The organism is Paraburkholderia xenovorans (assembly GCF_046030735.1).
In the GTDB taxonomy this organism is placed as follows: domain Bacteria; phylum Pseudomonadota; class Gammaproteobacteria; order Burkholderiales; family Burkholderiaceae; genus Paraburkholderia; species Paraburkholderia xenovorans_A.
The window spans coordinates 57,672-98,674 of sequence record NZ_JAQQBV010000028.1 but is presented as its reverse complement, the minus strand read 5'-3'; the positions used below and the strand labels follow the sequence as shown (position 1 = coordinate 98,674).

The window sequence follows — 41,003 nt, the reverse complement described above, 5'->3', positions numbered from 1 at the left end:
TTCGCATATCCGGTCAGTTCCAGATAAGCCCGCCCAACATTCATTCCATCGCGACTCACTCGTACCGCACCTTCCCAATACACGGCGCCAGTCGATTGTGTCGAGTCGAGTTCCTGATCGTCCATCAATGGATCGAGTCGCCACGTCAGCGAACCGGTTTTGACCGTCATCGAAACAGGGTAAGACGCGTTCGTGCGAGACGAGCGCCAGCTGCGTACCGGCGTGAAGCTCACCTGATCGGGACCGAATGTCGTCACCGTACCCGCGGGATTGCGTAGCGCGGCATGCGCCCACATTGCGCGTCCATCGCGAGCGCGTACTTTGAAGGCCATCAGCGCCGAGCCATCGTCGAGGTTCGCGCCGAGCCAGTCCCAACCGACTGCATCGCTATCGAGCAACGTGCTCGACCATTCGTGATCGAGCCAGGCCACGCCGCTGATCGCGGTTTCACCCTTCGAGCCCGCGGACGCCGGCCGTACTACGCTACCCGTCACGCGCAGATGCGGCTCGCTGTAGTAATAGCTCGCCTGTTCAGGATGCGGACCTTTGCGCGAATATCCATGCTCGCCCTGAACCAGCGGCGCTTGCGTCGGTGTCAGTGCGAGATGTAGTGCGAAATTGCCGGCATCGGCTGTGACGTCGTAGTGGCCGTCGGCGGCACGGACGATTTTCCACGCATCGAGTTTGACGTCGGTATTGTCCGGCCTGGCGTATGCGAGACCGAAGCCCTCGCGTGCAATGCGTTGATCGTGCGTCAGGTGCCCCACAGCGGGGTCGCTCAGCGCTGCGTGCGCAATGATCAATTGCGAAGGCGCGAACGCGCTCGGATCGGCGGGGTCGTGCCCGGTGGCCGAGCGGAAGAAGGTAATCTGAAACCCGAGCGGTTGATTGTCCGGTGTAGTGAGCCAGCCGGTTGCGTACCACCACTCGGTACGAAAAGCGGGATGCGCGCCGCTGTCGCGCGGAAGAACGATCGGATGGTCTGGCGTGACGGCGGCGAAATCCGGTGGCGCGGCGAACACTGGCGCGGCTATCAGCGCAACAAATCCACCTGCGCAAACCAATGCACTCGCCGCGCGATGAAGCCGCTGCAAACGCGAGTACGCACCACGCGTCGAAGCCATGCGCGACAATTCGCCCACGGGCTCGCTCGATAACAAGTGCAAACCCATCACCAATCCTCCTTCACGGCGCGCACCGCATCGACGGAAACGGCGCCGCGACCCGCAATTACCGCGGTCGAACACGACGACGCCAGCATGACTAGCGCGATGGTGCCGAGCAACGTCCACGGAACGTGTAGCGACATGCTCCAGTGAAACGACTGCGGATTGACGACGAACACCAGGATCAGGCTGATCGCGAATCCGAGCACGAAACCCAGCGCGATGCCGCACGCGGTGAGCATGCCGCCTTCGAGCGCGAGGATCGCGAGAACCTGCGAGCGGGTTACGCCCACGTGCCTCAACATGCCGAACTCACGGGCGCGCGCGAGTGTCTGCGCGGAGAACGTCGCGGCGACCCCGAACAGGCCGATCACGATCGCGACCGCCTCCAGAAGATAGGTCACGGCGAAGCTTCGATCGAAGACGACCAACGTGCGCGCGCGAATCTCGCCCGGTTGCGACATATCGAGCGACGCGCCGAACGGCAGCGCCCGCAGTCCTGCAATCACGTTCTCGATCTTCACGCCTGGTCGCGCGGTGACGGCCACATCGGTCGCGCTGGTATCGGCGCTCAGGCGTCGGTAATCGGCAAGCCGTATCTGGATCGCACCGGTTTGCCGGACATAGTCGCGCCACACGCCCGCGACGACAAACTCGTGCTCGCCGCCGCCGAGCGGCAAGCGCACGCGTTGACCGAGCCTGTAGCCATACAAATCGACCATTGCTTCGGATACCCAAATAGGTGTTTCATCGGCATGTAGATCGGCGAGACTCAGAACAGGACCGGTCATCTGAAGGTTGGCGCCGGGATCGGCTGCATCGATTTCGCGTGCAAGCACCGCGATATCAGGCCGCGCGGGATCGAGCGTGATATGCGAGGTGCGCGCGAACGCGGCGGTTTCGATGCCGGGCACGTGCGCGAGCAGCGTTTGCTCGTCGGGCCGCAAGCCGCCGGTGTCGCCGTTCGGCGCAACGCGAACGTAAAGATCGGCGGAAAGCAGATGGCCGAGCCAGTCTTCTACAGACACGCGGAAGCTCGCCACCATGATCGCCATCGCGACGATCAGCGCGAAGCTCGACAATACGCCACCCATTGCAATCGAAGCGTGCCCCGGCGCGTTCGCGAGCCGCGCCAACGCGAGCGTACTCGCGGCGCCGGCGCGGCGTCGTGCTCCCAGCACGCGGCTCGCCGCACCGAAGATCGCAGCGGTTACGCGCGGCATGAGCGCGATTCCGCCGATCAGCAACAGCGCAACCGCGAGATAGCCGCCAATGGGGGCATCGAACAGCGGCGGCAATTGCGTGAGCGCCGCGGCGATCAGCAGGCACGCCAGCGCGGGCCACGGCGTGGCGAGCCGCGCCAGCGCGCCTTCTTCGGCGCCGGCCTTGAGCGCCGCCGCAGGCCGCGCGCGAGCGGCTTCCAGTGCGGGCGCGAGGCTGCCGAGTATCGCAACGGTCGTCCCCAGCAGCAGAAAGATCACGGTGGCGAGCGGTTCGAAGCCGACTTGCGGCTGCACGCCGGGAAAGTAGCCACCGCCCAGGTCGCTGCCGAAAAAGCGCAGCGCGCCGCCCGCCAATCCATAACCGAGCGTAAGTCCGGCGAGCGAGCCGAGCAGCCCGAGCAACGCGCCTTCCATCAGGATCTGACGCAGCAATTGAGCGCGCGTCAGCCCCAATACGCGCAGCATCGCGAATTGCGCGCGGCGTCGCACGACCCCGAGTGCCTGCGTCGAAAAAACGAGGAACGCACCGGTGAACAGCGCCACCAGCGCAAGCACGTTCATATTGATTCGATAAGCGCGGGACAGACGATCGGTGCGGCTCTCTGCATCGCTCGTTTCGGCGATCACCCACGCGCTGCCGAGGCGGGCCTGCAATTGGCGCTTGAAGCGTTCCCGGTCGACGCCGCGTTCGAGTTGCACATCGAGACGGGAAAGCTTGCCGACGCGGCCGAATTTCCACTGTGCGGCGGCGATATCCATCACCGCGAGACGCTGGCCGGGACGCGCCCTCACGAGGCCGCCGGCCACGCGCAATTGCACGATTGCGGTGCCGCTGCGCAACGCCACGTGGTCGCCGATTGTCACGTTCAGCCACGCTTGTGCCGCAGGAGACAGAAACACCGTGTCGCTCGCGAGCGTATCGAACGGTCGCTCCGGCGCGGGCACGCCGATCAGATCGGGCGCGATGCGGCTTGCCTTGAAGACGTCGATGCCGAGCACCGGCAGCGGCGCGCTGCGATCCGGCACGGTGACGTCGAGGGAGAGCACCGGGCTTGCGAGCGCGACGCCGGGCTCGGTCGACAGACGAGGGTAAAGTGCTTCGTCGAACAGCGGTTGCGCGCCGCGCACCTGCAGATCGGCCTGGCCGGAGAGGCTGCGGGCCGCCGCGGAGAATTCGTTGAACGCCGCGCTGTTGATCAACTGCACGGCGTAACCGAGCGCCACGCCGAGCGCGATCGTTGCAATTGCAACCAGTGCGCGTCCGCGATGACTGCGCCATTCGGCGCCCAACAGCCAGCGAGTGAGTACGCGATGGCCGCGTGTGCGCCATCGCGGGCTGGGATCAGCTCGCGTCATGAGCCGAACGCGTGGTCGATCGATCGTGGGCGCGTGCGCCGGCCGCCGCGGCATTCGCCGCCTGCGCCGCGGACGATGCGTGCAAACCGCCGTCGTTCAGGATCAGGATACGGTCGGCGACGGCCGCGGCAGCCTCCGAGTGCGTGACCATGATCGTGGCCGCGCCGGTCGCCTTGCTCTGCGTGCGAAACAGGCCGAGCACGTCGTGCGCGGTATCGGGATCGAGATTGCCGGTCGGTTCGTCGGCGAGAATCAGTTTCGGCCGATGCACCAACGCGCGCGCAATCGCGACGCGTTGCAATTCGCCGCCGGACAGTTGCCGCGGAAAATCGTCGCCGCGCCCACCGAGACCGACGGCCGCCAGCATGTCGAGCGCGCCGCTGGCCGGCAGATCGTTCAACAGCAGCGGCAGCGCGACGTTCTGCGCGAGCGTCAAATGGGGCAGCACGTGAAACGCCTGAAACACGAAGCCCAGTTTTTGCCGGCGCAGACGGGTTGCCGCATTGTCGTCCAGTTGAGAAACCGGGTTGCCGTCGATGATCACGTCGCCGCTGTCCGCGCTGTCGAGTCCGGCAATCAGATTCAGCAGCGTGGATTTGCCGACGCCCGAGTCGCCCATGATCGCGACGAATTCGCCTGGCCTCAGCGTGAAATCGAGTTGCGCGAGCACGATGCGGCCGCTGCCATACGTCTTGCTGAGCGCGCGGCACTCGAGCGCGGGCGTAGCGCTGTCATCACGAAACACCATGCGGGATCCGATAAGTGTGGCGAGGAGCGAGTCGGGGCGCCGTTGCGCGATCGACCCGATGCGGCCGGCGCCGGCCTCTGAATCGCCGAAGTATATTCGCGATCTGTAAGGCTCGCAGGCGACTTGTGCGCGTTTCATTACAACATCGGGCGACATGTTGCGATCGGTGAAGGAATGCCGTTCGCTGCCTGCGCACTGCTTTCTTCCGGGAGCAGATCAAAAATATTTTTTTGTGCTCGACGGCGCAAATTTCTGCCGAAAGCAGGAAATCGGGACGTTCGAACCATGCGCTGCGAGCATGATCCGTTCCCAGGTGCCAAAGCACGCAACACGGCATTCGTGAAAATCTGCTAACGGTGCGCGATTGTCGCTCTTTTGCAGCCAAAAAACCCTTCAAATTGCCTACATCAACGACTTTGTGCAAACGCACATTTTTATCCATTTCGCAAGCGCGAATGTGGCAATAATGCATTGTTAAGGGCGTTGCAGCGTTGTTGCGCTGCAAAAGTATTCTTATCTTGGTAATCTCCCACCCTTGATAATTCGACTGCGGGTAAACGCGAGGCGGCAACCGCCGTTTTTCCGTCGATTTCATCGAAATAAAAAACTTACGTATCCATTTCGATGCCTTCAATTCGAAGGCATTGATGCGGCGTTTTGTACTTCAGGTTTCTACAGAGCACATGTCACTGCCTCCGCTTCTTAGCCTCCTCATCTGGATTCCTATTGTCGCTGGCCTGGTGGTTTTGCGAGCCGGATCCGACGCGGCACGTAGTCGCACCCGATGGCTCGCGTTGATCGGTGCCGTCGCCGGTTTTCTGCCCGTCATTCCGCTCGTATCGAATTTCCGCAACGACGTGACGTCGATGCAATTCGTCGAGAACGCGCGCTGGTCGCCGACGTTTGACATCGCGTGGCATGTGGGCGTGGACGGGATTTCGCTGTGGCTCGTCGCACTGACCGCGCTCACCACGATCATCATCGTGGTCGCGTCGTGGGAGTCGATCACGCAACGCACCGCGCAGTACTACGGCGCGTTCCTGATGCTGTCCGGTTTCATGCAGGGCGTATTCACGTCGATGGACGGCATGCTGTTCTTCATCGCGTTTGAAGCGACGCTGATTCCGCTGTACCTGCTGATCGGCACGTGGGGCAATGCGAATCGTCGCTATGCGGCGGTGAAGTTCTTCTTCGTGTCCCTCCTCGGTTCGCTGATGATGCTGATGTCGATGCTGTACCTGTACAGCCAGACGCACAGCTTCGATCTCTCGCTGTGGCGTGAAACGCATCTGGGCACCTGGGCGCAAATGCTGGTTTTCCTCGGCTTCCTCGCGGCGTTCGGCGTGAAAGTGCCGATGTGGCCGCTGCACACGTGGCTGCCGGACGTCCACCTCGACGGCCCGACCGGCGCCGCTGTGATGATCGGCATGCTGAAGCTGGGCGGCTACGGTCTGCTGCGTTTCGCGTTGCCGATCGCACCGCAGGCGAGCCACTTCTTCGCGCCGATGATGATCACGCTGTCGCTCGTCGCGGTGATCTATTCGAGCCTGCTCGCGCTCGTGCAAACCGACATGCGCCGATTGCTCGCGTACTCGACGGTCGCGCACATGGGCCTTGTCACGCTCGGTCTGTTCGTCTTCAACCGCATCGGCCAGGCCGGCGCGATCGTGCAGATGCTGTCGTACGGCGTGGTGTCCGGCGCGATGCTGTTGTGCACGGGCATGCTCTACGACCGCACGAAAACCGCTTCGATCTCCGAATACGGCGGCGTCGCCAATACGATGCCGCGCTTTGCCGCGTTCGTGATGCTGTTCTCGATGGCGAACATCGGCTTGCCGGGCACGTCGGGTTTCGTCGGCGAATTCATGGTGCTGATGGGCGCGATTCGCTTCAACTTCTGGATCGGCGCGATGGCCGCGACGACGCTGGTTCTGAGCGCCTCGTACACGTTGTGGATGTACAAACGCGTGATTTTCGGCGCGATCGCCAACGCGCGTGTTGCGAATCTGAAGGACGTGAGCAAGCGCGAATTCGCACTGCTCGGCGCAATGGCTTTGCTGGTGCTCGCGATCGGTCTCAATCCGAAGCCGTTCACGGATGCGATCGACCCGTCGGTCGGCGTGCTGTTGGCTCAATCGGAACGCACGGGTCATCCGGGCGATTCCGTGCCGGCCGATGGCGGCGAGCACATGCAGGCGGCAGCGCCCGCCGCGGTGGTCGCGACGCGCTCGCCGGGCTGATGCCGGAGAGGCGAGAGGCGCGCCGCGCAGGTGCAGCATTCCTTACGGAATGTTGCGCATGCCGGGGCGTGCTGCCGATTCGGACCATGTCCTTGACGTTCGCGTGTTGCGGCGCCGCCATTCTGGTCGCGCCGCACATTTACGCCTGCTTCAAGGGAATGTATGATGCGCGCGCTCGCCGAAGGAACATGACGGCACCCAGGCTGCACATGGGTGTGCGGCAACGTGTCGCACGTGCTGCGGCGCAATAGATCTTTGCTGAAACGAGGGTTTATTGCGCCATGACGTGCCCCTACCATGCGAGCGCTTACTAATGGAGAGCGGTGTAATGACGTTCGTTGAAGTCGTAAATAAAAGGCAATGGATATGAAAGGAAAGACTCTACGTGGGTCGATAAGTTTCCTGTCTATCGCCCTCGCGTTGTTGCTTTCGGGTTGCAGCAACCTCGATATTCTGAATCCGAAGGGAAGTGTGGGTCTGGCCGAACGCGATCTGATCGCCACCTCGACCTGGGCCATGCTGATCGTGGTCATTCCGGTCATCGCACTGACGTTGCTGTTCGCCTGGCGCTATCGCGCGTCGAACAAGAACGCCGATTACCGTCCGGGCTGGGTGCATTCGACCGGTATCGAAATCGCCATCTGGACGATTCCGACGCTGATCATTCTGTTCCTCGCCGTACTGACGTGGAAGACCACGCATGAACTCGATCCGTACAAGCCGCTCGAGTCGCAGGTCAAGCCGATCAACGTCGAAGTCGTCGCGCTCGACTGGAAGTGGCTGTTCATCTATCCGGACCTCGGCATCGCTTCGGTGAACCAGCTCGCGTTCCCGGTCGGCACGCCGGTGAACTTCACGATCACGTCCGACACGGTGATGAACTCGTTCTTCATTCCGCAACTGGGCGGTCAGATCTACGCGATGGCAGGCATGCAGACGCGTCTGCACCTGATCGCCGACGAAGCCGGCAATTATGCGGGCACCGCGGCGAATTTCAGCGGCAAGGGTTTCTCGGACATGAAGTTCCGCGCGATCGCTTCGACACCTGAAGAGTTCAACGCGTGGGTTGCGAAAGTGCGCGCTTCGTCGGACAACCTCAGCATGGACCGCTATCACGCGGTGTCGGCGCCGAGCGAGAAGGATCCCGTCAAGTATTTCTCGTCGGTCGATCCGAAGCTCTTTCACAACATCATTGCCCGGTACAACAACGGTAACGTCATCGACAACATGAAAGACGCTAACTGTGCGCCACAGGGTAAGGGGTAACGCATGTTCGGAAAACTCTCACTAGACTCCATTCCCTACCACGAGCCGATCATCATGGTGACGGCCGCCGGGATCGCCATCGGCGGTGCACTGGTTCTGGGTCTGATCACCTATTTCGGCAAGTGGCGTTATCTGTGGACCGAATGGCTCACGTCGGTCGACCACAAGAAGCTCGGCGTGATGTATATCGTGGTCGCGCTGATCATGCTGTTCCGCGGCTTCGCGGACGCAATCATGATGCGTACCCAGCTTGCGCTGTCGTATAACGCACCAGGCTTCCTGCCGCCGCACCATTACGACCAGATCTTCACCGCGCACGGCGTCATCATGATTTTCTTCATGGCGATGGCGTTCATGGTCGGCCTGATGAACATCATCGTGCCGCTGCAGATCGGTGCCCGCGACGTCGCGTTCCCGTTCCTCAATTCGCTGAGTTTCTGGATGACCGCGATCAGTGCGATCCTGATCAACATTTCGCTCGTGATCGGTGAATTCGCGCAAACGGGTTGGCTCGCTTATCCGCCGTTGTCCGAGCTGCAGTTCAGTCCGGGTGTCGGGGTCGACTATTACCTGTGGAGTCTGCAGCTCTCCGGTATCGGAACCTTGCTGACCGGCGTGAACTTCTTCGTGACGATCGTGAAGATGCGCGCGCCCGGCATGACGTTCATGAAGATGCCGGTGTTCACGTGGACCGCGCTGTGCACGAACGTGCTGATCATGGCGGCGTTCCCGATCCTGACCGTCACGCTCGCGCTGCTGGGTCTTGACCGTTACCTCGGCATGCACTTCTTCTCGAACGATGCCGGCGGCAACGCGATGCTGTACCTGAACCTGATCTGGGCATGGGGTCACCCCGAGGTGTACATCCTGATCCTGCCGGCGTTCGGTATTTTCTCGGAAGTCGTGGCGACCTTCGCGAAGAAGCCGCTGTTCGGCTACAAGACGATGGTGTGGGCGACGTGCGCGATCATGGTGCTGTCGTTCCTCGTGTGGCTGCATCACTTCTTCACGATGGGCTCGGGCGCGGACGTCAATGCGTTCTTCGGTATTGCAACGATGGTGATCGCGATTCCGACCGGCGTGAAAGTGTTCAACTGGCTGTTCACGATCTACAAGGGGCGTCTGGAGTTCACCACGCCGATTCTGTGGACGCTCGGCTTCATGGTCACGTTCACGATCGGCGGCATGACCGGCGTGATGATGGCGATCCCGGGTGCGGACTTCGTGCTGCACAACAGCCTGTTCCTGATCGCTCACTTCCACAACGTGATCATCGGTGGCGTGCTGTTCGGCTACCTGGCCGGCTTCAACTACTGGTTCCCGAAGGCGTTCGGTTTCAAGCTGAACGAGAAGCTGGGCAAGGCGTCGTTCTGGTTCTGGCAGATCGGTTTCTGGGTTGCGTTCACGCCGCTGTACGTGCTCGGCTTCATGGGCATGACGCGTCGTATCAACCACTATGACAACCCGGATTGGCATCCGTGGCTGATGTTCGCGTGGGTCGGCGCGGTGCTGATCGCGATTGGTATTGCCTTCCAGGTGCTGCAACTGGTGGTCAGTATTCGCGACCGCAATCTGCCGCAAAATCGCGACGTCAACGGCGATCCGTGGGACGCTCACACGCTGGAATGGGCAACGAGCTCGCCGCCGGCGTCGTACAACTTCGCGATCATTCCGGACGTGCGCCAGCTTGACGCATTCGCTGAAATGAAGTCGCGCAAGAATCAGCCGAAGCCGGTGTATAGCGACATTCACATGCCGTCGAACACGTCGGCGGGTCTGGTCGTGGCGGTGTTCTCGCTGGTGCTCGGCTTTGCCGCTGTCTGGCATATCTGGTGGCTCGCGATCGTCGGCCTGGTTGGCGCGATCGGTACCGTGATCGTCTACAGCTGGCAGAAGAACGAAGGCTTTTACATTCCGGCCGCCACGGTCGCGGCGATTGAAGAGAAACGCTCCGGCGCCGGTGCGCAGGTCGCGTTGGAGGTGGATTGATGTCAAATAACACGCTTACGGCCGGCTCGCATCAGCACGATGCGCATCACGCCGATCATCCGCCGTCGCATTCGGTATTCGGCTTCTGGCTATACCTGATGACCGACTGCATCATCTTCGCGTCGCTGTTCGCAGTGTTCGCGGTGATGAGCCACCAGTTCGCCGGTGGTCCGAGCGGCAAGGATCTGTTCGAGATTCCGGGCGTCGCGCTCGAAACCACGATGCTGCTGCTGAGCAGTATCACGTACGGTTTTGCGATGCTGGGCGCGCACAAAAACAGGAAGGGCGTGCTGCTGTTCTGGCTCGCGGTCACGTTCCTGCTCGGTCTGGCGTTCCTCGTGCTGGAACTGCGCGAGTTCTCGCATCTGATCGCGGAAGGCGCAGGCCCGCAACGCAGCGCGTTCCTGTCGTCGTTCTTCACGCTGGTCGGCACGCACGGCCTGCACGTGACGTGCGGCCTGATCTGGATGGTGGTGCTCTCGGTGCAAGTGCTGGGTCACAAGGATCTGACCGAGCGCGACATGATTCGCCTGACGTGCCTGAGCCTTTTCTGGCACTTTCTGGACGTCGTGTGGATCGGCGTCTTCACCTTTGTCTATCTTGCGAGCGTGATCTAAATGGACCATAGCCATAACGGACATTCGGAACACTCGGGCGAAAGCCACGGCAGCCTCGGCAGCTATGCGACGGGTTTCATTCTGTCGGTCATTCTGACGGTCGCCGCATTCGGCCTCGTGATGAACGGCGTGCTGACCGGCGAGAACGCGTTGCTCGCGATCGCGGGTCTCGCGCTGGTGCAGATCGTCGTGCATCTGGTGTTCTTCCTGCACATGAATACGTCGTCGGCGCAGCGCTGGAACGTGACGGCTTTCGCCTTCACGGTGCTGACCGCGGTGATCGTGGTCGGCGGCACGCTGTGGGTCATGCATAACGTCAGCATGAACATGATGTCCCGCTAAACGGAAAACCCAACCGGTTTCCGGACGAACCCCGCAAGATGAAAGTCTTGCGGGGTTTTTTTATGTGCACAATAGCCGCTCGCATGCGTGGTCGCGCATGCCGTTCGAGCATTCGGTCAGCAAGCAAAAGGAGCGGTGATGAGTCAGTTGAAGGCAGTCGAATATCCCGTAGCGTCGCCGGAAGTCCAGGCCGTGTACGACGACATCAAACAAACGCGTCAGGTGGACGACGTCAACAATTTCTGGAAATTCATCGCCAACCATCCGCCGACGCTCGCGCGCACGTGGGACAGCCTGAAGGACGTGATGGCGCCGGGCGCGCTCGATCCGCTGGTGAAGGAATTGCTGTACGTGGCGATCAGCGTGACGAACAACTGCGGCTACTGCGTGGCCAGCCACACCGCCGCGGCGCGCCGCGCCGGCATGACCGAAGAAATGTTCGGCGAACTGATGGCGGTGGTCGGCATGGCCAACGAAACGAATCGCCTGGCCGTGGGCTACCGCATTCCGATCGACCCGGCGTTCGAGTAAAGCGGGGAGAGCGGGTAGAGTTGGTAGAGCAAGCCCGCGGTTCTCGCGGGTTTGCCGTTACTGCGCCACGCCGCGCCAGTCCGCGAGCAGCGCGGGCAGTTCGGCCATGTCGCGAAACACATAAACCGCGCCCGCGCCATGCAACGCGGTGGCGCTGCTGTGGCCCAGTTCCACCGGGCAATAGCCGAACACGGTGGCGCCGGCCGCGACGCCCGCCGTCACGCCGGTCACCGTATCGTCGATGACCGCGCACCGCCGCGCATCGACGCCGAGTCCGGCCGCCGCGGCCAGATAGACATCCGGAAACGGCTTGTTGCGCGGCGTTTCATGTCCGCTGAAAATGCGTTGGTCGAAGCAGTCGAGAATGCCGGCCTTCACGAGTTGCAATTCCACCTTGATCCGGTCGGCGCCTGACGCGACCGCAATGCGCGCATCGAGTGCCGCATGCAGCGCGCGCACGGCCGACGGCGCGCCGGGAATGGCGACCAGTTCGAGATCCAGCGCGGCGTTGCGGCGCGCGCGAAATTGCGCGAGCCAGTCGGCCGTGATCGCAAAGCCGGTGCGCGCTTCGATCAGCGCGCGTTCGTCCCTGACCGCCTTGCCGACAAAAATGCGCATGGTTTCTTCGACGCTCAAATGCCAGCCAAGCTCGCCGAGCATTTCGTTCAGCACGCGATTCGTGATGGGTTCGGAGTCGACGAGCACGCCGTCGCAGTCGAAGAGAACGGCGTCGAAGGGGAAATCGGACATCGGTTAGGTCGTGGGGAAGGTGGGCAATCGCAAAGCATACCGCACGCGCCGAATTTTCATTCCGTTACATCTCTGAGCGACGGATTGTTGATGCAGCCGCGTTAAAGAAGAACGGAGCCGCTTCGGGTTCCGCTGACCCACCGGAAGAAAACAACATGACATCGTCTTTCTCGCGCCGCGTTAGCGGCGCGTTGTTCGTCGCGGCATTGTCCGCTGCCGCATCGTTGACAGCCGCACCCGCTTTCGCGCAAGCCGTGATCGTCGCGCCGCCGCCCGTCGTGATCGCACCGGCGTCGATCGCGCCGCCGCCGCCGCGTGTCGAAGTCGTACCGGTGCCGCGTGCCGGTTACGAATGGGATCGCGGCCACTGGCGCTGGGTGCATGGCAGCTACGTGTGGGCGCCGGGTCACTGGCAGGCGGTGCGCGTCGGTTATCACTGGGTGCCGGGGCATTGGGTGCAGCACGGGCCGAACTGGCGTTGGGTCGAAGGTCACTGGGCCTGAGTCGTCTCGACAACCCGACAACCGTAAGAGCCGGGCGCGATCGCGTCCGGTGCACGACACTCGCATAACCGGACGGTTTTTTTCGATGAAAGCGCTTCTGATCGTTTTGCTGGCGGCGACGCTCGCCGGCTGTGTTGTTTACCCGGCGCGGCCGGCTTACTATCATCCGGTCGTCATATATTGATCGCGCAGCACGATGCGTTTCCATTCTTCACGCGTCGATGCGCATCGGCCGGACCGGTGCGCACAGCACTCGATGAGCGCGATGCCGGCATCACAGCCACGGAGCGGCGGCAATTGAAGCACATGCAACTCATGATGCGATCCGCCTCACGGTGGAGTCGCGCGCCTTGAGCGAGCGCGATCCCGACGCGGAACTGCTGGCGCAGGTCGGCCGGCAGGATCCGGCGGCCGTGCGCTCGCTCGTCGCGCGCAAGCTGCCGCGTCTGCTCGCGCTCGCCACGCGCATGCTGGGAGACCGGATGGAAGCCGAGGACGTCGCACAGGAAGTGTTCGTGCGCATCTGGAAACAGGCGTCGCGCTGGCGCGAAGGCGAGGCGAAGTTCGACACGTGGGTGCACCGTGTCGCGCTCAATCTCTGCTATGACCGGCTGCGCGGACGCCGCGAAGATCCGCACGCGGAGCTGCCCGACGAGGTCGATCCCGCCGCGCTGCCCGACGCCAGGCTCGAAGCCCGCGCGCAGGACCAGCGGGTGCGCGATGCGCTCGCCGCGTTGCCTGCGCGGCAGCGCGAGGCGCTGGTGCTCAACTATTACCAGGAGATGTCGAACCACGACGCGGCTGCCTTGATGGGTATCACGGTCGAGGCGTTGGAAAGTCTGCTGGCCCGCGCGCGGCGTAATTTGCGCGCGCAACTCGTCGGCAGCGTTGTTGACAAGGACAGATCATGACACCTGAAAGATTCCAGCAGATCGTCGAAGCCTACGGTGCCGATCCGCATCGCTGGCCGGACGGGGAACGCATTGCCGCAGAGACATGGGCGCTAGTGCATCGCGCGGAAGCCGACGCGCTGCTCGCGGATGCCGCCGCGATCGATGATTGGCTCGCCGCCGACAAGGTCGCGCCGCCGAGCCTCGCGTTGCAGCAGCGGGTCGTCGGCAGTGCGCCGGTGCGCAAGCCGGTCGCGCCGCGCACGCGTTTATGGTGGTCGGGCGCGGCGGTGGCGGGCGTCGGTTTGCTGGGCGGCTTCGCGGGCGCGCTTGCTGTGTCCTTCTTCGTGCTGACGGCGCATGCGCCGGATGCGCACGAATCCTCTTACTTAACGTCGAGCTTCGGTGGCGCGTCCACCGATTGGAGCGGTGAATGAGCAGCCGGTCGTGGAAATTCGTGCTGGTGGCGTCGCTGGCGGTCAATGTGTTTTTGCTGGGCGGGATTGCCGGCGGAGCTTATCAGTGGTTTGCCGCACGCGACGCGGCGACCGAAGCGCAGCAGCGCGCGTTGCGCTTTGCGGCCACGCCTTTGTCGGTCGATCGTCAGAAGGAATTCGCCGACGCGCTGAAGGATGCTCGCCGCGATGGGCGTGGATTCGCTCGCGACGCGCGCGCAGGTCGCCGCGAAGTGTTGCGTCTGCTTGCCGCGCCGCAACTGGATCGCACGGCGCTCGATCGCGCGCTCGAGCGAACCCGTACTGCCGACAGCAATTTGCGGGCATTGGTGGAAACCAATGTGGCCGATTTTGCGGAGACGCTTACGTCCGAGGAGCGGATCGAGTTCGCCGATAGTCTGCGGGTGCGGGGAGAGTGGCGCGAGCCGCCGGGTACGCTGAAAAACAGATTGCCGGCGTCGAACAGCGCAGCGAGTGGTGTCGGCAACAGCGCAGCAAGCGCCGCGACGAAACAGCCATCGAGCGGAGCATCCGGCGGATAGAATTTTTTTCGCGCAGGCGACGGATTGCAGCGAGTGGGCCGTTTAAAGCTTATCAACGTCGCAGAGGACGGAATGGCCAACTCACCGAATATGAACGCCGCGGCGATCGCGCTCAATCGCTTCGGCCTTGGCGCCCGTGCCGACGATTCGCCGCCCGCGGATCCGAAAGGGTGGCTGCTCGCGCAGTTCGATCAGTATCAGCCGCGGCCTGCCGCATGGGCGAATCAGCCCGATTCGGTGACGGTGTCGACCGAACTCGCGCAGCAGCGCATGCAGTTTCAGCAGGAGCAGCAGGCTCCGCTCAACCCGCAGGGTGCGAGCGGCACCTCGGCCCAGCGAACCGATTCGCAATCCACGACTCAGGCGACGACTCAAGCCACGGCGCAATCCACCGCCCAAACTGCCAGGCAGGTCGAACGAAAGGCAATTCGCGCGGAAAGCGTCGACATGTACCGCGCTTCGGTGAATGCACGAGTCGCGAGCGCACTGACCACGCCGACGCCGTTCATCGAACGCCTCGTGCATTTCTGGTCGAATCATTTCGCCGTTTCCATCGAAAAACAGGGCGTTGCCGCGCTGGCCGGCTCGTTCGAAGCGGAAGCGATCCGCCCGCATGTGCTGGGCCGTTTCGAAGACATGCTGGTGGCCGTCGAACGTCATCCGGCGATGCAGATCTTTCTCGATCAGACACGTTCCGTGGGCCCCGACAGTGCGGCCGCCATGCGCGCGGCGCAGCGCAATCCCGAGCGCAAACGCGGGCTGAACGAGAACCTCGCGCGCGAGATCATGGAGCTTCATACGCTCGGCGTGCGCAGCGGCTATAGCCAGGATGACGTCACAGAATTCGCGCGCGCACTGACCGGCTGGAGTCTCGCCGCCAATCCCGCAAACGCAAACGCGGCGAACGCACGCAACGCCGCCGCCCGCGCGGCGCTGCAAGCGGACAACGCCGCGCCCGGCACCTTCGTGTTCCGCGCCGCGCTGCACGAGCCGGGTTCGCGCACGATCATGGGCCGCCGCTACGACCAGCCCGGCGAAGAACAGGCGCTCGCGATCCTGCACGATTTCGCGCACGCACCCGCGACCGCGCAGCATATCGGCGGCAAGCTGGCTCGTCATTTCGTCGCCGACAATCCGCCGCCCGAGGTGAGCGAGCGCCTTGCGAGCGCATTCGAACGCAGCGGCGGCGATCTGCGCACCGTGTACCGGGCGTTGCTCGACACGCCGCAAGCGTGGTCGCCAACTGCCGTCAAGTTCAAGACGCCGTGGGAGTGGACCATTTCGTCGATGCGCGGACTCGGCTGGCAGGACCTGGGCAATCTGCAGAGCGCGCCGATTCTCACGCAACTCGGGCAACCGGTGTGGCGCCCGGGTTCGCCCGCCGGCTACGACGACATTGCCGCGAGCTGGGCCGCGCCCGATGCGCTCGTGCGTCGCGTCGAAGTGGCGCAGCGCTTTGCGTCGCGGGTCGGCGACCGGCTCGATGCGCGCTCGCTCGGCAACACATTGCTCGCCGGTTCGCTCAGCGCGCCGACGGCCACCGCAGTGTCGCGCGCCGAAAGCGCGTCGACCGCGATCGCGCTGCTGCTGGTTTCGCCGGATTTTCAACGGAGATGAACGCCATGCTTTCCCGTCGCAAGTTTCTGAGCGTCGCCGCTGCCGGCGCCGGCGCCATGCTGATAGCGCCGCGCATCGCGTTCGCGAGTGTCGCCACGGACCGTCGCTTCGTGTTCGTGATCCAGCGCGGCGCGGCGGACGGCCTGAACATCGTCGTGCCGTACGCGGAACCCGCGTATGCGACGTTGCGCGGCGCGCTCGCGATCGATACGGCGAACGCGACCCGCCTCGACGGCACCTTCGCGCTGCATCCGGCGCTGACCCAAACGGCCGCGATGTACGCGAAGCACGAGGCGCTGTTCGTGCACGCGGTCGCGTCGCCGTATCGCGACCGCTCGCATTTCGACGGCCAGAACGTGCTGGAGACCGGGGGCACCGCGCCTTATCAGATGAAAGACGGCTGGCTGAACCGGCTCGTCGCGCAATTGCCCGCCACGCGCGACAACGCGATCGCGTTTGCGCCGACGGTGCCGATGGCGTTGCGCGGCCCGGCGGCGGTGACGTCGTACGCGCCGTCCGGCCTGCCGCAGGCGCCCGACGACCTGCTTACGCGCGTCTCGCAACTGTACGACCAGGACGCGCAACTGCGGCCGCTGTGGGAGTCGGCGATGACCGCGCGCGGTCTCGCCGGCGATGCCGGCGCGCGTCAGGATCCGGCGAGCGTCGGCAAACTCGCGGCGGGTTTTCTGTCGCGCGAAGACGGCCCGCGCATCGCGATGATCGAAACCGGCGGCTGGGACACGCATACCGCGCAGAACCCGCGTCTCGCCAACCAGTTGAAGGCGCTCGACACGATGATCGCCGCGTTGCGCGACGGCATGGGTGCGCAATGGAGCAAGACGACGGTGCTGGTGGCGACGGAGTTCGGCCGCACTGCGGCCGCGAACGGCACGGGCGGCACCGATCACGGCACGGGCTCGGTGGCGATGGTGTTCGGCGGGGCGGTGGCGGGCGGCCGCGTGATGGCCGACTGGCCGGGTCTGAAGCCGGCCGATCTATACGAAGCGCGCGATCTGAAACCGACCGCGTCGCTCGATGCATTGATCGCGGGCGTTGCGAGCGAATCCCTTGGGCTGGATCCCGGGCGGACGGCCGTCGCGCTGTTCGGCAAGACGGCAGCGAAGCCGCTGACAGCACTCGTGCACGCATGACGATGGCCGCACCGCCGCGCACGAACCCGCGCAAACCCACCGATTGCAGTTCGCCTGCAACCCAACACCGAAGAGGAAAAATGAAACTCAGCTCGACTCTGTATGCTGTCTCACTGGCCGGCCTGTGCGCGGCATTGCTGTCCGCTTGCGTCGTCGAACCGGTTCGTCCGGCCGAACCCGCGCCGCGCGTCGAAGTCGTGCCGGTTGCGCCCGCGCCCGGTTATCACTGGGTGAAGGGCCACTATCGTTGGGAAGGCAACCATTGGGAGTGGGTGCCGGGGCATTGGGTCGGATAAGCACGTTCAGGCCGCGACGCGAGCGCGGCCGGATGAATCAGGCGCTGACCGAAAACAGAGCGCGCCGCGGCAAACAGGTTTACCGCGGCGCGCCTCCTATACCGGGCGAAGACTTAGCCTCCGCCGCCTTGCGTGCCGATCGTCAGTTTGTTGCTGACCGACTTCACGCCAGGCACGCCCTTCGCCACTTGTTCCGCTTGCGGAATCTGCGCACCGTCGGGCACCGAGCCGGTGATCACCACCGCGCCGCCGCGGGCCCGGACAAACACGTTCGACACGTCAAAACCCTGCGCTTTCGACAAAGCCTTGCGTACATCCAGACCGAGCTTGCGGTCCGTCTTTTTCACCGTTTTCGGGCTGGGTGCAGACATGGCCGCATCCGGCGCCGCGGACGTGTCGCTCGCCTGGGCATAGGCGCTGGACGCCGTCGCCACACACAACGCAATGCCGAGCGCCTTCAAAAGATTGACTGTTTTCACGTTTTCTCCATTCCTCGAAAAGTTGATGTCGCATCGTTGCATGCAAAAAACCACGCGCCTGCGAGCACTTCGCCGCCCGCCGGGAGCCCCCTGTCTTGTAGAAGAGTGACGTTGTGAAGCGCCCAGCGCGCTTAAACAATACTCCAGCAAACGCTCTGGTGTTGAAAAAACTGACCAGACCGTGCACGTGGCGCTTCGCCTATCATGTCGGCTTCGATCATCCAAGGCGCACGACAGATGTCCGATGGCGTACGGGATTCACTCCTGCCAACTCACTCGCATGCGGAGCGGTCGTCGCTCGATTACGGCTTGTGGGCGTTGACCTTCAGCTACGTATTGAGCCAGTTTTTCCGCAGCTATATCGCCGTGATCGCCACCCAGCTGATCGGCGATTTCCACTTCTCGCCGCAGATGTTCGGCTGGTTCGCCGGCTCGTTCTTCCTCGTGTTCGCGCTTGCGCAACTGCCGGTCGGCATGATGTTCGACCGCTACGGCGTGCGCGGTCCGACGGCGCTGCTGATGGGCATCGGCGGCCTTTGCGCGGGTTTGCTCGCGCTCACCCGCGATCCGCTGATCGCGCTCGTCGCGCAAGCCGGCATCGGCCTCGGTTGCGCGCCGATCTTCATGGGCCTGCTCAACTACGTGCTGCATAGCGGCCACGGCACCCGCAACGTGCGCGCCGTCACGACCGCGAGCGCGATCGGCATGGCCGGCGCGTTGCTCGCCGCCTTTCCGCTGAGTCACGCGACCGCGAGCTTCGGCTGGCGTCCCGTGATGGTCACGGCGTCGGTCGCGATGTTGTGCGCGACGCTTGGCGTCGCGTGTTTCGTGAAGCGGCGCGATGCCGACGCGCATCGGCAAGCGCTCGCTGCATCGCAACAGGCGGATGGCGCGCAGAAGCGGGCCGGCGGCTTGTGGACCTTGATGCCGGCGTGCCTCGCGCTGTCGGTGGGCAGCACGTTTCGCACGTCGTGGGGCGGCCCGTATCTCGCCGATGTGTTCGGCTTCGACGTGATCGCACGCGGCAACGCAATGACGGTGACGAGCCTCGTCGCCATTGGCGCGTCGTTTTGCATTCCGGTGGTCGTCCGGTTCTGGGCGCCCAAGCGCATTTCGCTGCTATGGCTGATCGCCGGCACGATTGCGGCGCTGGTGCTCGCACTGGTTCCGGGGCGTAGCTGGGCCATTAGCGTCGCGTTGATCTGTGTGCTGTTCTCGGTCGGCTCGATTCATCCGCTGGTGATGTCGCAGGCGCGCGCGATCCTCGCGCCGCGACGGCTCGGGCTTGGCCTCGGGCTGCTCAACAGCTTCGTGTTTCTCGGCATTGCGCTCGCGAGCAGTTGCTTCGGCTGGATCGCGGAGACGGCGAAGCACGCGCATGGGTCCGCTCCGAATATCTACGCGGCACTGTTTGCGGTGACCGTTGCGCCGCTTGCGATCGGCACGCTGGTGTACGTGTTCAGCCCGGTCGTCGCGCCGCCGAAAGAGCGTGCCTGACAACACCGCAAGCTTGAAAGTGAATGAGCGTGCTTTTATTTACATGCTGAATTGCGGCACGTATGATGGCTAAAAATCTGGACTATCGATCTGCACCGCAGAACAATCTGGAGGAGACGCCACATGTCCGTGAAAGACCTGTTTCAACTCGACGGCAAGCTTGCCTTGATCACCGGCGGCTCACGCGGGCTCGGCCTGCAAATGGCCGAAGCACTCGGCGAAATGGGGTGCAGCGTCGCGATCACCGCGCGCAAGGCCGACGAACTCGCTGAAGCGAAAGCCCATCTGCAAAGCCTCGGCATCGAGGTGCAGACCATCGTCAACGACCTGCAGCGCTTCGAGGGTATTCCCGATCTCGTCGGCGAAGTGCTGGACCGGCATGGCCGCATCGATATTCTCGTCAACAACGCGGGCGCCACGTGGGGCGCGCCGGCCGAAGACTATCCCGATCAGGCGTGGCACAAGGTGATGAACCTGAACGTCAACGCGCCGTTCTTTCTCGCACGCGAAGTCGGCAAGCGCAGCATGATTGCGCGCCGCGCCGGCAAGATCGTCAACATCGCGTCGGTGGCGGGGCTCAAAGGTTCGCCGGCCGGCATGAATACGATTGCGTACAACACGTCGAAGGCCGCGGCGATCAATTTCACGCGCGCGCTCGCTGCGGAATGGGGCAAGTACAACATCAACGTGAATGCGATCTGCCCGGGCTTCTTTCCGTCGAAGATGTCGGCGGGGCTGCTCGGCAAGCTCGAAGACGACATCGTGTCGCGCACGCCGCTGCAACGTCTCGGCGGCGACGAAGACCTGAAAGGCTCGGTGGTGTTTCTCGCGAGCGAAGCGTCGCGCCACGTCACGGGCCAGTATTTCGCAGTGGATGGCGGCGCGATCATCGCGTGACGCTGCACGTTCGCACGTTGGCAAAAACCAGTGCGGATACCGTATAAGCAGGACGCAGGAGACACATATGAACGAACGCCATCATCCGCATTGGCCGCCGCAGGCGCCGCGGCATCTGACACTGCCCGAGACGAATATCTTCCATAACGCTGAGGTCTCGGCGGCCCGCTTTCCGAACAAGCCGTTCATCATTTTCTACGACACGCCGCTCACGTTCGCCGACTTCAAGGACGAAGCCGAGCGCGTCGCCGGATTCTTGCAGCAGGCGTGCCATGTGAAAGCCGGCGACCGCGTGCTGCTCTATATGCAGAACAGCCCGCAATGGATCGTCGCTTACTACGGGATCCTGCGTGCCAACGCGGTGGTGGTGCCGGTCAATCCGATGAACATGACCACCGAGTTGCGTCACTATGTGGAAGACAGCGGGGCGACCACGATCATCGCGCCGCAGTGTCTGTTCGCGAACGTCGAACCACTGGTCGGCAATGGGCCGGGGCAGGGCATCGAACACGCGATCGTCGCGACGTATAGCGATTATCTGAAACGGCCGTCCCCGATCGACGTGCCGGAGTTCGTCGCCGCACCGCGCAAAACCTTCACTATCCCCGGCGTCACGGCGTGGCAGGAGGTGCTCGAACGGCATCTTGCGCCGGGACCGCTCACCGCCGGTCCCGACGACCTGTGCGTGATGCCGTACACGTCCGGTACCACGGGCAAACCGAAGGGCTGCATGCACACGCATCGCAGCGTGATGAGCACGCTGCTCGGCGGTTGCGTGTGGTTTGCATCGCCCGCCGACGGGGTTTATCTGTCCGTGCTGCCGCTCTTTCACGTGACCGGCATGCAAGGCGGGATGAACAGCGCGATGTTCTCGGGCGCGACGATCGTCGTGCTGCCGCGCTGGGATCGCGATGCGGCGGCGTTATGCATGCAGAAATATCGCGTGACGGCATGGCAGTCGATCACCGCGATGATGGTCGATTTCCTGTCGAATCCGAAACTCGCCGAATACGATCTGTCGAGTCTGAAGGGCGCGCGCGGCGGCGGCGCGGCGATGCCCGATGCGATCGCCCGAAAGCTGAAGGCGCTGACCGGCCTCGATTACGTCGAAGGCTATGGGATGTCGGAGACGATCGCCGCCACGCACATCAATCCGCCGCATCGCCCCAAGCCGCAATGTCTCGGCATTCCTGTGTTCGACGTGGACTCGCGCGTGATCGACCCGGCTACGCTCGAGGAACTGTCTGCGGGCGAGACCGGCGAGATCGTCGTCAATGCGCCGCAGGTGATGCAGGGCTACTGGCGCGATCCGACAGGCACGCAGGACGCGTTCGTCGAACTGGACGGCAAGCGTTTTCTGCGCACCGGCGATCTCGGTCATATCGACGAAGAAGGCTATTTCTTCATGACCGATCGACTCAAACGGATGATCAACGCATCGGGCTATAAGGTCTGGCCCGCTGAAGTCGAGGCGCTGATGTACCGGCATCCGGCCATTCAGGAAGTGTGCGTGATCGGCGTGAAGGACGCGAAGCGCGGCGAAACCGTGAAGGCGCTGGTGGTGCCTGCCGCAGCGCACGCCGGCAAGATCAGCGAACAGGAGATCATCGACTGGGCCCACGAGCAGATGGCCGCGTACAAGGCGCCGCGCATCGTCGAGTTCGTCGCATCGTTGCCGAAGTCGGGCAGCGGCAAAATTCTGTGGCGGAAGTTGCAGGAGGAAGATGCCGCGCGCGCGGCCGCGTCACGCTGACCGGCGATAAAGACACGCTGCGTAACGGCGCCGTTTGCCTGTAAGCTGTATGCGGCGAGTCATCAGCCGGGCATCGCACGTGCTTCGCCGTCATCTACAAAGCTTTTGCAGAAAGACTTCGACACCATTGCCAACTATCCGAAGGGGATAACCGATATGAAGTTCTTTGCCTTCAAACAGGTCGTGCTTGGGCTTGCAGTCACCGCGCTGGTCGCGGGCAATATTCCTCTCGCCGCTGCTCAGGGCGCCAGCGACGCGGCCACGGCTCAGCCCGATGCGAGCACCACCGCGAAGCCGACCAAGGCGCAGCGCAAGGCGGCACGCAAGCAGGCTCGCGCGAAGAAAAACGCGGAGCTGAAGAAACTCGAGGACGCGGGTTATCAGCCGTCGAGAAACGATCCGAACTACCCGACCAATCTGCAAAACGCGCAGAAGAAAGCCGGGATCGGCGCGGGCGCGAGCCAGTAACGCAATCGTTGCGGCACAACGTCGATGAATGCCGGCGGGCTTGCAAAGCGCCGCCGGCTTTTTTCGTTTGTGCGAATCGGCTGTCGAATCGGCGGTCGATTCTGCCACCGAATCCGCCACCATTCCGCCACACCGCGTAGCGTATGAAGCGGGACCCGCATGCTGCGATGCCGCACTCGCGCCTTACATTCCGCCAAACAGCGTTCGTCCTGCCGGATTCCCCGACTTGTTCTCGCGCGACACGCTGAGCCAGCCTTAGCGGCACCCGCCAAACCCTTGTCCCCTATGCCTTTCGCCGTCGGCGGCCACGCCGCGCGCGATAGAGGTGTCGTATTTCCACAGGTGGTTGTCGCAAATAGTCGGCTAGCCGTACTTTTTTCTGGCAACTATGTATGCACAGCGCGGACAGACGTTCGCCGCAGCAGAAACCATCTTGCATGGGACCGGAGTCGGTGCTTTTTGCGCTCACTCCAGTCGACATAGGAGAGCATTCAATGAATTCCCCGAAGGTCGTGGTCGAAGGGCTGTGCAAGGTGTTCGGCACTAACCCGAAGCAGGCGATCGGCATGCTGGCAGGCGGCGCAACCAAAGAAGAAGTATTCGCGCGCACCGGTCAGATTGTCGGCGTTCACAACGTGTCGTTCGAAGTCAAGGAAGGCGAAATCTTCGTGCTGATGGGCCTGTCGGGCTCCGGCAAGTCGACGCTGATTCGCCTGATCAATCGTCTGGTCGAGCCGACGGCCGGCAAGGTGCTGATCGACGGCCGCGACGTAGCCAGCGTGCCACGCTCGGCGTTGACGGCGCTGCGCCGCAAGGACATGAGCATGGTGTTTCAGTCCTTCGCGCTGATGCCGCAACGCACCGTGCTGTCGAACGCCGCGTTCGGTCTGGAAGTGGCGGGCATGGGCAGGAAAGAGCGCGAGAAGCGCGCGATGGCGGTGCTCGAACAGGTCGGTCTCGCGCCGTTCGCCGGGAAGCTGCCGGCGCAACTGTCGGGCGGCATGCAGCAGCGCGTGGGTCTTGCGCGGGCGCTGGCGGTCAATCCTTCGCTGATGATCATGGACGAAGCGTTCTCCGCGCTCGATCCATTAAAGCGCAAGGAAATGCAGAACGTGCTGCTGGATCTGCAACGCGAACAGCAGCGCACCATCCTGTTCGTGTCGCACGATCTGGAAGAGGCGATGCGCATCGGCACGCGGATCGCGATCATGGAAGGGGGCCGCGTGGTGCAGATCGGCACGCCGCAGCAAATCATCACGAATCCCGCCGACGATTATGTGCGGGCGTTCTTCGAAGGAATCGATACGAGCCGCTATCTGACCGCCGGCGATCTGATGCAGACCGACGCGGTGCCGCTGATCGCGCATTCGGCGCGGATCGACGCGTCGAGCGTCGCCGCAACGTTGAACGGCAGCGCCGACTACGCGTTCGTGCTCGACGGCGAGCGCAAGATTCGCGGCTTCGTGTGCCGTGATGCGCTCGGCAGCGCTTCGCCGCAACTCAACCAGATCGAGTGCATCCGGCGCACCACGCCGCTCGACGATGTCGTCGAACGCGTGGTGGCGAGCCGCGCACCGCTGCCGGTCGTCGAGGCGGACGGCTCGTATTGCGGGTCGGTCAACAAGACGAACGTGCTGAACGTTCTCACGCGCCATCGGAGTTCCCATGTCTGAAGTCATTCCACTTGGCGCCTGGGTCGATCACGGCGTTCACTACCTGCTCGACCACGACGCGAAAACCTTCGACTCGATCGGCAAGGTGATCGAGAGCTTCGCCGCACTGGTCGAGCACGGTCTGCAAGCGGTGCCGATGTGGGCGCTGATGGCGTTTTTTGTCGGCATCGGGTTGTGGCGGGTGGGCTGGCGTTTCGCGCTGTTCACGTTGCTCGCGATGCTGCTGATCTACGGTACCGGCTTCTGGGATCAGATGGTGATCACGCTCGGGTTGACGTTGTCGTCGACGGTGATCAGTTTGCTGCTCGGCGTGCCGCTCGGCATCTGGACCGCGAAGAGCCGTTACGTCGAAATGGTGGTGCGTCCGGTACTCGACCTGATGCAGACCATGCCGGCCTTCGTGTACCTGATTCCGGCCGCGATGCTGTTCGGTCTCGGCCGCGTGCCTGGGATTTTGTCCACCGTGATCTTCGCGATGCCGCCGGCAGTGCGTCTCACGTCGCTCGGCATCAAGCATGTGAATCGCGAAATCGTCGAAGCCGGTCAGGCGTTCGGCTGCACGCCGTGGCAACTGCTCTACAAGGTGCAGTTTCCGAACGCGCTGCCGTCGATCATGACCGGCGTGAATCAGACCATCATGATGGCCTTGTCGATGGTGATCATCGCGTCGATGGTCGGCGCGGGCGGTCTCGGCAACGACGTGCTGGCGAGTATCCAGCGGCTCGATATCGGACTTGGTTTCGAAAGCGGACTGTCCGTGGTGATGCTCGCGATCATTCTCGACCGCATCACGGAAAGCTTCGGCCGGGCGCCGGGCATGGCGCGCGCACCTTTGCTGTCGGGCTTGCGCAGCATGATGAGAGTGCGCCGCGAGCCGGCGGCGCAACACGGCTGAGCCGCCCATGAAGCGCGACGCGTTTCCCAATGTCGTGACGCCCGCGGAGTCGCCGCTGTCCGGGCTCGCGCACGTCGGCTTCCTGACGCTGCCGAATTTCTCGATGATCGCGTTCACGAGTGCGGTCGAAGTGTTACGCATGGCTAACTACGTCGGCCGCGCGCAGCACTACACGTGGTCGGTGATCACGCCGGACGGCGAGCCGGCGCGCGCCAGCAACGGCATCACCGTGAAGCCGACCGTGACGCTCGCGCAGGCCGGTGTGCCCGATGTGCTGATCGTCTGCGCCGGCTGGCACGTGCGCGATTATGTCGACGATACGGTGATCGCGTTGTTGCGCGACGTGGCCGCGCGCGGCGTTCCGCTCGGCGGCATTTGCACGGGACCGTATGCATTGCTCGCCGCCGGTTTGCTCGACGGCTATCGCTGCACCGTGCATTGGGAAGACATGTCGCCGTTGCACAAGAGCTATCCGCATGTACGTTTCGCCGACGAGCTGTTCGTGATCGATCGCGACCGTTTGACCTGCACCGGCGGCACCGCGCCGCTCGACCTGATGCTCAATCTCGTGAGCATGCGTCTCGGCCACGCGGTGGCCGCGCAGGTGTCGGAGCAGTTCATCGTCGAGCGGATTCGCGGGTCGACCGACTACCAGCACATTCCCGTCGACGCACGGGTCGGCTTCTCGCGCGCGGAGCTGATCGAAGTAGTGCGGCTGATGGAGGCGAATATCGAGGAGCCGTTGTCGCTCGATGAACTGGCCCGCCTCGTGCATCTGTCGCAACGTCATTTGCAGCGCATGTTCAAGATGTTCCTGAGCGTGTCGCCGACGCATTACTACCTCACGCTGCGTTTGCGCCGCGCGCGTGAGTTGCTGCGGAATACGGATGCGTCGATTGCGCGCGTCACCGCGGTGTGCGGTTTTCATTCGCCGTGTCATTTCAGCAAGGCTTATCGCGCGCAATTCGGCCACGCGCCGAGTGTCGAGCGGCGCCTGTCGGCTTAGTGTCCCGTTAGATATCGAACCAGTCCAGCATCAATCACCCTGAGGGAATGCCATGAAACGTTTGTGGGCCGCGCCGTTGTGCGCGCTGTCGATATCGACGGTGTTTGCCGCCGAACCCGCCACCTGCCGCGACGTGCGGTTCGCCGACGTCGGCTGGACCGACATTGCGGCGACGACCGGGCTGGCTTCGACCGTGCTCGAAGGGCTCGGCTACAAGCCGACCAAGACGATCGCCTCGGTGCCGATCACGTTTGCCGGCGTGAAGAGCAAACAGATCGACGTATTCCTCGGCTACTGGTCGCCCACGATGGACCCGATGATCGACCCGTTCAAGAAAAGCGGTCAGATCGCGGTGCTGCCCACGCCGAATCTGACCGGCGCGAAATACACGCTGGCCGTGCCGGACTACGCGTATCAGGCCGGCATCAAATCGTTCGCGGATATCGCGAAGAACTACGACAAGCTCGACGGCAAGATCTACGGTATCGAACCGGGTAACGACGGCAATGCGTTGATCAAGAAGATGATCGACAGCAATCAGTACGGTCTCGGCAAATTCAAGCTGGTCGAATCGAGCGAAGCGGGCATGCTGGTCGAGGTGAATCGCGCGATTCGCGAGAAGAAGCCGATCGTGTTTCTCGGCTGGGAACCGCATCCGATGAACGTGCAGATGAAGATCGACTATCTGACCGGCGGCGACGACGTATTCGGCCCGAACTACGGTGAAGCCCGAGTGCTGACCGTCACGCCGACCGATTACTCGGCGCGTTGCCCGAATGTCGCGAAGCTGGTGGCGAATCTGCACTTCACGACCGACATCGAAAACCACGTGATGCTGCCGATCATGAACAAGACCGATCCGAACAAGGCGGCGCGCGAGTGGTTGAAGGCGAACCCGGCCGTGCTCGACAAATGGCTCGCGGGCGTGAAGACGTTCGACGGCAAGGACGGCTTGCCGGCAGTGAAGGCGTACGTGGCGGCGGGGCAATAAAGCATTGCATCGAGGCGTTAAAAAAACGGGCTCAGATCGCCTGAGCCCGGCCCGGAAAAGTTTCGTCGTACCCCGCGCCGTCTTCCGCTTCGGCGGCTGTGCCGCGCTGCTCGCGGTACATCATCGGCGGCAAGCCGAACTGCTTGCGGAATTCGCGGCCCAGATGCGACGCATCGGAAAACCCGCAACTCGACGCGATATCCGCGACCGTCTTATCCGAACTCGTCAGCAGCCATGCGGCCGTGCGCAAGCGAACCTGCTTCGCGTAAGCCTGCGGCGCCTTACCGGTTTGCGCCTTGAAAAGCCGCTCGAGTTGACGCGGCGACAGATCGAGCCTGCGCGCCAGTTCATCGAGCGGCAGCGAACGCCCCACGTGCTGCTCCATTAGCAGAATCGCGCGCTTCACCTTCGGATGCGCGGCCGGCGCGAGACCGGGCGGATGCGGTTGCGGTGCGTTGCCCTTCTGCATGTCGTCGACCAGCAGAATGCGCAGCGCCTTCTGCACGGTGGCGGTTTCGAAGTGACGCAGCAGAATCGCCGCGGCCACGTCGATCGACGCCCGGCCGCCCGAGCAGGTAATGCGCCGCCGGTCGATCACGAACAGCCGGTCCGCGACCAGCGCTTCCTCGTTCACCGCAGGAAAGCGTTCGATGAAATCCCAGTAGTGAAACCAGCTCACGCAAATCCGGTGACCTTCCAGTACGCCGGCACGCATCAGCGAGAACACGCCGGTGCACATGCCGACCAGCGTTGCATTGGTGGCGGCGGCGCGGCGGATGAACGCGAGCGTTGCGTCGTTCGCGGCCGGTCCCGAATGCAGCAGGCCGCCGACCACCACCACGTAGTCGAACGGTTCGGCGTGGTCGAAGGTTTCCCACGGCGTGATCTGGATCCCGCAACTCGCGCGCACCGGAGCGAGGGTTTCCCCTATCACGCTCCACGAACAACGCACCGGTTTGCTGAAGTCACCTTCGTCCGCGGACAGGCGCAACAGGTCGACGAAACCCGAGAACGCGGTCAGCGTGAAATTCGGCAGCAGGATGATCCCGAAGCGGATGCGCTGCTTCGAGGTGCCGTCGATCGATTGTAGGGGGAGCGTTTCAGCGGAATTCATGCACGCGGCGAGCCAGGGAATCAAGGTTGAAACAAGGATAGCACTGGCACCAGCATCGCCAGCCGCAAGCGGTGCGCCTGTCGCAAATGCGTCAGAAGTCTTCGCAAATCCGCCTTGGCACTTTGCGCCCGGTGCGCTTCACGCCACTATTGACGCCACTATCCCAGCGCGATGCCGTTTTTATTCTATCGGTCCAATTTGGCGTGCGGTGCAATAGGGGCTAGTTGAGCGGCGAGTGGACGCCGAACCCGGCAACCTCGCTATGGCAACGCATAAGGCACACCATGAACGTCAGCGTTTTCGATCTGTTCAAGATCGGTATCGGTCCTTCGAGCTCGCATACGGTCGGACCGATGATCGCCGCCTGCCGCTTCGCCTCGCATATCGAAGACGCGAATCTGCTCGGTTTCGTGCGCCGCGTGAAGGTCGAACTGTTCGGCTCGCTCGGCGCGACCGGCAAGGGTCACGGCACGGATAAAGCGGTGCTGCTCGGCCTCGAAGGCAATCTGCCCGATCTGATCGACCCGGACATCGTCGAGCCGCGCCTCGACGCGATTCGCGCGACGAAGCAACTAATGCTGCTCGGCAAGCATCCGGTGAAATTCGACGAGCGCGAGCAACTCGGCTTTTTTCGCAAGCTGATGCCGGGCGCACCGGGTTCGGGCATCGTGCATCCGAACGGGATGCGTTTTCAGGCGTTCGATGAAAACGGTCAACTGCTGGTGGAGAAGGAGTATTACTCGATCGGCGGCGGCTTTGTCGTCAATCGCGACGGCGATCGCGTCAACGGCCTGCGCGCGGGCGGCGACGTGCCGCATCCGTTTCGCACCGGCGACGATCTGATGCGCGTGTGCCGCGAAACGGGTTTGTCGATCGCGCAGGTCGCGCTGAAGAACGAATGCGCGGCGCGTTCCGAACAGGAAGTGCGCGACGGTCTGCTGGCCATCTGGCGCACGATGTCGGCGTGTGTCGAACGCGGTTGCAAGGTGCGCGGCGAACTGCCGGGCCCGATGCATGTGAAGCGCCGCGCCGCCGACCTGTGCGCGCAATTGCGCTCGCGTTCCGAAGAGTCGCTGCGCGATCCGCTGTCGATGCTCGACTGGGTCAACCTGTACGCCATGGCCGTCAACGAAGAGAACGCGGCCGGCGGCCGCGTGGTCACTGCGCCGACCAACGGTGCGGCGGGCGTGATTCCGGCGGTGCTGCATTACTACGTGAAGTTCATGCATGCATCGAACGACGAAGGGATCGTGACCTTCCTGCTGACTGCCGCGGCGATCGGGATCATCTACAAGGAAACTGCATCGATCTCGGGCGCCGAAGTGGGTTGTCAGGGCGAAGTGGGCGTTGCCTGCTCGATGGCCGCCGCCGCGCTCGCCGCGGTCATGGGCGGCACGCCGACGCAAGTCGAGAACGCCGCCGAGATCGGCATGGAACACAACCTCGGGATGACCTGCGATCCGGTCGGCGGACTCGTGCAGATCCCCTGCATCGAGCGCAACGCGATGGGCGCGATCAAGGCGCTGAACGCCGCGCGCATGGCGATGAAGGGCGACGGTCAGCACTACGTGTCGCTCGACAACGTCATCAAGACGATGCGCGAAACCGGCGCGGACATGAAGACCAAATACAAGGAGACGTCGCGCGGCGGACTGGCCGTGAACGTCATCGAATGCTGACAGTGCCCGAGTAACAATCAAGGACCAACGATGAGCCGCTATTCGATATTCAGCCTGCTGCGCAACGGGATGTCGTATCACGAGAACTGGGAGCGTCAGTGGAAGAGCCCCGAGCCGAAGCGTGAATACGATGTCGTGATCGTCGGCGGCGGCGGGCATGGTCTCGCCACCGCGTATTACCTCGCGAAAGAGCATGGCGTGCGCAATATCGCAGTGCTGGAGAAAGGCTGGATCGGCGGCGGCAATACCGCGCGCAATACGACGATCGTGCGGTCGAACTACCTGTGGGACGAATCGGCCGCGCTCTACGAAAAGGCGATGAAGCTGTGGGAAGGCTTGTCGCAGGATCTGAACTACAACGTGATGTTCAGCCAGCGCGGCGTGATGAATCTCGCGCACACGCTGCAGGACGTGCGCGACACCGAGCGGCGTGTGAATGCGAACCGGCTGAACGGCGTGGATGCCGAGTTCCTCACGCCCGCGCAAATCAAGGAAATCGAGCCGACCATCAATCTGAATAGCCGTTATCCGGTGCTCGGCGCGTCGATTCAGCGGCGCGGCGGTGTCGCGCGGCACGACGCGGTGGCGTGGGGTTTCGCGCGCGGCGCGGATCAGGCCGGCGTGGATATCGTGCAGAACTGCCAGGTCGTCGGGATTCGCCGCGACGGCGCTCAGGTCACCGGCGTGGACACCACGAAGGGTTTCATCAAGGCGAAGAAAGTGGCGATCGTCGCGGCGGGCAATACGTCCACGCTCGCCGATATGGCCGGCGTGCGCCTGCCGCTGGAGAGCCATCCGTTGCAAGCGCTGGTGTCGGAGCCGATCAAACCGGTCGTCAATACCGTGGTGATGTCGAACGCGGTGCACGCGTATATCAGCCAGTCCGACAAGGGCGATCTGGTGATCGGCGCGGGTGTCGATCAATACACGGGCTTCGGTCAGCGCGGCAGTTTCCAGATCATCGAGGGCACGCTCGAGGCGATCGTCGAAATGTTCCCGGTGTTTTCCCGCGTGCGGATGAACCGGCAGTGGGGCGGCATCGTCGACGTATCGCCCGATGCATGCCCGATCATCAGCAAGACCGACGTGAAGGGCCTCTATTTCAATTGCGGTTGGGGTACGGGCGGCTTCAAGGCGACGCCGGGATCGGGCTGGGCCTACGCGCACACCATCGCGAAGGACGAACCGCATCCATTGAACGCGCCGTTCTCGCTGGATCGTTTCTATACCGGCCATCTGATCGACGAACACGGCGCTGCCGCCGTCGCCCATTAACGCTTACGCACGGGAAAAACAATGCTGCTGATCGAATGCCCATGGTGCGGGCCGCGCGCCGAAACCGAATTCTCCTGCGGCGGCGAAGCGGATATCGCGCGCCCGCTCGACACCGAGCAACTCACCGATAAGGAATGGGGCGATTACCTGTTCATGCGCAAGAACCCGCGCGGCGTGCAGCGCGAACAATGGCTGCATGCGCAAGGCTGCCGCCGCTGGTTCAAGGCGCAGCGCGACACGGTGAGCTATGAAATTCAGGGTTACGAGACGTTCGAGCGTCCACAACTCGCGCTGGACAGCAACGAGAGCAACGCACCAGAGGGTAAAACAGCATGAGCCAGACAGACCGACTCCCCGGCGGCGGCCGCATCAACCGCGCGATCGTGCTGACGTTCACGTTCAACGGCCGCCGATACCAGGGCTATCAGGGCGACACGCTGGCCTCCGCGTTGCTCGCCAACGGCGTGCATTTCGTCGCGCGTAGCTGGAAATATCACCGGCCGCGCGGCATCGTGACGGCGGGCGTGGAAGAACCGAATGCGGTCGTGCAACTCGAAACCGGCGCATACACGGTGCCGAATGCGCGCGCGACGGAGATCGAGTTGTATCAGGGGCTCGTGGCGACCAGCGTGAATGCGAAGCCGAGCATCGAGAAAGACCGGATGGCGGTCAATCAGAAGATTGCGCGTTTCATTCCGGCCGGTTTCTACTACAAGACTTTCATGTGGCCGCGCAAGTTCTGGCCGAAGTACGAAGAAGTGATTCGCGACGCAGCGGGTCTCGGCAAGGCGCCCGAGCAAACCGACGCGGACCGCTACGACAAGTGCTTTGCGCATTGCGACGTGCTGGTGGTCGGCGGCGGCCCGACGGGTCTCGCGGCCGCGCACGCGGCGGCGTTGTCCGGCGCGCGCGTGACGCTGGTCGACGATCAGCCGGAGCTCGGCGGCTCGCTGCTGTCGTGCCGCACGGATATCGACGGCAAGCCGGCGCTGCAATGGGTGCACAAGATCGAGGACGAACTGCGCCAGATGCCCGACGTGAAGATCCTGTCGCGCAGCACGGCGTTCGGCTATCAGGACCATAACCTCGTGACGGTCACGCAGCGTCTCACCGAGCATTTGCCGGTCACGCAGCGCAAGGGCACGCGCGAGCTGATGTGGAAGATCCGCACGAAACGCGTGATTCTCGCGACCGGCGCGCACGAACGGCCGATCGTGTTCGGCAACAACGATCTGCCTGGCGTGATGCTGGCGTCGGCGGTGTCGACTTATCTGCATCGTTATGCGGTGCTGCCGGGCCGCAATGCGGTGGTGTTCACGAACAACGACGACGGTTATCAATGTGCGCTGGATCTGAAGTCGGCCGGCGCGCAGGTGACCGTGGTCGATCCGCGTGCGAGCGAATCGAAGGGCACGTTGCCCGCGCTCGCGCGCCGCCACGGCGTCAAGGTGATGAACGGCGCCGTGGTGACGGCGGCGCGCGGCAAGTTGCGGGTGGCGTCGGTGGAGGTGGCGTCGTATTCGAACGGACAGGTCGGTGCGAAGCAGGCCGATGTGGCCTGCGATCTGCTCGCGATGTCCGGCGGCTGGAGCCCGGTGCTGCATCTGTTCGCGCAGTCGGGCGGCAAGGCGCATTGGCACGACGACAAAGCCTGTTTCGTGCCGGGCAAGGCGATGCAGGCTGAGACCAGCGTCGGCGCGTGCGCGGGCGATTTCACGCTGGGCCGGGGCATCCGTTTCGCGGTCGATGCGGGTGTGGAGGCGGCGCGCGCCGCCGGCCATATCGTTTCGCGGCCGAATCCGGTGCAGGTGGTCGAAATCGCGGAAACGAAGATGCAGCCGTTGTGGCTCGTCGGCGGACGCGAACTTGCCGCGCGCGGCCCGAAACAGTTTGTCGACTTCCAGAACGACGTGTCCGCAGCCGATATTTTTCTTGCCGCACGCGAAGGCTTCGAATCGGTCGAGCACGTGAAGCGCTATACCGCGATGGGCTTCGGCACCGATCAGGGCAAGCTCGGCAACATCAACGGCATGGCGATTCTCGCGCAGGCGTTGGGCAAGACGATTCCCGAAACCGGCACGACCACGTTCCGCCCGAACTACACGCCGGTCACTTTCGGCACGTTCGCGGGGCGCGAGCTCGGCGAGTTTCTCGATCCGGTGCGCAAGACGGCGGTGCATGAATGGCACGTCGAAAACGGCGCGGCTTTCGAGGACGTCGGCAACTGGAAGCGCCCGTGGTACTTCCCGAAACCCGGCGAAGATCTACACGCCGCGGTGGCGCGCGAATCGCTGGCGGTGCGCACGAGCGTCGGCATACTCGACGCATCGACGCTCGGCAAGATCGATATTCAGGGCCCCGATTCGGCGAAGCTGCTGAACTGGGTCTACACGAATCCGTGGAGCAAGCTGGAAGTCGGCAAATGCCGCTACGGATTGATGCTCGACGAAAACGGCATGATCTTCGACGACGGCGTGACCGTGCGCCTCGCCGATCAGCATTACATGATGACCACCACCACCGGCGGCGCGGCGCGCGTGCTGACGTGGCTCGAACGCTGGCTGCAAACCGAATGGCCGGATATGCGCGTGCGGCTCGCATCGGTCACCGATCATTGGGCGACCTTCGCCGTGGTGGGGCCGAACAGCCGCAAGGTGCTGCAAAAGGTTTGCCACGACATCGACTTCGCGAACGCCGCGTTTCCGTTCATGAGTTATCGCGAAGGCACGGTGGCGGGCGCGGCCTCGCGCGTGATGCGCATCAGCTTCTCCGGCGAACTCGCTTATGAAGTCAACGTGCCCGCGAATGTCGGACGCGCGGTATGGGAAGCGTTGATGGCGGCCGGCGCGGAATTCGACATCACGCCGTACGGCACGGAAACTATGCACGTGCTGCGTGCCGAGAAGGGCTACATCATCGTCGGGCAGGACACCGACGGTTCGATGACGCCGCACGACGTCGGCATGGGCGGGCTGGTCGCGAAGTCGAAAGACTTTCTCGGCAAGCGTTCGTTGACGCGCTCGGACACCGCAAAAGCCGGACGCAAGCAACTGGTCGGGCTGCTCGCGGACGATCCTTCGTTCGTGATTCCCGAGGGCTCGCAGATCGTCGCCGGTCCGTTCCAGGGCGACACGGCGCCGATGCTCGGCCACGTCACGTCGAGCTATTACAGCCCGATCCTGAAGCGCTCGATCGCGATGGCCGTCGTGAAGGGCGGTCTCGACAAGATCGGCGAAACGGTCACGATTCCGCTCGCGAGCGGCAAACAGATTGCAGCGAAGGTCACCAGTTCGGTGTTCTACGACAGCGAAGGAGCACGTCAACATGTGGAATGAAACGAGAGGGACGCCGTCGGTGGTGGAGCGCGCGGTCGGCCAGCAAACGGGCGTGTGGCAGGAGTCGCCGCTGGTCGGTGCGGATGCGCTGCTGAAGAAGCATCAGGCGACGGCCTCAGCCGCGTTTCGTCTGAACGAGCGGCCGTTTCTGGAGCTCGTGAACGTGCGCGGCGATACGCGCGATGCCGCTTTCGTGCAGGCGGTGGAAAGCGTGCTCGGCGGCCGTGCGCCGGAGAAGCCGAACACGATCGTGCAAGGCAACGGCTACGACATGCTGTGGCTCGGGCCGGACGAATGGCTGGTGCGCTCGGCAGCGGCGCACGACGCGTCGCGCAGCGCGCCGCTGCAGGCCCGACTAGGTGCCGCGTTCGTGGGCGTGTTCGCGTCGGTGGTGGATATCGGCAGCGGCTATACGGTGCTCGATATCAGCGGCACGCGAACTCGCGAAGTGCTGGCGCGTGGCTGTCCGCTGGATCTGCATCCGAAGCTGTTCGGTGTCGGGCAGTGTGCGCAGAGCCATTATTTCAAGGCGTCGATGACGCTGGTGCCGACCGGCGCGGATAGCTTCGATATCGTCGTGCGCCGCAGCTTCGCCGACTACTTCGTGAAGATCATGCTCGATGCGGCCGAGCCGCTGATGTCGTGATGGCTGAGCGAGCCGTGTGCCGGTGTGTCGCGCGCGGCTCGTTCAGCTGTTGCAGGTCTCGCTTGATATGACCTCGACTCGTCTCGCCACCGCGCGTCTCACCGAACGCGCATGCCAGCAAGGCGATGCGCATGCGGCACTCGCGTTGCTCGAGCAAAGCATCGCGCTGCGGCACCGGCGCATCGCGCTGATCCGTTATCTGCTCGCGCAACAACTCGGCGCGCCGCTGCAAGCGCGTCATCACGAATACGTTCAGAAAATCGCCGCGCGGCTGAGTGCGGATGCGCTCGCGCGCATCGCGGATACCGCGCGTTCGCGGCTGCGGGCCTGACGCGATTTCACGCGACGCCCCCGTTCCATCCAGATGACGTATTTCTTCTATGTCGGCGATTTATGTCGACGTCTACTGAAAACGCATTGATTCTGCGCATGGTTCCAGGTGCTCACAAATAACTGCCGCTATAGTCCGTTCTGCCAGAGGGCTGTTACACGCGTTAGATCTTGTAGGGAACGCGCACACCCGGTTCGTTTGCAGGGAAGTCTTTAGTATTGCGCGAAACGAGCAGCAGGGAGTTTTCTTGCGCTGACGCCCAGACGATGGCGTCTGGCAGACGAATGCGTCTTTCCTTGCGAATCTCGACAGCACGGTTTGCAATTGCGCTGTCGAGTCCAATTACTTCAAACGAACCAAGCCATCCACGAATTGCATCCTCGTCCTCTGCTGGAGTACCGACAAGGATTTCCATCCAGGTAATTGTGCTAATGGCTCTGCGTTTGTAACGTGCCAGCTCTTTCTTCGCAGCGCTAATGCCGCCGAGATAGTCGATCAGAATATTTGTGTCGAAAAGTGCGTTTACCATTCTGAGCGAAGTTCCTGCTGATATTCAAGACCGTCAATCTTCCTGGTTTTCCATAGCCCGAAAACCTCGGTTCCGCGCGCGCGTTTATGCAATGAAATGTATGCTTCAATCGCGTCGCGAATCACTGCGGCCCGAGGGCGTTGCTCCGCCTCAACGAGTACAGCCAATTCCTCGACCTGAGCATCGGGCAAATCAATGAGAATTCGGCTCATGCGTACCTCCATGTTGATATATACATATCATATATCAGTCTGCTTTGTCTCGCAAGAAAACCGTTTTGCCGCTTTTGCGTGAGCACTCGGAAAATGCGGTTCAGACCGCTGCCACGTCCCGCTTCCTCGAAACCACCCCGTTCGCCACGAAGTACGGCGTCTCCACTCGCGCCAGCGCCTCACGCCCACGAATCCGATCGGCGATCTTCTCCGCCAGCATGATGGTCGGTGCGTTCAGATTGCCGGTGGTGATCTGCGGCATGATCGACGCATCGACCACGCGAAGCCCGTCCATACCATGTACGCGTCCTTCGCTATCGACCACGGCCATCTCGTCATAGCCCATCTTGCACGAGCACGAAGGATGAAACGCGGTCTCCGCGCGATTGCGTACGAAGCTGTCGAGTTGTTCGTCCGAGCGTAGTTCCGCGCCCGGATTCAGCTCGCGCCCGCGATAACGATCGAGCGCCGGCTGCTGCATGATCTCGCGCGTGATACGGATCGCGTCGCGGAATTCGCGCCAGTCGAGTGGATCGGCCATGTAGTTGAACAGAATGCCCGGATGCGCGGCCGGATCACGCGACGTGAGCTTCACGCGGCCGCGGCTCGGCGAGCGCATTGAACCGACGTGCGCCTGGAAGCCGTGCATTTTGATCGCATTCGAGCCGTTGTAATTGATCGCGACCGGCAGAAAGTGATACTGGATGTTCGGCCACGGATCGTCGTCGCGAGTGCGGATGAAACCGCCTGCTTCGAACTGATTGCTCGCACCGATCCCGGTGCCTTTGAGCATCCACTCGAGTCCGATGCCGGGCTGATTCCACCATTGCAGTGCCGGATATAGCGAAACGGGTTCCTTGCACTCGTACTGGATATACATCTCCAGATGATCCTGCAGGTTTTCGCCGACGCCCGGCAGATCGTGCACGAGCGGTACGTCCAGTTCGCGCAGCCAACTCGATCGTCCTACACCCGAGCGTTGCAGCAATTGCGGCGAAGCGATCGCGCCGCTGCACACCAGCACCTCGCGGCGCGCGTGAGCCGTGACTTGTGCGCCATGATGCAGATAGGCGACGCCGATCGCCCGCTTGCCCGAGAACAACACGCGATCGCTGAGCGCATGCGTGACGATCGTGAGGTTCGCGCGCGTCTTCGCGCGATCCAGATAGCCGCGCGCCGTACTCGCGCGCCTGCCGTGCGGCGTGACCGTGCGGTCCATCGGGCCGAAGCCTTCCTGCTGGTAGCCGTTCAGATCGTCGGTACGTGGAAAGCCTGCTTGCACGCCGGCTTCCACCATCGCCGCGAACAACGGGTTGTTGCCGGGCTTGCTGGTGGTCACATGCACCGGGCCGTCGCCGCCGTGATACGGATTCGCGCCGATGTCGCGTGTTTCCGCTTTGCGGAAGTAGGGCAGGCAATCCAGATAGGTCCAGTTTTCAAGGCCTTTTCGTGCGGCCCAGCCGTCGTAATCGAGTGCATTGCCGCGGATGTAGCACATGCCGTTGATCAGCGACGAGCCGCCCAGGCCCTTGCCGCGTCCGCACTCCATGCGGCGGTTGTTCATGTGCGGCTCGGGGTCGGTCTCGTACGCCCAGTTGTAGCGGCGCCCTTGCAACGGATAGGCGAGCGCGGCGGGCATCTGCGTGCGGAAGTCGAAACGGTAGTCCGGGCCGCCTGCTTCGAGCAGCAGCACGCTCACGTCCGCGTCTTCGGTCAGACGCGAAGCAAGCACATTGCCCGCCGAACCCGCGCCGACGATGATGTAGTCGTATTCGTTCGAGGCCATCGCCGTTCTCCTCAGAAAACCGGTTGATACGGGCCGAGTTCGACCTGCACGGATTTGATGCGCGTGTAGTGCTCAAGCGTCGTGATGCCGTTTTCGCGGCCCACGCCCGATTGCTTGTATCCGCCCACCGGCATTTCCGCCGGCGATTCGCCCCACGTATTGATCCAGCAGATGCCGGCTTCGAGCCGATGAATCACGCGATGCGCGCGCGATAGATTCTCGGTGACGACGCCCGCGGCGAGTCCGTAAGCGGTATGGTTCGCGCGCGCGATGGCTTCGTCTTCGCTGTCGAAAACCAGGATGCTCATCACCGGCCCGAAGATTTCTTCGCGCACGATGCGCATGCTGTCGTCGCAAGCAGTGAAGACCGTCGGCTCGACGTATTGGCCGCGGCCGAAATGACCGTCGGTCAGGCGCTTGCCGCCCGCGAGCAAACGCGCGCCTTCCTGAATGCCGCTTTCGATGTAGCTCAGCACCTTCTGCAATTGCGCCGCGCTGACTAGCGGGCCGAAATTGGTTTGTGCTTCCGTCGGCGCGCCGACGCGAATCCGCTTCACCCGCTCCTGCACCAGCGTTTCGAAGCGTTCGAGCACGCCGCGCTGCACGAAGACCCGCGTGCCGTTGGTGCACACCTGGCCCGAGCTGAAGAAGTTGGCGCTCATCGCGATGTCGGCCGCGCGTTCGAGGTTGGCGTCGTCGAATACCAGCAAGGGGGACTTGCCGCCGAGTTCCATCGTCACTTCCTTCAGCGACGACGCGCCCGCGAGCGACATCACCTTCTTGCCCGTTTCGACGCCGCCGGTGAACGAAATTTTCTCGATGCCCGGATGCGCGGCCAGCATCGCGCCGACACTGCCGCCGCCCTGCACGACATTGAACACACCTGCCGGCACGCCGGCCTCGGTATAGATCTCCGCGAGTTTCAGCGCCGACAGCGGTGTGATTTCGCTCGGCTTGAAGATCATCGCGTTGCCGGCGGCGAGTGCCGGCGCCGATTTCCAGCAGGCGATCTGGATCGGGTAATTCCATGCGCCGATGCCCGCGCAGACGCCGAGCGGCTCGCGCCGCGTGTACACGAACGACGACGGCCGCAACGGAATCTGCTGGCCTTCGATCGCGGTGGTGAGGCCCGCGTAGTACTCGATCACGTCCGCGCCGGTGACGATGTCGACGGCCCGCGTTTCCGCAACCGGCTTGCCGGTGTCGCGCGTTTCGAGTTCCGCGAGTTCGTCGTTGCGCTCGCGCAGCAAATCGACCGCGCGGCGCAGGATGCGCGAACGCTGCATCGCAGTGAGCGCGGCCCATTCGCGCTGACCTGCGCGTGCCGATTGCACCGCACGGTCGACGTCGGCAGCGGATGCCTGTTGCACGGTGGCGAGCGTTTCGCCGGTGGCGGGGTCGTAGGTCTCGAAGGTCTCTCCGCCTGTCGCGTCGACGTAGGCGCCGCCTATGTAGAGACGTTGCGTTGCGAATGCGGGCATGGCCGTACTCCTTTGTGTCAGAGAGATTCAGTGGTCCGCGTGCAGTTCAACCGCGGGCTTCGAGGACCATGTCGATGTAGTCGTTGGCCGTGCGCAGTGCCGCTTTGGTGTCGAACGGTTCGCCCCCGAGTGCGCCGCGCAGCCAGAGTCCGTCGATTAGCGCGGCGAGGCCGCTGGCCGCGCGCCGCGCGGCCGGGCGCGGCAGCACCTTCGAAAAATCCGCGCACAAATTCGAATTCAGACGGCGCGTGTTCACGTATTGCAGCCGGCGCAGTGACGGCTTGTGCATGCTTTCCGACCAGAACGCGAGCCAGGTTTTCATGACGGGTCCGCTGGTCTGCCCGGCGTCGAAATTCGCGGCGACCACTGCGCGCAGTTTCGATCGCGGATCGGCCTTTGCGGCGCGCCGCCGCCGCGACGTGGCCTGCCATAGATCGCGCAGCACGTGGCGCATGGTGGCTTCGAGCAGACCGTCCTTGTCGCCGAAATAGTGGCTGACGATGCCGGTGGAAATGCTCGCGCGCTGCGCGACGGACGCGAGCGTGGCGCCGGCGAGGCCGGTTTGATCGATGGTCAGCAGCGTGGCGTCGATCAGTTGCGCGCGGCGGATTTCGCGCATTCCGAGTTTGGGCATGGTGCGGTTAGGGGCTGACAGGGGGCGGGTTGGAATCGAGTGGTCATGGTAGTTTTTTTATATTGAATGGTCAATCAAGAAAAAAGGCTCGCGCACAGCATGTCGGTTCCAGCCAAACCAACGTCGCGTTCGACCCAGGTCTTTTGCAGCAGCGGGCGCTACGCTCGTTACACGGTGCGCGCGAGGCCCTCCGGCATTGTCGGGCGCGCCGCTCACAAGACATGGAGACAAGCCAATGAGCAGCAATCGCGGCGTCGTATACGTGGGACAAGGCAAGGTGGAAGTGCAGTCAATCGACTATCCGAAGATGGTCGATCCGAGTGGCCGCGCGATCGGCCACGGTGTGATCCTGAAGGTGGTCAGCACGAATATTTGCGGCTCCGATCAGCACATGGTGCGCGGCCGTACGACCGCTGAAGTCGGTCTCGTGCTCGGCCACGAAATTACCGGCGAAGTGATCGAGATCGGCCGCGACGTCGAAACGCTGAAGATCGGCGATCTGGTTTCGGTGCCGTTCAACGTCGCGTGCGGTCGTTGTCCGACCTGCAAGGCGCAGCACACTGGCGTGTGCCTGAACGTGAATCCGTCACGCGCGGGCGGCGCGTATGGCTACGTGGACATGGGCGGCTGGATCGGCGGC

The 41,003-nt window shown here is 63.2% G+C and carries 39 protein-coding genes (1 of these 39 only partly in view); 28 read left to right on the top strand and 11 right to left on the bottom strand.

The window, feature by feature from the left end:
• The 3 genes from PQQ51_RS24955 to PQQ51_RS24945 form a co-directional block, all read right to left on the bottom strand.
• On the bottom strand, positions 1-1,172 hold a 1,172-nt coding region (locus PQQ51_RS24955; RefSeq protein WP_408499540.1), incomplete at its 3' end, for a lipocalin-like domain-containing protein.
• Positions 1,172-3,745, bottom strand: coding sequence for an FtsX-like permease family protein (locus PQQ51_RS24950; RefSeq protein ID WP_408499539.1), 2,574 nt, complete (start codon positions 3,743-3,745; stop codon positions 1,172-1,174). The genes PQQ51_RS24950 and PQQ51_RS24955, both read right to left, overlap by 1 nt.
• Entirely contained in the window at positions 3,732-4,493 is a 762-nt protein-coding gene (locus tag PQQ51_RS24945; protein ID WP_408499538.1) for an ABC transporter ATP-binding protein, read from the bottom strand. Before PQQ51_RS24945 ends, PQQ51_RS24950 begins: the two co-directional genes overlap by 14 nt.
• A gap of 683 nt (positions 4,494-5,176) precedes the next feature.
• Between PQQ51_RS24945 and PQQ51_RS24940 the strand changes: the two genes are divergently transcribed.
• The 6 genes from PQQ51_RS24940 to PQQ51_RS24915 all read left to right on the top strand — a co-directional run bounded on the left by PQQ51_RS24940 (position 5,177) and on the right by PQQ51_RS24915 (position 11,478).
• Positions 5,177-6,733, top strand: coding sequence for a complex I subunit 4 family protein (locus PQQ51_RS24940; protein WP_408499537.1), 1,557 nt, complete (start codon positions 5,177-5,179; stop codon positions 6,731-6,733).
• 366 nt (positions 6,734-7,099) lie between these two features.
• Positions 7,100-7,999 carry a ubiquinol oxidase subunit II gene (gene cyoA / locus PQQ51_RS24935; protein ID WP_408499536.1) on the top strand — a complete coding sequence of 300 codons (900 nt, stop codon included), beginning with the start codon at positions 7,100-7,102 and terminating at the stop codon, positions 7,997-7,999.
• Between the two features lie 3 nt (positions 8,000-8,002).
• Positions 8,003-9,988 carry a cytochrome o ubiquinol oxidase subunit I gene (gene cyoB / locus PQQ51_RS24930; RefSeq protein WP_408499535.1) on the top strand — a complete coding sequence of 662 codons (1,986 nt, stop codon included), beginning with the start codon at positions 8,003-8,005 and terminating at the stop codon, positions 9,986-9,988.
• On the top strand, positions 9,988-10,605 hold the full coding sequence (cyoC, locus tag PQQ51_RS24925; RefSeq protein ID WP_408499534.1) for a cytochrome o ubiquinol oxidase subunit III: 618 nt from the start codon (positions 9,988-9,990) through the stop codon (positions 10,603-10,605). Before cyoB ends, cyoC begins: the two co-directional genes overlap by 1 nt.
• A complete protein-coding gene (gene cyoD / locus PQQ51_RS24920) occupies positions 10,606-10,947 on the top strand; it encodes a cytochrome o ubiquinol oxidase subunit IV (RefSeq protein WP_408499533.1) in 342 nt (113 codons plus the stop codon).
• Between the two features lie 138 nt (positions 10,948-11,085).
• Positions 11,086-11,478, top strand: a complete 393-nt coding sequence (locus PQQ51_RS24915) for a carboxymuconolactone decarboxylase family protein (RefSeq protein WP_408499532.1) — start codon at positions 11,086-11,088, stop codon at positions 11,476-11,478.
• A 57-nt stretch (positions 11,479-11,535) separates the two neighbouring features.
• Here PQQ51_RS24915 and PQQ51_RS24910 read toward each other — a convergent pair whose 3' ends face one another.
• Positions 11,536-12,228, bottom strand: a complete 693-nt coding sequence (locus PQQ51_RS24910) for an HAD family hydrolase (protein WP_408499531.1) — start codon at positions 12,226-12,228, stop codon at positions 11,536-11,538.
• A gap of 155 nt (positions 12,229-12,383) precedes the next feature.
• Here PQQ51_RS24910 and PQQ51_RS24905 point away from each other — a divergent pair, with 155 nt between their 5' ends.
• The 7 genes from PQQ51_RS24905 (at position 12,384) to PQQ51_RS24875 (ending at position 17,682) form a co-directional block, all read left to right on the top strand.
• Positions 12,384-12,731, top strand: a complete 348-nt coding sequence (locus PQQ51_RS24905; protein ID WP_408499530.1) for a hypothetical protein — start codon at positions 12,384-12,386, stop codon at positions 12,729-12,731.
• 323 nt (positions 12,732-13,054) lie between these two features.
• Positions 13,055-13,642: an RNA polymerase sigma factor gene (locus PQQ51_RS24900; protein ID WP_408499542.1), complete on the top strand. Its 588-nt coding sequence runs from the start codon at positions 13,055-13,057 to the stop codon at positions 13,640-13,642.
• Positions 13,639-14,058 carry a hypothetical protein gene (locus PQQ51_RS24895; protein WP_408499529.1) on the top strand — a complete coding sequence of 140 codons (420 nt, stop codon included), beginning with the start codon at positions 13,639-13,641 and terminating at the stop codon, positions 14,056-14,058. Before PQQ51_RS24900 ends, PQQ51_RS24895 begins: the two co-directional genes overlap by 4 nt.
• Positions 14,055-14,618 (top strand): periplasmic heavy metal sensor, encoded by a 564-nt coding sequence (locus PQQ51_RS24890; RefSeq protein WP_408499528.1) that lies wholly within the window; start codon positions 14,055-14,057, stop codon positions 14,616-14,618. The genes PQQ51_RS24895 and PQQ51_RS24890 overlap by 4 nt, the downstream gene beginning before the upstream one ends.
• A 72-nt stretch (positions 14,619-14,690) precedes the next feature.
• Positions 14,691-16,235, top strand: a complete 1,545-nt coding sequence (locus PQQ51_RS24885) for a DUF1800 domain-containing protein (protein ID WP_408499527.1) — start codon at positions 14,691-14,693, stop codon at positions 16,233-16,235.
• A 5-nt stretch (positions 16,236-16,240) separates the two neighbouring features.
• Entirely contained in the window at positions 16,241-17,386 is a 1,146-nt protein-coding gene (locus tag PQQ51_RS24880) for a DUF1501 domain-containing protein (RefSeq protein ID WP_408499526.1), read from the top strand.
• 80 nt (positions 17,387-17,466) lie between these two features.
• The gene (locus tag PQQ51_RS24875) at positions 17,467-17,682 is read left to right on the top strand and encodes a YXWGXW repeat-containing protein (protein ID WP_408499525.1); all 216 of its coding nucleotides are present in this window, start codon (positions 17,467-17,469) and stop codon (positions 17,680-17,682) included.
• A 113-nt stretch (positions 17,683-17,795) separates the two neighbouring features.
• Here PQQ51_RS24875 and PQQ51_RS24870 read toward each other — a convergent pair whose 3' ends face one another.
• A complete protein-coding gene (locus tag PQQ51_RS24870) occupies positions 17,796-18,161 on the bottom strand; it encodes a BON domain-containing protein (protein WP_408499524.1) in 366 nt (121 codons plus the stop codon).
• 237 nt (positions 18,162-18,398) lie between these two features.
• On the opposite strand from PQQ51_RS24870, the gene PQQ51_RS24865 reads away from it, so the two are divergent.
• The 8 genes from PQQ51_RS24865 to PQQ51_RS24830 all read left to right on the top strand — a co-directional run bounded on the left by PQQ51_RS24865 (position 18,399) and on the right by PQQ51_RS24830 (position 27,341).
• Positions 18,399-19,658, top strand: coding sequence for an MFS transporter (locus tag PQQ51_RS24865; RefSeq protein ID WP_408499523.1), 1,260 nt, complete (start codon positions 18,399-18,401; stop codon positions 19,656-19,658).
• 123 nt (positions 19,659-19,781) lie between these two features.
• Positions 19,782-20,555 carry an SDR family oxidoreductase gene (locus tag PQQ51_RS24860; RefSeq protein WP_408499522.1) on the top strand — a complete coding sequence of 258 codons (774 nt, stop codon included), beginning with the start codon at positions 19,782-19,784 and terminating at the stop codon, positions 20,553-20,555.
• 67 nt (positions 20,556-20,622) lie between these two features.
• On the top strand, positions 20,623-22,308 hold the full coding sequence (locus PQQ51_RS24855; protein ID WP_408499521.1) for a long-chain fatty acid--CoA ligase: 1,686 nt from the start codon (positions 20,623-20,625) through the stop codon (positions 22,306-22,308).
• Between the two features lie 156 nt (positions 22,309-22,464).
• Positions 22,465-22,776 carry a hypothetical protein gene (locus PQQ51_RS24850; protein ID WP_408499520.1) on the top strand — a complete coding sequence of 104 codons (312 nt, stop codon included), beginning with the start codon at positions 22,465-22,467 and terminating at the stop codon, positions 22,774-22,776.
• A gap of 494 nt (positions 22,777-23,270) precedes the next feature.
• On the top strand, positions 23,271-24,449 hold the full coding sequence (locus tag PQQ51_RS24845; RefSeq protein ID WP_408499519.1) for a quaternary amine ABC transporter ATP-binding protein: 1,179 nt from the start codon (positions 23,271-23,273) through the stop codon (positions 24,447-24,449).
• On the top strand, positions 24,442-25,344 hold the full coding sequence (gene choW / locus PQQ51_RS24840) for a choline ABC transporter permease subunit (protein WP_408499518.1): 903 nt from the start codon (positions 24,442-24,444) through the stop codon (positions 25,342-25,344). Before PQQ51_RS24845 ends, choW begins: the two co-directional genes overlap by 8 nt.
• Before the next feature lie 7 nt (positions 25,345-25,351).
• A complete protein-coding gene (locus PQQ51_RS24835) occupies positions 25,352-26,350 on the top strand; it encodes a GlxA family transcriptional regulator (RefSeq protein ID WP_408499517.1) in 999 nt (332 codons plus the stop codon).
• Between the two features lie 52 nt (positions 26,351-26,402).
• The gene (locus PQQ51_RS24830; protein WP_408499516.1) at positions 26,403-27,341 is read left to right on the top strand and encodes a choline ABC transporter substrate-binding protein; all 939 of its coding nucleotides are present in this window, start codon (positions 26,403-26,405) and stop codon (positions 27,339-27,341) included.
• A gap of 31 nt (positions 27,342-27,372) precedes the next feature.
• On the opposite strand, the gene PQQ51_RS24825 is transcribed toward PQQ51_RS24830, so the two are convergent.
• Complete coding sequence (locus PQQ51_RS24825) at positions 27,373-28,455, bottom strand: GlxA family transcriptional regulator (protein ID WP_408499515.1); 1,083 nt, start codon at positions 28,453-28,455, stop codon at positions 27,373-27,375.
• 284 nt (positions 28,456-28,739) lie between these two features.
• On the opposite strand from PQQ51_RS24825, the gene PQQ51_RS24820 reads away from it, so the two are divergent.
• The 6 genes from PQQ51_RS24820 to PQQ51_RS24795 all read left to right on the top strand — a co-directional run bounded on the left by PQQ51_RS24820 (position 28,740) and on the right by PQQ51_RS24795 (position 35,721).
• Positions 28,740-30,134 (top strand): L-serine ammonia-lyase, encoded by a 1,395-nt coding sequence (locus PQQ51_RS24820; protein ID WP_408499513.1) that lies wholly within the window; start codon positions 28,740-28,742, stop codon positions 30,132-30,134.
• A gap of 30 nt (positions 30,135-30,164) precedes the next feature.
• Complete coding sequence (locus PQQ51_RS24815) at positions 30,165-31,409, top strand: sarcosine oxidase subunit beta family protein (protein ID WP_408499512.1); 1,245 nt, start codon at positions 30,165-30,167, stop codon at positions 31,407-31,409.
• 21 nt (positions 31,410-31,430) lie between these two features.
• Positions 31,431-31,745, top strand: a complete 315-nt coding sequence (locus tag PQQ51_RS24810) for a sarcosine oxidase subunit delta (RefSeq protein ID WP_408499511.1) — start codon at positions 31,431-31,433, stop codon at positions 31,743-31,745.
• Positions 31,742-34,744, top strand: coding sequence for a sarcosine oxidase subunit alpha family protein (locus tag PQQ51_RS24805; RefSeq protein ID WP_408499510.1), 3,003 nt, complete (start codon positions 31,742-31,744; stop codon positions 34,742-34,744). The genes PQQ51_RS24810 and PQQ51_RS24805 overlap by 4 nt, the downstream gene beginning before the upstream one ends.
• Positions 34,734-35,390, top strand: a complete 657-nt coding sequence (locus PQQ51_RS24800) for a sarcosine oxidase subunit gamma (protein ID WP_408499509.1) — start codon at positions 34,734-34,736, stop codon at positions 35,388-35,390. Before PQQ51_RS24805 ends, PQQ51_RS24800 begins: the two co-directional genes overlap by 11 nt.
• 67 nt (positions 35,391-35,457) lie before the next feature.
• On the top strand, positions 35,458-35,721 hold the full coding sequence (locus PQQ51_RS24795) for a hypothetical protein (RefSeq protein ID WP_408499508.1): 264 nt from the start codon (positions 35,458-35,460) through the stop codon (positions 35,719-35,721).
• Between the two features lie 163 nt (positions 35,722-35,884).
• On the opposite strand, the gene PQQ51_RS24790 is transcribed toward PQQ51_RS24795, so the two are convergent.
• The 5 genes from PQQ51_RS24790 to betI all read right to left on the bottom strand — a co-directional run bounded on the left by PQQ51_RS24790 (position 35,885) and on the right by betI (position 40,363).
• The gene (locus PQQ51_RS24790; RefSeq protein WP_408499507.1) at positions 35,885-36,250 is read right to left on the bottom strand and encodes a type II toxin-antitoxin system VapC family toxin; all 366 of its coding nucleotides are present in this window, start codon (positions 36,248-36,250) and stop codon (positions 35,885-35,887) included.
• Entirely contained in the window at positions 36,244-36,462 is a 219-nt protein-coding gene (locus PQQ51_RS24785) for a ribbon-helix-helix protein, CopG family (protein WP_408499506.1), read from the bottom strand. Before PQQ51_RS24785 ends, PQQ51_RS24790 begins: the two co-directional genes overlap by 7 nt.
• 100 nt (positions 36,463-36,562) lie before the next feature.
• A complete protein-coding gene (gene betA / locus PQQ51_RS24780; protein ID WP_408499505.1) occupies positions 36,563-38,248 on the bottom strand; it encodes a choline dehydrogenase in 1,686 nt (561 codons plus the stop codon).
• 11 nt (positions 38,249-38,259) lie between these two features.
• Positions 38,260-39,729, bottom strand: coding sequence for a betaine-aldehyde dehydrogenase (betB, locus tag PQQ51_RS24775; RefSeq protein WP_408499504.1), 1,470 nt, complete (start codon positions 39,727-39,729; stop codon positions 38,260-38,262).
• 46 nt (positions 39,730-39,775) lie between these two features.
• Positions 39,776-40,363: a transcriptional regulator BetI gene (gene betI / locus PQQ51_RS24770; RefSeq protein ID WP_408499503.1), complete on the bottom strand. Its 588-nt coding sequence runs from the start codon at positions 40,361-40,363 to the stop codon at positions 39,776-39,778.
• A 235-nt stretch (positions 40,364-40,598) separates the two neighbouring features.
• Between betI and fdhA the strand changes: the two genes are divergently transcribed.
• A protein-coding gene (gene fdhA / locus PQQ51_RS24765) for a formaldehyde dehydrogenase, glutathione-independent (RefSeq protein ID WP_408499502.1) crosses the window boundary here: on the top strand, positions 40,599-41,003 show its beginning. Its footprint extends 795 nt past the window's final position; only the first 405 of its 1,200 coding nucleotides appear in the window; its start codon is at positions 40,599-40,601; the stop codon falls past the right edge of the window.

Coding starts and splice junctions, on each gene's coding strand:
- PQQ51_RS24950 (WP_408499539.1), bottom strand. CDS start 3,745: ATGACGCGAGCTGATCCCAGCCCGCGATGGCGCACACGCGGCCATCGC.
- PQQ51_RS24945 (WP_408499538.1), bottom strand. CDS start 4,493: ATGGTGTTTCGTGATGACAGCGCTACGCCCGCGCTCGAGTGCCGCGCG.
- PQQ51_RS24940 (WP_408499537.1), top strand. CDS start 5,177: ATGTCACTGCCTCCGCTTCTTAGCCTCCTCATCTGGATTCCTATTGTC.
- cyoA (WP_408499536.1), top strand. CDS start 7,100: ATGAAAGGAAAGACTCTACGTGGGTCGATAAGTTTCCTGTCTATCGCC.
- cyoB (WP_408499535.1), top strand. CDS start 8,003: ATGTTCGGAAAACTCTCACTAGACTCCATTCCCTACCACGAGCCGATC.
- cyoC (WP_408499534.1), top strand. CDS start 9,988: ATGTCAAATAACACGCTTACGGCCGGCTCGCATCAGCACGATGCGCAT.
- cyoD (WP_408499533.1), top strand. CDS start 10,606: ATGGACCATAGCCATAACGGACATTCGGAACACTCGGGCGAAAGCCAC.
- PQQ51_RS24915 (WP_408499532.1), top strand. CDS start 11,086: ATGAGTCAGTTGAAGGCAGTCGAATATCCCGTAGCGTCGCCGGAAGTC.
- PQQ51_RS24910 (WP_408499531.1), bottom strand. CDS start 12,228: ATGTCCGATTTCCCCTTCGACGCCGTTCTCTTCGACTGCGACGGCGTG.
- PQQ51_RS24905 (WP_408499530.1), top strand. CDS start 12,384: ATGACATCGTCTTTCTCGCGCCGCGTTAGCGGCGCGTTGTTCGTCGCG.
- PQQ51_RS24895 (WP_408499529.1), top strand. CDS start 13,639: ATGACACCTGAAAGATTCCAGCAGATCGTCGAAGCCTACGGTGCCGAT.
- PQQ51_RS24890 (WP_408499528.1), top strand. CDS start 14,055: ATGAGCAGCCGGTCGTGGAAATTCGTGCTGGTGGCGTCGCTGGCGGTC.
- PQQ51_RS24885 (WP_408499527.1), top strand. CDS start 14,691: ATGGCCAACTCACCGAATATGAACGCCGCGGCGATCGCGCTCAATCGC.
- PQQ51_RS24880 (WP_408499526.1), top strand. CDS start 16,241: ATGCTTTCCCGTCGCAAGTTTCTGAGCGTCGCCGCTGCCGGCGCCGGC.
- PQQ51_RS24875 (WP_408499525.1), top strand. CDS start 17,467: ATGAAACTCAGCTCGACTCTGTATGCTGTCTCACTGGCCGGCCTGTGC.
- PQQ51_RS24865 (WP_408499523.1), top strand. CDS start 18,399: ATGTCCGATGGCGTACGGGATTCACTCCTGCCAACTCACTCGCATGCG.
- PQQ51_RS24860 (WP_408499522.1), top strand. CDS start 19,782: ATGTCCGTGAAAGACCTGTTTCAACTCGACGGCAAGCTTGCCTTGATC.
- PQQ51_RS24855 (WP_408499521.1), top strand. CDS start 20,623: ATGAACGAACGCCATCATCCGCATTGGCCGCCGCAGGCGCCGCGGCAT.
- PQQ51_RS24850 (WP_408499520.1), top strand. CDS start 22,465: ATGAAGTTCTTTGCCTTCAAACAGGTCGTGCTTGGGCTTGCAGTCACC.
- PQQ51_RS24845 (WP_408499519.1), top strand. CDS start 23,271: ATGAATTCCCCGAAGGTCGTGGTCGAAGGGCTGTGCAAGGTGTTCGGC.
- choW (WP_408499518.1), top strand. CDS start 24,442: ATGTCTGAAGTCATTCCACTTGGCGCCTGGGTCGATCACGGCGTTCAC.
- PQQ51_RS24835 (WP_408499517.1), top strand. CDS start 25,352: ATGAAGCGCGACGCGTTTCCCAATGTCGTGACGCCCGCGGAGTCGCCG.
- PQQ51_RS24830 (WP_408499516.1), top strand. CDS start 26,403: ATGAAACGTTTGTGGGCCGCGCCGTTGTGCGCGCTGTCGATATCGACG.
- PQQ51_RS24825 (WP_408499515.1), bottom strand. CDS start 28,455: ATGAATTCCGCTGAAACGCTCCCCCTACAATCGATCGACGGCACCTCG.
- PQQ51_RS24820 (WP_408499513.1), top strand. CDS start 28,740: ATGAACGTCAGCGTTTTCGATCTGTTCAAGATCGGTATCGGTCCTTCG.
- PQQ51_RS24815 (WP_408499512.1), top strand. CDS start 30,165: ATGAGCCGCTATTCGATATTCAGCCTGCTGCGCAACGGGATGTCGTAT.
- PQQ51_RS24810 (WP_408499511.1), top strand. CDS start 31,431: ATGCTGCTGATCGAATGCCCATGGTGCGGGCCGCGCGCCGAAACCGAA.
- PQQ51_RS24805 (WP_408499510.1), top strand. CDS start 31,742: ATGAGCCAGACAGACCGACTCCCCGGCGGCGGCCGCATCAACCGCGCG.
- PQQ51_RS24800 (WP_408499509.1), top strand. CDS start 34,734: ATGTGGAATGAAACGAGAGGGACGCCGTCGGTGGTGGAGCGCGCGGTC.
- PQQ51_RS24795 (WP_408499508.1), top strand. CDS start 35,458: ATGACCTCGACTCGTCTCGCCACCGCGCGTCTCACCGAACGCGCATGC.
- PQQ51_RS24790 (WP_408499507.1), bottom strand. CDS start 36,250: ATGGTAAACGCACTTTTCGACACAAATATTCTGATCGACTATCTCGGC.
- PQQ51_RS24785 (WP_408499506.1), bottom strand. CDS start 36,462: ATGAGCCGAATTCTCATTGATTTGCCCGATGCTCAGGTCGAGGAATTG.
- betA (WP_408499505.1), bottom strand. CDS start 38,248: ATGGCCTCGAACGAATACGACTACATCATCGTCGGCGCGGGTTCGGCG.
- betB (WP_408499504.1), bottom strand. CDS start 39,729: ATGCCCGCATTCGCAACGCAACGTCTCTACATAGGCGGCGCCTACGTC.
- betI (WP_408499503.1), bottom strand. CDS start 40,363: ATGCCCAAACTCGGAATGCGCGAAATCCGCCGCGCGCAACTGATCGAC.